Annotated in this window: 55 protein-coding genes (1 of these 55 cut by a window edge); 18 read left to right on the top strand and 37 right to left on the bottom strand. The window is 64.8% G+C overall.

Annotated features, from left to right (window positions below):
• A protein-coding gene (locus C8C98_RS05025) for a creatininase family protein (RefSeq protein WP_121456038.1) crosses the window boundary here: on the top strand, positions 1-195 show its end. 645 nt of this gene lie to the left of the window's left edge; only the last 195 of its 840 coding nucleotides appear in the window; the start codon falls outside the window, past its left edge; it ends in the stop codon at positions 193-195.
• A 157-nt stretch (positions 196-352) separates the two neighbouring features.
• Here C8C98_RS05025 and C8C98_RS05020 read toward each other — a convergent pair whose 3' ends face one another.
• The gene (locus C8C98_RS05020) at positions 353-817 is read right to left on the bottom strand and encodes a DUF1203 domain-containing protein (protein ID WP_158600136.1); all 465 of its coding nucleotides are present in this window, start codon (positions 815-817) and stop codon (positions 353-355) included.
• A gap of 373 nt (positions 818-1190) precedes the next feature.
• Between C8C98_RS05020 and C8C98_RS05015 the strand changes: the two genes are divergently transcribed.
• From C8C98_RS05015 to C8C98_RS05005, 3 genes are all read left to right on the top strand, one after another.
• Positions 1191-1577, top strand: a complete 387-nt coding sequence (locus C8C98_RS05015) for a DUF2946 family protein (RefSeq protein ID WP_121453380.1) — start codon at positions 1191-1193, stop codon at positions 1575-1577.
• Positions 1578-1792: 215 nt separating this feature from the next.
• Positions 1793-3895, top strand: coding sequence for a TonB-dependent receptor (locus C8C98_RS05010; RefSeq protein ID WP_121456037.1), 2103 nt, complete (start codon positions 1793-1795; stop codon positions 3893-3895).
• A 2-nt stretch (positions 3896-3897) separates the two neighbouring features.
• Positions 3898-5373: a PepSY domain-containing protein gene (locus tag C8C98_RS05005; RefSeq protein WP_121453379.1), complete on the top strand. Its 1476-nt coding sequence runs from the start codon at positions 3898-3900 to the stop codon at positions 5371-5373.
• Positions 5374-6464: 1091 nt separating this feature from the next.
• Here the strand turns inward: C8C98_RS05005 and C8C98_RS04995 are convergent.
• Entirely contained in the window at positions 6465-7799 is a 1335-nt protein-coding gene (locus tag C8C98_RS04995) for a sulfatase (protein ID WP_121453377.1), read from the bottom strand.
• A gap of 149 nt (positions 7800-7948) precedes the next feature.
• Positions 7949-8944 carry a tripartite tricarboxylate transporter substrate-binding protein gene (locus C8C98_RS04990; RefSeq protein WP_121453376.1) on the bottom strand — a complete coding sequence of 332 codons (996 nt, stop codon included), beginning with the start codon at positions 8942-8944 and terminating at the stop codon, positions 7949-7951.
• A gap of 87 nt (positions 8945-9031) precedes the next feature.
• On the opposite strand from C8C98_RS04990, the gene C8C98_RS04985 reads away from it, so the two are divergent.
• On the top strand, positions 9032-9571 hold the full coding sequence (locus tag C8C98_RS04985; RefSeq protein WP_233574457.1) for a MarR family winged helix-turn-helix transcriptional regulator: 540 nt from the start codon (positions 9032-9034) through the stop codon (positions 9569-9571).
• Positions 9572-9620: 49 nt separating this feature from the next.
• Here the strand turns inward: C8C98_RS04985 and C8C98_RS04980 are convergent, their stop codons facing one another.
• The 11 genes from C8C98_RS04980 to C8C98_RS04930 form a co-directional block, all read right to left on the bottom strand.
• A complete protein-coding gene (locus tag C8C98_RS04980) occupies positions 9621-10292 on the bottom strand; it encodes a histidine phosphatase family protein (protein WP_121456036.1) in 672 nt (223 codons plus the stop codon).
• 96 nt (positions 10293-10388) lie between these two features.
• Positions 10389-11372 (bottom strand): threonine dehydratase, encoded by a 984-nt coding sequence (locus tag C8C98_RS04975; protein WP_121453374.1) that lies wholly within the window; start codon positions 11370-11372, stop codon positions 10389-10391.
• Complete coding sequence (locus C8C98_RS04970) at positions 11369-12010, bottom strand: LysE family translocator (protein WP_121453373.1); 642 nt, start codon at positions 12008-12010, stop codon at positions 11369-11371. Before C8C98_RS04970 ends, C8C98_RS04975 begins: the two co-directional genes overlap by 4 nt.
• Positions 12011-12012: 2 nt before the next feature.
• On the bottom strand, positions 12013-12732 hold the full coding sequence (locus tag C8C98_RS04965) for a VOC family protein (RefSeq protein WP_199726549.1): 720 nt from the start codon (positions 12730-12732) through the stop codon (positions 12013-12015).
• The gene (locus tag C8C98_RS04960) at positions 12729-13604 is read right to left on the bottom strand and encodes a PhzF family phenazine biosynthesis protein (protein WP_121453372.1); all 876 of its coding nucleotides are present in this window, start codon (positions 13602-13604) and stop codon (positions 12729-12731) included. The genes C8C98_RS04965 and C8C98_RS04960 overlap by 4 nt, the downstream gene beginning before the upstream one ends.
• Before the next feature lie 82 nt (positions 13605-13686).
• Positions 13687-14313 carry a glutathione S-transferase family protein gene (locus C8C98_RS04955; protein WP_121453371.1) on the bottom strand — a complete coding sequence of 209 codons (627 nt, stop codon included), beginning with the start codon at positions 14311-14313 and terminating at the stop codon, positions 13687-13689.
• A gap of 166 nt (positions 14314-14479) precedes the next feature.
• Positions 14480-15682 carry a PLP-dependent aminotransferase family protein gene (locus C8C98_RS04950; RefSeq protein ID WP_199726548.1) on the bottom strand — a complete coding sequence of 401 codons (1203 nt, stop codon included), beginning with the start codon at positions 15680-15682 and terminating at the stop codon, positions 14480-14482.
• Between the two features lie 94 nt (positions 15683-15776).
• Positions 15777-16106: a DHCW motif cupin fold protein gene (locus C8C98_RS04945; protein ID WP_121453370.1), complete on the bottom strand. Its 330-nt coding sequence runs from the start codon at positions 16104-16106 to the stop codon at positions 15777-15779.
• A gap of 5 nt (positions 16107-16111) precedes the next feature.
• Positions 16112-16585 (bottom strand): RidA family protein, encoded by a 474-nt coding sequence (locus C8C98_RS04940; protein ID WP_121453369.1) that lies wholly within the window; start codon positions 16583-16585, stop codon positions 16112-16114.
• Positions 16582-17496, bottom strand: coding sequence for a DMT family transporter (locus tag C8C98_RS04935; protein WP_121453368.1), 915 nt, complete (start codon positions 17494-17496; stop codon positions 16582-16584). The genes C8C98_RS04940 and C8C98_RS04935 overlap by 4 nt, the downstream gene beginning before the upstream one ends.
• Before the next feature lie 2 nt (positions 17497-17498).
• Positions 17499-18113 (bottom strand): LysE family translocator, encoded by a 615-nt coding sequence (locus C8C98_RS04930; RefSeq protein WP_121453367.1) that lies wholly within the window; start codon positions 18111-18113, stop codon positions 17499-17501.
• Positions 18114-18273: 160 nt separating this feature from the next.
• On the opposite strand from C8C98_RS04930, the gene C8C98_RS04925 reads away from it, so the two are divergent.
• Positions 18274-19776: a PLP-dependent aminotransferase family protein gene (locus C8C98_RS04925; RefSeq protein ID WP_121453366.1), complete on the top strand. Its 1503-nt coding sequence runs from the start codon at positions 18274-18276 to the stop codon at positions 19774-19776.
• Positions 19777-19940: 164 nt separating this feature from the next.
• Here the strand turns inward: C8C98_RS04925 and C8C98_RS04920 are convergent, their stop codons facing one another.
• Together C8C98_RS04920 and C8C98_RS04915 are read right to left on the bottom strand one after the other, a co-directional pair.
• Complete coding sequence (locus C8C98_RS04920) at positions 19941-20174, bottom strand: hypothetical protein (RefSeq protein ID WP_121453365.1); 234 nt, start codon at positions 20172-20174, stop codon at positions 19941-19943.
• A 194-nt stretch (positions 20175-20368) separates the two neighbouring features.
• Complete coding sequence (locus C8C98_RS04915) at positions 20369-21010, bottom strand: NAD(P)-dependent oxidoreductase (protein WP_121456033.1); 642 nt, start codon at positions 21008-21010, stop codon at positions 20369-20371.
• A gap of 178 nt (positions 21011-21188) precedes the next feature.
• Here C8C98_RS04915 and C8C98_RS04910 point away from each other — a divergent pair, with 178 nt between their 5' ends.
• Positions 21189-22091 carry a LysR family transcriptional regulator gene (locus C8C98_RS04910; protein ID WP_121453364.1) on the top strand — a complete coding sequence of 301 codons (903 nt, stop codon included), beginning with the start codon at positions 21189-21191 and terminating at the stop codon, positions 22089-22091.
• Positions 22092-22222: 131 nt separating this feature from the next.
• Here the strand turns inward: C8C98_RS04910 and C8C98_RS04905 are convergent, their stop codons facing one another.
• The 12 genes from C8C98_RS04905 to flgB all read right to left on the bottom strand — a co-directional run bounded on the left by C8C98_RS04905 (position 22223) and on the right by flgB (position 34523).
• On the bottom strand, positions 22223-23461 hold the full coding sequence (locus tag C8C98_RS04905) for an HDOD domain-containing protein (protein ID WP_121453363.1): 1239 nt from the start codon (positions 23459-23461) through the stop codon (positions 22223-22225).
• A gap of 58 nt (positions 23462-23519) precedes the next feature.
• The gene (flgL, locus tag C8C98_RS04900) at positions 23520-24890 is read right to left on the bottom strand and encodes a flagellar hook-associated protein FlgL (RefSeq protein ID WP_121453362.1); all 1371 of its coding nucleotides are present in this window, start codon (positions 24888-24890) and stop codon (positions 23520-23522) included.
• A 31-nt stretch (positions 24891-24921) separates the two neighbouring features.
• Positions 24922-26850 carry a flagellar hook-associated protein FlgK gene (gene flgK / locus C8C98_RS04895; protein WP_121453361.1) on the bottom strand — a complete coding sequence of 643 codons (1929 nt, stop codon included), beginning with the start codon at positions 26848-26850 and terminating at the stop codon, positions 24922-24924.
• A 17-nt stretch (positions 26851-26867) separates the two neighbouring features.
• Positions 26868-27800, bottom strand: coding sequence for a flagellar assembly peptidoglycan hydrolase FlgJ (gene flgJ, locus C8C98_RS04890; protein WP_121453360.1), 933 nt, complete (start codon positions 27798-27800; stop codon positions 26868-26870).
• Position 27801: 1 nt separating this feature from the next.
• A complete protein-coding gene (locus C8C98_RS04885; protein ID WP_121453359.1) occupies positions 27802-28953 on the bottom strand; it encodes a flagellar basal body P-ring protein FlgI in 1152 nt (383 codons plus the stop codon).
• Positions 28954-29247: 294 nt separating this feature from the next.
• Positions 29248-29958: a flagellar basal body L-ring protein FlgH gene (locus tag C8C98_RS04880; RefSeq protein ID WP_121453358.1), complete on the bottom strand. Its 711-nt coding sequence runs from the start codon at positions 29956-29958 to the stop codon at positions 29248-29250.
• Positions 29959-30008: 50 nt separating this feature from the next.
• Entirely contained in the window at positions 30009-30791 is a 783-nt protein-coding gene (gene flgG / locus C8C98_RS04875) for a flagellar basal-body rod protein FlgG (protein WP_121453357.1), read from the bottom strand.
• A gap of 46 nt (positions 30792-30837) precedes the next feature.
• Entirely contained in the window at positions 30838-31578 is a 741-nt protein-coding gene (gene flgF, locus C8C98_RS04870) for a flagellar basal-body rod protein FlgF (RefSeq protein ID WP_121453356.1), read from the bottom strand.
• 38 nt (positions 31579-31616) lie between these two features.
• On the bottom strand, positions 31617-32897 hold the full coding sequence (gene flgE / locus C8C98_RS04865) for a flagellar hook protein FlgE (RefSeq protein WP_121453355.1): 1281 nt from the start codon (positions 32895-32897) through the stop codon (positions 31617-31619).
• A gap of 47 nt (positions 32898-32944) precedes the next feature.
• Positions 32945-33610 carry a flagellar hook assembly protein FlgD gene (locus C8C98_RS04860; protein ID WP_121453354.1) on the bottom strand — a complete coding sequence of 222 codons (666 nt, stop codon included), beginning with the start codon at positions 33608-33610 and terminating at the stop codon, positions 32945-32947.
• An 18-nt stretch (positions 33611-33628) separates the two neighbouring features.
• A complete protein-coding gene (gene flgC / locus C8C98_RS04855) occupies positions 33629-34033 on the bottom strand; it encodes a flagellar basal body rod protein FlgC (RefSeq protein WP_121453353.1) in 405 nt (134 codons plus the stop codon).
• Positions 34034-34058: 25 nt separating this feature from the next.
• Positions 34059-34523, bottom strand: coding sequence for a flagellar basal body rod protein FlgB (gene flgB / locus C8C98_RS04850; RefSeq protein WP_121453352.1), 465 nt, complete (start codon positions 34521-34523; stop codon positions 34059-34061).
• Positions 34524-34839: 316 nt separating this feature from the next.
• On the opposite strand from flgB, the gene flgA reads away from it, so the two are divergent.
• From flgA to C8C98_RS04835, 3 genes are all read left to right on the top strand, one after another.
• Complete coding sequence (gene flgA, locus C8C98_RS04845) at positions 34840-35574, top strand: flagellar basal body P-ring formation chaperone FlgA (RefSeq protein ID WP_121453351.1); 735 nt, start codon at positions 34840-34842, stop codon at positions 35572-35574.
• A gap of 92 nt (positions 35575-35666) precedes the next feature.
• Positions 35667-35987 (top strand): flagellar biosynthesis anti-sigma factor FlgM, encoded by a 321-nt coding sequence (flgM, locus tag C8C98_RS04840; protein WP_099742127.1) that lies wholly within the window; start codon positions 35667-35669, stop codon positions 35985-35987.
• Positions 35988-36024: 37 nt separating this feature from the next.
• Positions 36025-36408, top strand: coding sequence for a hypothetical protein (locus C8C98_RS04835; protein WP_121453350.1), 384 nt, complete (start codon positions 36025-36027; stop codon positions 36406-36408).
• Positions 36409-36541: 133 nt separating this feature from the next.
• On the opposite strand, the gene C8C98_RS04830 is transcribed toward C8C98_RS04835, so the two are convergent.
• From C8C98_RS04830 to motA, 9 genes are all read right to left on the bottom strand, one after another.
• Complete coding sequence (locus tag C8C98_RS04830; protein WP_121453349.1) at positions 36542-37255, bottom strand: RNA polymerase sigma factor FliA; 714 nt, start codon at positions 37253-37255, stop codon at positions 36542-36544.
• A gap of 4 nt (positions 37256-37259) precedes the next feature.
• On the bottom strand, positions 37260-38072 hold the full coding sequence (locus tag C8C98_RS04825; RefSeq protein WP_121453348.1) for a hypothetical protein: 813 nt from the start codon (positions 38070-38072) through the stop codon (positions 37260-37262).
• Entirely contained in the window at positions 38065-39636 is a 1572-nt protein-coding gene (gene flhF, locus C8C98_RS04820; RefSeq protein WP_121453347.1) for a flagellar biosynthesis protein FlhF, read from the bottom strand. The genes C8C98_RS04825 and flhF overlap by 8 nt, the downstream gene beginning before the upstream one ends.
• Positions 39633-41717: a flagellar biosynthesis protein FlhA gene (gene flhA / locus C8C98_RS04815; protein ID WP_121453346.1), complete on the bottom strand. Its 2085-nt coding sequence runs from the start codon at positions 41715-41717 to the stop codon at positions 39633-39635. The genes flhF and flhA overlap by 4 nt, the downstream gene beginning before the upstream one ends.
• Positions 41714-42868, bottom strand: coding sequence for a flagellar biosynthesis protein FlhB (locus tag C8C98_RS04810; RefSeq protein ID WP_121453345.1), 1155 nt, complete (start codon positions 42866-42868; stop codon positions 41714-41716). Before C8C98_RS04810 ends, flhA begins: the two co-directional genes overlap by 4 nt.
• A 110-nt stretch (positions 42869-42978) precedes the next feature.
• The gene (locus C8C98_RS04805) at positions 42979-43602 is read right to left on the bottom strand and encodes a protein phosphatase CheZ (protein WP_121453344.1); all 624 of its coding nucleotides are present in this window, start codon (positions 43600-43602) and stop codon (positions 42979-42981) included.
• Positions 43603-43606: 4 nt separating this feature from the next.
• The gene (gene cheY / locus C8C98_RS04800) at positions 43607-43993 is read right to left on the bottom strand and encodes a chemotaxis response regulator CheY (RefSeq protein ID WP_121453343.1); all 387 of its coding nucleotides are present in this window, start codon (positions 43991-43993) and stop codon (positions 43607-43609) included.
• A 72-nt stretch (positions 43994-44065) separates the two neighbouring features.
• Positions 44066-45001, bottom strand: coding sequence for a flagellar motor protein MotB (gene motB, locus C8C98_RS04795; RefSeq protein WP_121453342.1), 936 nt, complete (start codon positions 44999-45001; stop codon positions 44066-44068).
• Between the two features lie 12 nt (positions 45002-45013).
• The gene (motA, locus tag C8C98_RS04790; RefSeq protein ID WP_121453341.1) at positions 45014-45874 is read right to left on the bottom strand and encodes a flagellar motor stator protein MotA; all 861 of its coding nucleotides are present in this window, start codon (positions 45872-45874) and stop codon (positions 45014-45016) included.
• A 370-nt stretch (positions 45875-46244) separates the two neighbouring features.
• Here motA and C8C98_RS04785 point away from each other — a divergent pair, with 370 nt between their 5' ends.
• The 8 genes from C8C98_RS04785 to C8C98_RS04750 all read left to right on the top strand — a co-directional run bounded on the left by C8C98_RS04785 (position 46245) and on the right by C8C98_RS04750 (position 55014).
• Positions 46245-48590 (top strand): tetratricopeptide repeat protein, encoded by a 2346-nt coding sequence (locus C8C98_RS04785; protein WP_121453340.1) that lies wholly within the window; start codon positions 46245-46247, stop codon positions 48588-48590.
• Between the two features lie 74 nt (positions 48591-48664).
• Positions 48665-49435 (top strand): glucose-1-phosphate cytidylyltransferase, encoded by a 771-nt coding sequence (gene rfbF / locus C8C98_RS04780; protein WP_121456032.1) that lies wholly within the window; start codon positions 48665-48667, stop codon positions 49433-49435.
• Positions 49435-50508 carry a CDP-glucose 4,6-dehydratase gene (gene rfbG, locus C8C98_RS04775; protein ID WP_121453339.1) on the top strand — a complete coding sequence of 358 codons (1074 nt, stop codon included), beginning with the start codon at positions 49435-49437 and terminating at the stop codon, positions 50506-50508. Before rfbF ends, rfbG begins: the two co-directional genes overlap by 1 nt.
• Positions 50505-51080, top strand: coding sequence for a dTDP-4-dehydrorhamnose 3,5-epimerase family protein (locus C8C98_RS04770; protein ID WP_121453338.1), 576 nt, complete (start codon positions 50505-50507; stop codon positions 51078-51080). Before rfbG ends, C8C98_RS04770 begins: the two co-directional genes overlap by 4 nt.
• Positions 51077-52318: a class I SAM-dependent methyltransferase gene (locus C8C98_RS04765; RefSeq protein ID WP_121453337.1), complete on the top strand. Its 1242-nt coding sequence runs from the start codon at positions 51077-51079 to the stop codon at positions 52316-52318. The genes C8C98_RS04770 and C8C98_RS04765 overlap by 4 nt, the downstream gene beginning before the upstream one ends.
• A 36-nt stretch (positions 52319-52354) precedes the next feature.
• Positions 52355-53443, top strand: coding sequence for an FkbM family methyltransferase (locus C8C98_RS04760; RefSeq protein WP_233574456.1), 1089 nt, complete (start codon positions 52355-52357; stop codon positions 53441-53443).
• A gap of 15 nt (positions 53444-53458) precedes the next feature.
• Entirely contained in the window at positions 53459-54355 is an 897-nt protein-coding gene (locus C8C98_RS04755) for an NAD(P)-dependent oxidoreductase (RefSeq protein WP_121453336.1), read from the top strand.
• Between the two features lie 2 nt (positions 54356-54357).
• Positions 54358-55014, top strand: coding sequence for a hypothetical protein (locus C8C98_RS04750; RefSeq protein ID WP_233574455.1), 657 nt, complete (start codon positions 54358-54360; stop codon positions 55012-55014).
• Positions 55015-55155: the final 141 nt, after the last annotated feature.

The raw sequence follows: 55155 nt of genomic DNA, 5'->3' as shown, positions 1-55155 counted from the left end.
TACGCCATTCTGGGCAACGGCAAAAGCGCCAAGATGGGCTGGGCCATCGAGGACTATCACGAGAGCGGCGCTGTGGGGCAGGCCGATGCGGCTACGGCCGACAAAGGCCGTGCGGTGGTGGAGGCTGCGGGCGAGGCCTTGGCGGCCCTGCTGGCCGAACTGGTGGCGTTGCCGCTGGAGACGGTGCGGCGGTAGATTTTTGGCAATTTGGGCTGTTTTGCCCGTCCAATAAGCGCTAGAAGCTATTGAATTGATAGCGTTTTGCGGGCTGCCCTGGCGCAATCCGGGTACGCCAGACGGGCTGCCGCTTGCACCCGCGCCACGCGCAGTCGCCAGCGTGGCTGTGCCACTTTCATCCCCGGTCCACGCGGCATTGGAAGCAATTGAACTTGGAGCGGATGTGCACATACGCGACCTCGGGGTCGGCCAGAATCTGGCGGCACCTGTCGGTGAGTTCTTTGCCTGCAACGATGGCCCCCGTTTCGTACCGTATCCAGTGGTTGTGCCCGTAGCCGCGAATCACGGCCGGGTCCAGGTAGGCAAACCAGTCGGGCAGCCGGTCTGCCTGGTAGTGCTCGCAATCGTGTGCATGCAAAAAGATCGGCCCTGTTTCTGCATAAGGCTGCAAGTCGGCAAAGGGGCGGTAAGAGAGAACCCGCATGGCGTCGCCGGGCGCGATCAGCTGCAGGCAGTGGCGGCACGGGTTGGCTTGGCCTTGGGCCACGGTTTGCACTGGCGTCTGCCCATTTGCGTCGTTGCCGCCCGCTTGCAGTGGCCGCGCCACCTCGCTCGGAATTCCCTGTACGGACAGTTTCATGGCTTCACCTTTTCGGTTGTGGTGGGTACAGCCGCCATTGCACTGCGGCGCTGGGTTCCACGCGCGCTGCTTTCGGACATGCCCTTCCCCCTTCCCGTTACGACCCGGGGCGATGCGACCCAACAGAAGTGCACCGGGCGCACTGGCGGGGTTGGGCCTTGGCATGGGCCTGTCGCATGCGTCTTTGCGCGTGCCTCGGCTGCGATAGGCTCCATCCGAGCGGGCGCTGGGTTGGTCTGATTGCTATGAAATTAATAGCTATTAGCGCTTTATCCATAAGCGCTGGTGGCCAAATTCCTTTGGATTGATCTTCATCACTCCTCTGATCCCCGGCCCCACCACAACCCCCAACCACCCGCCATAATCTGCCTCCATGCACCGCCTGCGCACCTCCCCCTTCCTCGCCCGCCTGGTGCTGGCGTGGTTTTTGGGCGTGGTCGGGCTGGCCGGTGCGGCGCCGCTCATCCACCCGCAATCGCTGGAGCTGGTGTGCGGAGCCTCCGGCGCCGTCAAGCTGGTGGTGGTGAGCGCGGCGGGCGACGATGCATCAACGCCCCAGCAGCAAGCTCTGGGCCCGCACGGGCTCGATTGCTCGCTGTGCCTACAGCTGCAGGCGCCCCCTCCCAGCCTGCCGCCCGTGGCCTTGCCTCGCTCGGCAGCGCAACCTGTGCCCATGCCTTGGCAGGCGCGGGCTTTCACCGCCTCATGGCACGGCGCGCCGCTGCCAGCGCGCGGGCCGCCGGTGTTCACAACGGTCTGACTTTGAGGTGCACGCAGCAGGCGCTTGGTTCGCCTGCGGTGCGCTGTTCTTGATCCGCATCTTTTTGCGCTGACCCCGAGACCGTGCGCCCATGGCGCCGGGCCTGGCTTTGTGGCGTGCCTGTGGCGAACCTGGTGGGGTCGCAGGCGTGGGCAGAGCGGGCCCTGCGCTGGCGTGCGGTGCTGGGTAGGCGCGTTGTGAACCCTTTGCCAACCATGTCTTCTTATCTTTCCTCGGGCCTGCGTTTTGCATGCCCCGCACGGCCTGCACGCACCCTCATCGCCGCCGCCGTGGCGGCCTCCATTGCATCGCTCGCGGCATCTGCCTGGGCGCAAACCTCCACCCCTGCAGTCGAATCTGCCAACGACCCCGCCCTTACGCTGGGCACGGTCACCGTGCAGTCCGCTCCCTCGGGCGCGCTCAACGCACGCAACGTGTTCAGCTCGGTCGATATCCTGGGCGCCAGCGTGCTGCAAGACCAGCATGTGGACTACAGCTGGGAGCTGTTGACCCGCGCGCCCGGCGTGCAGGTCACGCAGTTCAAGCAGGGCACGGACGCCGGGCGCTTCTCGATGCGCGGCTTCAACGGCGAAGGCCGGGTCAACGCCGTCAAGCTGCTGATCGATGGCATCCCCAGCAACGACAACGCGGGCGGCATGCCGTTTTTGGATGCGGTGTTTCCGCTGGACATCGAGGCCATCGAGATCGTGCGCGGCACCAACGACCCGCGCTACGGCCTGAACAACATCGCGGGCAATGCCAACGTCGTCACCCGCAAGGGCGGCAACGATGGCCAGGCCAGCGTGACGCTGGGCAGCTATGGCACGCGTGAGCTGCAACTTACCAAGGGCTTTGAAAGCGGCAACTGGAGCCAGAACTACTTCGTGGCCACCCGCGAATCCGACGGCTACCGTGACCATGCCGATGCCGACAAGAAGGCGCTGTCGGGCAAGTGGTTCTACACCAGCGACGGCGGCCAGTGGCGCGCAGGTGTCATCGCACGCTATTACAAGAACAAGGCGCTCGAATCCGGCTACCTCACGGCCGAGCAGGCCGCCCGCGCACCGCGCAGCTCGCCCGCCTACGCCGCGTGGGACCGCAGCGAACGCGAGACCACGCAACTGAGCGCCCACCTGGATGGACAATTGGCCAACGACCTGGCCTGGACCGCCAAGGCCTACACCCAGCACTACGAGAATCAGCGCTTTGTTCGGTTTTCAGAGGCCGGCGTGCAGCAAGAGCGGGGCAACGACGAAACCCACAAGGGCCTCATCACCACGCTGACCTGGCGGCCCAAGGTGGCGTGGGCCTATGCCTTCACGCTCGAAGGCGGCTTGGACGCCCAGTGGCAAGACAACGCTGCAGAGCGCTACCGCACGGTGCAGCAGGCACGCAACTCGCAGATCCGCGCTTGGGACTTTGACCTGAACACCCGGGGCGCTTACGTGCAGGCCGTGGTGCAGCCGGTGCAGGCGCTCAAGATCATCCCGGCGCTGCGGGTGGACCGGGTCAGCGGCAGCTTTACCGATGGGCTCACCAAAATCACTTCGCCCGTGCACGACTACGGCACCATCACCCAGCCCAAGATCAGCGTGGCCTACGCCGTGCGGCCTGACACCAGCGTGTATGCCAATTGGGGCCGCACGTTCCAGATCGGCACGGGCATCGACAGCTATCGCACCGCATCGCAAAGCCGCAACCTGGACCCATCGCTCAACGACGGCTGGGAAGCGGGCGTGAAGTGGCAACCCGCTGCAGGCATCGAAACCCGCGTGGCCTATTGGGAGCAGCGCGCCAGCGGCGAAGTGGCCCGCGTGCTGGGCGTGAACGGCCTGCCCGACCCCGGTGGCCAGGGCAATGTGGGCCGCACCCTGCGCAAGGGCGTGGACCTGCAGCTCAACGCCCGCCTGAATGCGCAGTGGAGCGGCTGGGTGGGCTACTCGTCGCAAATTGCGCGCATTGTGGAGCCCGACCCCAGCGCCCCCGCTACGCGCGGCAAAGAGATTGAAAACGTGCCGCACTACCTGGCCACGCTGGGCGTGGACTACCAGGCCAGCACGCAGCTCAAGCTCAGCGCCTGGGCCAACGCCCAGGGCAACTACTACCTGGAGCGCACCAACACCCTGGGCCGCACCGGCGGCTACGCGCTGCTCAACTTGGGGGCCACCTGGCGGCTGTCGCCCACGCTGGATGTGGGCGTGCAGCTCAAGAACGTGACGAACCGCAAGTACGTCTATGCGTGGTACGACAGCGGCTCGTCCGGCTACTCGCCCGGCGATGGCCGCAGCGCCTACGCCAGCCTGAACTGGAAGTTCTAGCCATGGAGCGCGCTCTCACTTCCGTGCCCGATGTGCAGGCGGAGCCGGGCACTGCGCTCACCCGCAGCAGTCTGTACCGCGCCGTGTGGCGCTGGCACTTCTATGCCGGGCTGCTGGTGCTGCCCCTGCTGATCTGGCTGGCGGTGACGGGCGCGCTGTTTGTTTACCACGATGCCATCGACCAGCGTGTGCATGCGGACCTGCTCACAGTGCCTGCCGCATCGGAGTCTGCGCCGCACAGCGCGGTGCTGGCCGCAGCCCTGGCAGCGCAGCCGGGTGCATGGTTCAAGTACACGCCCGCCGCCGCACCGGGCCGCTCTGCCGAGGTGGGTGTGCGCACCGCCGATGGTGCCAAGGTGGCCGTGTACCTGAACCCCGCCAACGCCCAGGTGCTGGGCACCCTGAGCGACCGGGGCACGCTGGGCTGGACGATCCGCAAGCTGCACAGCCTGAAGTACTTTGGCCCCGTGCAGCGCGGCTTTATCGAGATGGCGGCGGGCTGGGCTGTTCTGCTGGTGCTCACCGGCCTGTACCTGTGGTGGCCGCGTGGGTCAGGCGCAGCAGCGCGGGGTGGCGTGGTGAGCGTGCGCGGCACCCCGCGCCAGCGCGTGTACTGGCGCGATCTGCATGCGGTGACCGGGCTGGTGGTGGGCGTGGGCCTGTTGTTCCTCGCCATCACCGGCATGCCGTGGTCGGTGCTGTGGGGAGCCCAGGCCAATGTATGGGCCAACGGCCATAACTTTGGCTACCCGGCTGGCGTGCGCGTGCAACTGCCCCTGTCCGGCCAACCCCTGGCCGATGCAGCGCACCTGCCGTGGACGCTGCAGCAGACACAGCAGCCGGGCGGTGCAGGCCATGCAAGCCATCCAGCGCATGCACAGGCCAAGACAGAAGACAACCCGCACGCCTTGCATGGCGAGGGGGCGACTGCGCAACCCGCGCCCGCAATGTCCGGCCCTGTACGCGCTGCGCTGGACATCGACACCGTGATGGCCCAGGTGCAGCGCCTGCAACTGGCCCCGGGCTACACCGTCAACCCGCCCCAGGGCGTGCGCGGCGTGTTCACCGCCTCCGTCTATCCGCACGATCTGGCCCGCCAGCGCGTGGTGCACCTGGACCAGTTCACCGGCCAGCCGCTGCTCGACGTGTCGTACGCCGACTACGGCCCGCTGGGGCGTTGGCTGGAGTGGGGCATCAACATCCATCTGGGGCAAGAGTGGGGCGTGGTCAACCAGTTGCTGCTGGTGGCGGTGTGCGCGGGCATTGTGCTGCTGTGCGTGTCGGGCGCGGTGATGTGGTTCAAGCGCCGGCCTGCGGGCGGTGTTGGTGTGCCGCCGTTGCCTGCGCAGCGCCGTGCTTTGTTCGCAGTGACCGCCTTGCTGGTGGTGGGCGGGGTTGTGTTTCCGTTGGTGGGGGTGTCGATGGTGGTGCTGGCGGTGGTGGATGCGTGTGTGGTGTGGTGGGGGCTCAGGGGTTGAGGTGTTTTTGGGCTCTGGAGCTTTTGGAGTAAGCGTGGGAAGCTATGGAATTTGTAGTGTTTTCCTGCGCTTGCGCCAACCGTTCGGACTGAGCTTGACGAAGCCAGGGCACCGGCTCCGTCCATTCATCTCCCACCCATTCGTGCTGAGCCTGTCGAATCCGGGGCACCGCCACCATTCATTTCTACCTCCCAACCGTTCGGGCTGAGCTTGTCGAAGCCGGGGCTTGCGGGTTGATTGGGTGGTATGCCTGTGCTGAGGGCGGGAGCCGGGGAGTGCGCCCGGCGGCGCAGTAACTTTCTTTTGCGTCGCCAAAAGAAAGTCACCAAAGAAAAGGCGACCCCAAGTCTGCGACCCCTTCGCATAGCGAAGGGGCAACCTGCGGCGGTGCGGTTGCGGGGTGCGCTGCGGAACTCACTGCGCTGCGTAGCAGCTTCGTTCAGACAGCCGCAGCGAGTCAGATGACGAAGCTCGCGCGCTGCGACGCGCGAGCCACCCCGCAACCGCCCCGACGCAGGCGCAGCCACAGGGGGGAGTCAAACAGCCAAACAGCCAAACAGCCAAACAGCCAAACAGCCAAACAGCCAAACAGCCAAACAGCCAAACAGCCAAACAGCCAAACAGCCAAACAGCCAAACAGCCAAACAGCCAAACAGCCAAACAGCCGCACGGGCCATCGCTGTGCTCGGCCCGGCCTGCGCAGCGCGAGGCGCTTGCGCCCGCGAGACGGGGCCGAGCGAAGCAATGGCCCGAATGGATGTCCGCTCCCTCATCCCCTCTGTGTGCGCCGAGGAGCGCAGCGGCCAGCGGATCAGGGCTCGCGACTGTCTGAGCGAGACCCCGCTGGACGCGAGCACCGCAGGTTACCCCGTAGCGCAGCGCAGGGGACGCAGACAGCGGGGTCGCTTTCTCTTTGGTGACTTTCTCTCGGCCGGCGATCCGGTGGCGAGACAAGAGAAAGTTACTGCGCCGCCGGGCGCACTTCCCGGCTCCCGCACATGGAATAAGCACGCAGCTCAGTCAGCGCACAGGCAGGTGATTTGGGATCGCCCTTTGAGCGGACTTTAAGATGCAGCTTGCAAAGCAGCCCGTTACCGCTGCGGCATGTTCTTCACCCCATAACCCAGGCTCACCGTGGCATCGGCAGGGATGGGTGGCATGGTGGCCTCCCACGCTTCCCACGCCTGCACCATGGCTGCCAGGCGTTCTGGGGCGATAGGGGCCAGGTTGGCGCGCTCGCGTTCGTCGCCTTCCAGGTTGAAGAGGTAGTCGTGCCCGTCCACGCGCAGGTACTTCCAGGGGCCGTGGCGCAGGGCGCGCTGGCCCCGGTGGTTCATGCGCCAGAACTGGGGCTGGTCGTCGTGCCAAGTGGCGTCGCGCAGCAGGGGCATGAGCGAGCGGCCATCCAGCGGGTGGCTGGCGGCGGCGGGCGCGCCTGCTGCGTCGAGCATCGTGGCGGTCCAGTCCATGGTCATGCAGGTTTGCGTGCTGGTGCCGCCGGGGGCAATCACCGCGGGCCAGTGCGCAATCCACGGCACGCGGATGCCGCCTTCTGTCAGGTCCATCTTGCCGCCCACCAGGGGCCAGTTGTCCGAGAAGCGCTCGCCGCCGTTGTCGCTGGTGAACACCACGAGCGTGTCGCGTTCCAGCCCCTCGATGCGCAGCAAATCCATCAGGCGGCCTATGCCTTCGTCCATGTGGTGGATCATGCGGCGGTAGGTGTCGATGTTGCCGCCGTGCAGGTGAAAGAGGTTGCCCTTCACCTCCTGCGCCAGCGCCTCGTCGTCGCGCGTTTCCCATGGCCAGTGGGGCGCTGTGTAGTGCAGGCTCAGAAAGAACGGCGTGCCGCTGCGTGCACCCCCGGCCATGCGGCGTACAAAGTCCAGGCCGTGGTCGGTGATCAGGTCGGTGAGGTAGCCGTCTTCTTGCTGCTCGGCGTCGCCCAGGTACAGGTCGTGCTGGCCGGTGGAGCTGCAGTGGGTGAAGTAGTCCACCCCGCCCGACATGGGGCCAAAGAATTCGTCGTAGCCCGAGCGCAGTGGGCCGAACGCAGGCGGGTAGCCCAGGTGCCACTTGCCCATCAGCGCTGTGCGATAGCCCGCATCGCGCAGCAGCGAGGGCAGCGTGGGGTGCTCGGGCGGCAGGCCCAGCGTGGTGCTGCCCCGGCTTTTGCTGTTGATGGGCTCCTCGGCCGCACCACGCAGGCGGTACTGGTAGCGGCCCGTCATCAGCGCAAAGCGGGTGGGCGAGCACACGGGCGAGTTGGAGTAGCCCTGGGTGAGCTTGAGGCCGTGGGCCGCAAGGCCGTCCAGCACGGGTGAGACGGGTCCAAAGCTGGCGTCGCGGCCGCCGTAGCAGCCCAGGTCGGCATAGCCCAGGTCATCGGCCACGATGAAAACAATGTTGGGGCGGTGGGTTGTGTTCATCTCAAAAAGTCCAATATCGGCATCCAATCACTGCGACCTGTGTCACCGTCACGGGCCAGCGCGAGGGGCGGCAAGCTAGGGCCGCCCCGCAGCGAGGCTGCCCCGTCCCCCGCCGGGGGAAGCGGCAACCCCGCTCAGGGGGCTTCCTGTCAAGGCTTGAAGCCTGAGCGTTGCACCACAGGCGCCCACTGCGCCTTGTAAGCCTTGAGCATGGCCTCGGTCTGCGCACGGCTGGCGGCCACGGGTTCCATGTTGGCGGCCTCGAACTTTCGGCGCGTGTCGGGGTCTTTCATCACGTCCTGGATGAGCTGCGACAGGCGCTCCACCTGCGCAGCGGGCATGCTGACGGGAGCGAAGAAGGTGTTCCAACCAGTGGCCACCAGGTCCATCCCGGCTTCCTTGAACGTGGGCACATTGGGTGCCAGCGGGCTGCGTTTGGCGCTGGAGACTGCCAGCACGCGCACCTTGCCCGCCTCGTGCTGGGGCAGCAGGCTGTCCAAGGTGTCGAACGCTACGGGCACCTGGCCGCCGATCAGGTCGGTGGTCAGCGGGGCAGACCCGCGGTAGCCGACGATTTCGGCGCGCACTTTGGCGGCGTCGCCCACCATCAGGCCAAAGAAGTGGGGCAGGCTGCCGGTGGCTGGCACACCAAAGTTGGCCTGGGCAGGATTGGCGCGCAACCAAGCCAGCAGGTGGGGCAGCTCTTTCACCGGCACGGCGCTGGCTACGGCCACGCCAAATTCGTAGCTGTTCACATGGCTCACGGCGCGGAAGTCGCGTTCGGCGTCGTAGCCCGCATCGGGGAACACCAGCGGCGCCACCACCATCACGGCGGGGTTGGCCAGCAGCAGCGCAGGCTGGTGGACCGGTGCGGCCTTCACATACTGGGCCGACAGGCGCCCTCCTGCGCCCGCCTTGTTCTCGACGATGACTGGGCTGCCCAGCTTGGCTTGCAGCTTGTCGGCCACGATCCGCGCGACGCGGTCGCTGGAGCCGCCGGGCGGGTAGCCCACCACGATGCGCAGCGGCGCATCGGCTGGGGTTTGGGCATGTACGGTGGCGGCCAAGAGCCCGGTCAGCGCGGTAGTCACGCTGAGTCCGCTTGCGACGGCAGCCAGCCAGGTGCGGCGGCGAAGGTTTTGCATCAGATGTACTCCACAGGATTGCCAACTGGTCACTACTCTAGGAGCGCGACAATCAATTGTTCAAATCAACTGTTGCAGGGCTGTGCCGTGTCGACTTCATCGTATTCCCTGATTGATCCCCAATCTGCGAGCGAACTGCTGCTGTACCGCTTGAGCAAGGTGACGGCATCGGCGGGTAGCCTGGTGGTGCGGCTGTGCGAGGGCGGCCATGGCATTACCCGGCGCGAATGGGCCGTGCTGATGTGGCTGCAGCAGCATCCCCACCTGCCTCCCTCAGAGCTTGCGCAGCGCTTGTCGCTGGATCGGGCGCGGACCTCGCGTGCGATTTCATCGCTGCTGGACAAAAAGCTGATCACCCGCGAGCCTGTGCCGGGCGACAAACGCCAGGCGCGGCTGTGCCTGACAGAGCAGGGGCATGCGCTGTATGCGGCACTTTTCCCGCCCGTGCGGCGCATCAACCAGGCCCTGCTGCGCGGGATGGACGCCGAGGCGCTGGATGCGTTGAACCGGGCTCTCGATCAGTTGCAGCGCAACGCCGACTGGCTGGTGGCCGACCATGAACACTTGCCTCGCACCTACCGCATGCGTGGCGGTGCACGGCGAGGGCGACGCAGCGGGCCGGTGTAGTGAATCGTTGAGGCCGTCGGGTTGTCGTTTGGGCCTTGTCCGCTTCGACTCAGGCGTGGGTGATCAGCGCCGCGTGCTCTAGTTCATTGAGGTGGGGCAGGGTATTGAACGTCTGCAGCATCAGCCGCTTGGGCGCAATCGAGAACTCCGTCACCGCGCTGTTGCGAATGCGCATGTTCAGCGCAATCGTCACCTCTGGCGCCGTGCCCAGCACCTCGCCCACCGCCGTGGAGATGGGGCCGCCGCTGCTCACCAGCAGCACGTTCTGGCCCGCATGGTGGTGGCGTACGTGGTCGAGCGCGGCGCGCACGCCGCCTGCAAATTCGTCCCAGGTGGGCATGCCCTGGGGGCTGATGACGCCCGCCATCCACTGCGCCAGCGCGTCACACAGAACACGAAAGTGCGCGCGGTAGCGCTCGGGTGTGTCGGCCGGGCCCAGGGGCTGGGGGTGGATGGCGCTGATGAGCGCGTGGCTGTCGTACTCGTTGAGGCCCGGCAGTTGCAGCACTTCGGGCGTGGTCTGCAGGCCTTCGGCAATGCCCGCCAGCGTCTGCGTGTGGCGGCGCAGCGTGCCGGTCAGAACGGCGTCAAACTGCATTCCTCGCGCTCGCCAGTACTGGCCCAGGCGCACCGCTTGCTCATGGCCCAAGGGGCTGAGCTGGTCATAGTCTGCAGCGCCAAACGAGGCCTGGCCATGGCGCACGAGGTAGAGGGTTCCCATGCGGCGGATTGTGGCCAGAACGAGGCCGTGGTACTTGTCACACAAGCGACCAATGCTACTGAATAAATAGCATGATAACTTGTGTGTGCAACGGAATCAGCCCGTCAAAATGTTGCTGAACACCGGCGCATCCACGTTGCCGCCCGTCAACGCCAGGCCCACGTGCAAACCCTGTAGCTGGTCGCGTTCCTGCAGCGCAGCCGCCAGCGCGGCAGCGCCTGCCCCTTCGGCCACGTTGTGCGTGTCGGTGAACAGTGCGTGCATGGCGGCGGCCACTTCGGCGTCGCTTACTTGCACGATATGGTCTATGTGCGGGGCCAGCACGGCCAGGGCTTCGGGGTCGGCCACGCGGCAGGCCATGCCGTCGGCGAGTTGGGTGGTCACAGGTGCCTCGACCACGTGCCCTGCCGCCAGCGAATCCGCATAGGTGGTGGCATGGCTGCTCACAACACCGACCACGCGTGCGGGGTGCTGCAGCGCCAGCTTGGCGGCAATGGCAGAGCACGCGCCCGAGCCCTGGCCGATGGGCACGTACACCACGTCCAGCTGCGGCACGGCGCGAAGGAACTCCCACCAGTAGGTGCTCACGCCGCGGAGCAGGTCGGGGTGGAAGCTGGGCACCATGTGCGCGCCGCGCTCGATGGCGAGGTGCTTGGCGTGCTCGCGCGCTTCTTGAAAGTCGTCGCCATGCTCGACCAGCGTGACGCCCAGAGCGCGCATGGCCGCGTTCTTTTCGACCGAGTTGCCGCGTGGCACGACGATGGTGCAGGCCACACCATGGCGGCGCGCGGCCCAGCCCATGCTCTGGCCGTGGTTGCCGCGTGTCGCGCTGATCACTTCCTTCGGCATGGCGCCGCGCTGGGCGAGCTGGTCGAAGTAAGTGAGGCCGCCGCGAATCTTGAACGCGCCCACGGGCGTGTGATTCTCGTGCTTGAGCCAGCAGTCGGTGCCCAGGCGCTCGCTGAGCAGGCCCCAGCGGTACTGTGGCGTGGCAGCAAAGTCGCGGTATACGACCTCGGCGGCGGCCTCGATGTCGGCCAGCGTGGGCAAGAGGGAGGCGATGTCGAGGCGGGCGTTCATGCGGCGGCTTTCTTTTCGGTGAGCAATTTGAGCGCGAGCAGGCCAAGCACAGTGCCCATGAAGTAGCGCTGCGCGCGCATCCAGGCGGCGTTGCGGTTCAGGAAAACCGCCACTTGGGCGGCGCACAGGATGAGCAGTGCGTTGACCACGGCGCTGGTGGCGATCTGTACGCCGCCCAGCGTCAGGCTTTGCAGCAGCAGCTGGCCGCGCTCGGGGTGCAGGAATTGCGGGAAGAACGACAGGTAGAACATGGCCACCTTGGGGTTCAAGAGGTTGGTCATGAAGCCCATGAGGAACAGCGTGCGCGGGCTGTCGTGCGGCAGGTTGCGCGCTTCAAACGGCGCGGCGCCACCGGGCTTGACGGCCTGCCAGGCCATCCACAGCAGGTAGGCGGCCCCGGCGTAGCGGATGGCGTCAAACGCCAGCGGCACGGCGGCCAGCAGCGCGGTAAGGCCCAGTGCCGCTGCCAGCAGGTGCACGACAAAGCCCAGCACCACGCCGGTCAGCGAAATGAGCCCGGCACGCGGACCCTGGGTGAGGCTGCGCGAGACGCAGTACACCATGTTGGGGCCGGGCGTGAGCACCAGAACGAGGGCGGCGAGTACGAAAAGCAGCAGTTCTTGCGGCGAAAACAGCATGTTCAGGTCTCCGGGGTGAAGGATGTGATGGCCACAGGCCCGTGCGGGGTGATGAGCTGCGCAGTGAGGCGCGGTGCATCGCCGGGGGTGATGGCGACGCCTGTGGCTACCCCGATGGCTGCGCACGCCGCCTGCAATGTGGCCGCCTGCGGGTGCTGCAGCGTGAGCTGCTGCAGCTGCACACCGCTGGCGGGCAGGCTGTCGCAGGGGTGCACGGCCTCCCACTGGATGAGGGTGGGCAGGCAGCCGTCCATCAGGCGCAGGCCGTCGTCGCGTACGGTGATTTGCCATTGCAGCAGGCCGTTCGGCGTGGGGCGGCTGGCGGTGAGGATGGAGCCACGATCGATGTCTAGCGCAGACAGTGCGGCACACCGCTCGGCCACGTCGGGCACGCTGGCCACCCAGTGGATCAGCAGCGGGCCGTGCTGCGCCACCTGGGCTTGCAGCGTGGAATCATCCATATCAAACCAGCGTCTAGCGCCCGCTGGTCGAGCGCTGATAGCTCCTGGATTGATAGCAATGACTTCCAGATAGGCGCGGGGATGCGTGGGGCTGCTGATGTTGAAGATGCGGTTGTGGGTGCCCATCAGCGGGTGCTCGCCACCCGCCGTGGGTGTGATGCCCAATGTGCGCTCGCACCAGGCCACGCCGCTGGGCAGGTCGGCGGCGTACACCACTAGGTGGTCTATGCAGGGGGCGCGCACGGCGACGGTTGCGCTCACAGCAGCACCTCACCGGCCACGCAGGTCACGCTGCTGCCACCCACCCAGATGGTGTCGCCGTCTTGCTCCACGTGCACGCGTCCAGCGCGGCCCAGGCAGGTGCCCTGGCTGGCCACGTACTGCGTGGGGGCCAGCCCTGCGCCGATGAGCCACTGCGCCAGTGCGGCATTCAGGCTGCCCGTCACCGGGTCTTCGGCCAAGCCGTTGTTGCCGGGGAAGAAGGCGCGCACTTCAAAGGCGATGCCCTCGGCGTCGTTGCTGCCGATCACACCCACCTTACCGCTCGGGCCGACCACCCCTACGTCGAGCTGGCCGAGGACGCTGGCGTCGGGCTTCAGTGCAAGCACCTGCTCGCTGCTCGCCAGCATCACGCCGCGCCAGTTGGGGCCGTTGTCGCACCAGGCGTGGTGCAGGATGTCGCTGCGCGCCACGCCCAGGCCCTTGGCGATCAACACCACATCCTCTTCCGCCAGGGGGCCACTCTTGATCAGTGGAGGTGCGGCAAAGGCCAGTTGCTCGCCCTGCTGGCGCAGCGTGACCAGGCCCACGCCACATTCCTGCACCACCTTGCCCGCTGCCTGCGGCTGTCCGCCTGCTTTCAGCCACGCATGGCAGGTGCCTAACGTGGGGTGCCCGGCAAAGGGCAGCTCGCGGCCGGGGCAGAAGATGCGCACGCGGTAGTCGGCCCCGGCGGCGCGGGCTTGCGAGCTGGGGGGCAGCACAAAGGTGGCCTCAGACAGGTTGGTCCAGTTCGTGAACTGCTGCATGGCTTCGGTTGAGAGGCCCGTGCCGTCCAGCACCACGGCCAGTGGGTTGCCTCGGTAGGCGGTGGCGGTGAATACATCGACTTGCTGAAAGGGGCGGTGGCGCATGGTTTTCTCCTCAGGGAATGGATGGTGAAACGGGGCACACCGGCGGCTGGACGGGGTGTCCATACCGGTGAAAACAAAGGGGTCAGGCCAGGGGCTGGTCCAGCACGCCCCGCGCGCCAGCACGGGTGCTGACGGTGCGGTACCAGCGCTCCAGCGCCGGGCGTGCGGGCCGCTCTTGCGGCAGGCCCCACCAGCGGTGCAGCTCGCAGCCCACCGGGATGTCGGCCATGGTGAAGCGTTCACCCGCCATGAACGGGCGGGTGGACAGGTGCTGCTCCAGCATGTCCAGCAGGGGTTCTGTGGCGGTGACCGAGGCGGCAATCAGCGCGCTGTTGCGCTGCGCAGCGGGTGTGCGTATCCACTGGACAAAGGCATCCCGCCCAGCGGGGTTCAGCGTGGTCTGTTGCCAGTCCATCCACTGCTCGGCCACAAAGCGGGTGGGCAACTCCTCGGGGTAGAACTTGCCCACCGAATGCCGGGCGCACAGGTAGCGCACGATGGCATTCGACTCCCACAGCACCAAGCCGGTGTCGTCGTCTTCCATCAGTGGCACCAGGCCGTTGGGGTTGCGTTGCAGGTAATCGGCCTCGCGCACCAGGCCAAACTGCCCGCCCGCGTCGGTGCGCTGCAGGGGCAGGCCCAGCTCTTGCGCAGCCCACACCACTTTGCGTACGTTGATGGACGACAGGCGTCCCCAGAGTCTTAGCATGTTGGGTCCACTTTCATAGTGCGTAGCGCGGCCAGGGGGCATGAAGAGTACGCAGCCCACACGAGGCAGCCGCGCAACGGACTGGGCCAGGCCGCTGGCTGCGTCCCCCTCACGCAGCGCGCAACGCGTGGAGAGGGAGGGACGGAGCGCAGCGACTCAGGGGTTGTCACTTCTGGTCGCGAATGGCGGCCGCCAGCGCGGCGACGCCGGTGGCGATCTGCTCGGCCGTGGAGGTGACGAACGACAGGCGCAGCGTGCGTGGGTCGGCGTTGTCGGCATAGAAGGCCGCACCGGGCACGAAGGCCACGTTGCGTTCCACCGCCTTGGGCAGCAGTTCGATGGCGCTCATCCCCTCAGGCAGGCGCACCCACAGGAACATGCCGCCGTCGGGGCGGTTCCACTGCACGCCCAGGCCCTGCATTTCCTTGTCGAGCGCGGCCAACATGGCCTCGCACTGCTGCTTGTACAGCGCGCGGATGGTGGGCACATGGCGGTCCAGGAAGTTGTCTTTCATCACCTCGGCCACCAGGCGCTGGTTGTAGCCGGGCGTGTGCAGGTCGGCCGCTTGTTTGGCTTGCAGCAGCTTGGGGTACACCGCCTTGGGGGCCACCACAAAACCCAGGCGCAGGCCGGGGGCCAGCACCTTGGAGAACGAGCCCATGTAGATGCAGCCCTCAGGGTTGCGGGCCGTGAGCGGTGCGGGTGGTGGGTTGTCAAACCACAGGTCGCCGTAGGGGTTGTCTTCCACCAGCGGCAGGTTCAGCTCGGCAGCGGCTTGGACCAGTGCGGCGCGGCGCGCATCGCTCATGGTGCGGCCGGTGGGGTTCTGGAAGTTGGGCAGCACGTACAAAAAGCGTGCTTTGTCGGCTCCCGTGCCCACCTTGGCTTTCAGGTCGTCGATGAGCACGCCTTCATCGTCGCTGGCCACGGCCACCACGGCAGGCTCCATGGGCGTGAAGGCCTGCAGTGCGCCCAGATAGGTAGGGGTCTCGACGAGCACGCGGCTGTTTTCGTCGATCAGCACCTTGGCGATCAGGTCCAGCGCTTGCTGCGAGCCGGTGGTGATCAGCACCTGGTCAGCATCCACATCCCAGGGCAGGAAGTCGGCAATCGCCTGGCGCAGCGGGGCAAAGCCTTCGCTGGCGGCGTATTGCAGGGCGGCGTGGCCGTCGTTGGCCAGCACGGCGGCAGAGGCTTCGGCAAAGGCCGATACCGGGAAGGTCTTGGGCGAAGGCAGGCCCCCCGCCAGGCTGATGATGCCGGGCTTTTCCGTGACCTTCAGGATTTCGCGGATGACCGAGGGGTTCATGCGCTCGGCGCGGCGCGCCAGGGTCCAGGTGCTGGTCTGTGGAAGGTCGTTCAGTTTCACTCTCGTTCTCCTAGGGGTGGTGCACAGGCAGGGCCACCCAACGTTGCAAAGTCGTCAGAAAAAATCAAAAACCCGTGCAAAACGGCGCCGGGGTTCAGTCCACCACAAACAGGGTAGCCCCCTGCGGTGCGGTGGAGCGGTGTGGTTCCGCATTGTCCGCCACCTGGTAACTCATACCGGGCTTGAGTGTGAACTGGCGGCCATCTTGCAGCTCGGTGTGCAGCTCGCCGCTCAGGCACAGCAGCACATGGCCTTTGGTGCACCAGTGGTCTGACACGTAGCCGGGCGTGTACTCGACCATGCGCACACGCACATCGCCAAACTGCTGCGTGCGCCAGAAGGCCTGGCCCGCCTGTGCACTTTTTTCTTCGCGGGGCAGTGCGGACCAGTCGGTGGTGGCAAAGGGGATGTGTTGTATTTGCATGGCGATCAGACCTTTACCGAAACCACGGCTTCGATCTCTACCGCAAAGCCACGCGGCAGCGAGCCCACACCCACGGCCGAGCGCGCATGCCGCCCCGCTTCACCAAATACTTGAACCAGCAGGTCGGAGCAGCCGTTGATGACCTCGGTGTGCTGCATGAAGTCGGGCACCGCATTCACCATGCCCAGTACTTTGACCACACGGCTTACGCGCGACAGTTCGCCGAGGGCCGCCTGCATGGTGGCGATCAGGTGCAGGCCGATTTCCCGGGCATGCGCGCACGCCTCTTCGGTGCTGATCTCTCTGCCCACTTTGGGCACCACTGCCATGTCGTTGCGCAGTGGTGATCCCTTGCCTGACAGGTACAGGGTGTTGCCGTCGAGCACATAGGAGTCAAAGTTGCCGCGCGGCGCGGACACGGTGGGCAGAACCAGGCCCAACTGTTGCAGCCGTTGCTCTGGAGTTGTAGTGGCACTCATGCGGGGGCTCCTTGTTGAACGGGCATTTGTTTGCCCACGTACACGGTGGCGATCACGGCCAGGGCAAACACCATCGTGGTGGCGTCCAGCCGCTCGCCGGCCAGGGGCACGGCAAACAGCAGGCTCAAAAACGGCTGGATCAGCTGGATCTGGCTGACCCGCACGGCACCCAGCGCCAGGGCGCGGTACCAGGCAAAAAAGCCGATCCACATCGAAAACAGCGAGACATAGACAAAGCCCATCCAGCTGGTGGCCTGGATCTCGGCGGCATGGCTGGGCGCAAACCAGACGGCCACCGGCAGCGTGAGCGGCAGGCTGCACACCAGCACCCAGCAAATCACCTGCTCGGCCCCCAGGCGGGGGGTGAGGCGCGCGCCGCCGATGTAGCCCAGTGCGCCCGTGGTCATGGCAATCAACAGGTAGATGTTGGCCGCGCCCAGGTAGATGCCGCCCGCGCGCCACACCATGAAGCCCAGCACCAGGCCGCTGCCCACCACGGCGCAGGCCCAAAAACCTTTGGAGGGCCGCTGGCGAAACCACAGCGCGCCCAGCACGGCGGTAGACAGCGGCAGCAGCGCCGTGACCACGGCCCCGTGCGTGCTGGGCACATGCCGCAGCGCCAGCGCCAGAAACAGCGGAAACCCCACGATGACCCCAAACGCCGTGACCGCCAGCAGCGGCCATTCGGCCCGCAGGGGCACCTTCAGCCGCCCTTGCGCGCGCTGCCACAGCAGGTAGCCGATGGACAGCAACCCCGCCACCGCCGCGCGGCCAAAGGTGACGAACCAGGGCGAGAGCTGGGGCAGCTCGGTGGTGCCCACGGCCAGCCGGGTCATGGGCAGCGTGGCGGCAAACAGCGTGATGCCCACCATGCCCCACAGCAGGGCTTCTTTTTCTTGGGCGGCGTTCATGGTCATAGCGTGAGCATCCAGGTCGCGGTGAGCACCAGCACCAGGGCCAGCGTGCGGTTAAACCACAGCAGCCGTGCGCCCTGCGCCAGCCACTGCCGCAGCAGCGAGCCCACCAGCGCATACACAAAGTTGCTGGTGAAGGCGAACACCATCATCACCGCGCAGATGATGGCCAGCCGCTCACCCGGGTTGGTGGCAGGCTGCCCGGCCGCGTTGACCACCCAGCCTGCCGACAGGGTGAGCGCCAGCATCCAGGCCTTGATGTTCACAAACTGCAGCCCCACGCCTTGCCAGAAGGTGACCTGCAGGCGCGAAGCGTCCACGGTGCTCATTTGCCCGGCGCGGGCCAGCTTGGCCGCCAGCCACAGCATGTAGGCCACCCCCAGCAAGGTCACGGCCCAGCGCAGTGCGGGCACCCCGGTGATCAGGGCGCCCAGGCCCAGTCCGCTGGCCAGCATCAGCAGCGTCCAGCCCGTGGGCACGGCCAGGCAAAAGCGCAAGGCGCGGCGCAGGCCCAGGTTGGCCGCCAGCGCGGTCGACAAGGTGGTGTTGGGCCCCGGCGAAAAGCTCATGGCGGTGCAAAACAGCAGCAGGGCGGTGAGTTCGGCGGCGCTCATGGGGTGGGGCAGGGAAGGTCTTGTTGTCGGGAACAGGCATTCAATGTAATCTTGCGAACCAATACACAACCAGTACAGACAGTCAGCGCACTTTTCAATCTGTATTGCCTGGCAGAACAGTACACAAACCCACACCTGCCGACGCCTTCGGGATAACCCTATGCTGATGAAATCGCCCACCCAGTCGCTCACCGAGCAGCTCTCTGCCCGGTTTGCCGAGCGCATCCGCAACCGGCTGCTTGCTCCCGGCGCGCGCTTGCCCTCGGTGCGCCAGTGTGCGCAGCAAAACGGGGTCAGCCCTTCCACCGTGGTGTCTGCGTACGACCAGTTGCTGGCGCAAGGGCTGGTCGAGGCGCGCAAGAACCGGGGCTTTTTTGTGCGCGAGAACGGCCGCGCCACCGATGCCCTGCGGGACGCAGCCGATGCCGACGGCGTGGACGCGGCGGCGGTGGACCCGGCGCTGGAAAGCTCTGCCGCCAACTGGAGCACCGCCCACTGGTTTGCCGCCCGGGCCGCCGGGCGTGCGGCGCCAGGGGTGTCGCCGGTGAACGCTACTGCCCTCATCCGTGGCATGTTCCACAAGATCAGCGACAAGCCCCAGCCCGGCATGGGTGTGTTCCCGCCCGCGTGGCTGGAGTCCACCTTCTTGCCCGCAGCGGTGCGCAAGGTCACCCACTCGCGCAGCCTGCAAGACTTTTCGCTGCAATACGGCGAGCCACTGGGCGATGCGGGCCTGCGCCGCCTGCTGGCGAAAAAGCTCTCCACCCTCAACGTGCACACGGTGCCCGAGCACATCATCACCACGGTGGGGGCCACGCATGCGCTCGATATCGTCAGCCGCACGCTGCTGCGCCCGGGCGATCCGGTCATGGTGGAAGAGCCCGGCTGGGCGGTGGAGTTTGCGCGGCTGGCTGCCTTGGGCATGCACATCCTGCCCGTGCCGCGCCGCGCCGATGGGCCCGATCTGGAGGTGATGGCCCGCTACTGCGAGGTGCACAAACCCAAGCTGTACGTGAGCGTGAGCGTCTTCCACAACCCCACGGGGTATTGCCTGTCGCCCGGCAGCGCGCACCGCGTGCTGCAGCTGGCCAACCAGCACAACTTCCATGTGGTCGAAGACGACACCTACAGCCACATCGCCCCCGAGCACGCCACGCGCCTCACCGCGCTCGATGGCCTGCAGCGCACCATCTACGTCAGTGGCTTTGCCAAAATCCTCGCGCCCAACTGGCGCATCGGCTTCCTGGCCGCGCCGCCAGGGCTGATTGAGCCCTTGCTCGACACCAAGCTGCTGGCCACCCTCACCACCCCCGCGCTGCTGGAAAAAGCCCTGGCCCTGTGCATCGAGCAAGGCCAATTGCGCCGCCATGCCGAGCGCATCCGCACCCGGCTTGACGCTGCCCGCTCGCGCAGCGTCAAGCTTGCCCTGCAGGCGGGCTGCACCTTCGCGGCAGAGCCCGTGGGCCTGTTCGGCTGGGTGGACACCGGCGTAGACACCGACGCCCTGGCCCAGCGCATGCTGGACGAAGGCTACCTGCTCGCCCCCGGCGCCCTGTTCCATGCCGAGCGCAAACCCAGCACCCTCATGCGCATCAACTTCGCCACCACGCAAGAGGCCGCTTTTTGGCAGACCTACCAGCACGTGGTGGCGGCCATGAAATAGTTGCCTGGGTCATCGGTGATGAACGGGAGAGGAGGCGCAGGTCTGCGCCCATCCACCACCCCTGGGCCTATACCCCAGCCACAAAAAAAGCCCCGCAGGTGCGGGGCTTTGACAGAGCGTTGAAGTCGAAATCGGGACAACGGCTGATGGCCCCTTTCAACGCTTCACTGCGATGGCGGCTTGGGCGCCCCCTCGGGCTTTTTGAAACCCTTGGCCGTCATGCACGCCTCAAACGCCGCATCGCCTGGCTTGCCCTGCGCCTGGCAGGCCTCAAACGCAGCCTTCAGCTCCGCACTCATCGGTGGCCGATCACCCCCAGGTGGCCCGCCCGCAGGCTGCGCCCAAGCCCCCGAGGCCAGCAAAGTCAACGAAAACGCAGCCGCTTTGGCAAATTTCATGGTGTGCTCCTTTCAGCAAACACCGATTGTGAGAAAGCCACGGTGAACCCCGCATCAAGCGGTGTGAGGGCTGGGTAAAGTGCTGCAAATTTGTGAGAAGTTGTGGGCTGGGTTTGTCGTGAAATTCACCTGTAGCGCTTTGTGTATAAGCGCTAAATGCTACGTAATTAGTAGCAATTGGGTAAGCGATGCAATCAATACGCCACCGTAAAGCGCTGCTGCAGGTGGCGTGGCGCTTCCAGTTCGTCCACGATGGCCACAGCGAGGTCGGCCACGCTGATCTTGCCGGGCTGCTCGCCATTCATCAGGGGTGATTCAGTGCCCAGGCGGTACTGGCCGGTGCGCTCGCCGGGCTCTAGCAAGATGGCGGGGGACAGGAAGGTCCACTGCAAGGTGGATTCCTGGCGCAACAGGTTCAGCGCTTCGCGGGCGGCCAGTGCGCCATTTTTCCACTCGGCAGGGAACTGGGGGGTGTCCACCAGTTGCACGCCAGGCGCTACATACAGGCTGCCAGCGCCGCCCACCACCAGCAGGCGTTGCACGCCTGCGGCTTTGGTGCCTGCGGTGATGGCGCGGCTGCCGCGCAGGAATTCGTCGTGCAGGTCGGGGTGCGTCCAGCCGGGGTTGTAGGCGCTGGCCACGGCGTCGGTGCCCCGCACGGCCTGGGCCACCTGGGCGGGGTCGGTCACATCGGCTTGCACCACGCTCAGGCCTTCGTGCGGGGCGATTTTGCTGGGAGTGCGTGCCAGGGCCGTGACGCGGTGGCCGCGCTGCAGCAGTTCGTTCAACAGGGCGGTGCCCACAAAGCCGGTGGCGCCAATCAGTGCGATGTGCATGGTGTGTTCCTGCAAGTCTGAGTTGCTATTCCAAGTGAAGATGGAGCAAGGTTATGGCTAACAACGCCCGCGCGGTAGAGGGCAAAATTGGCTTTGTCTTTGAAGCTGGGCTTCACAATCGACCGAGGCAGCCGGTTGGTGTGGTGTGTCGAGCTGTTGGAAGTCAAAGGGTGAATCGATGGACGATCTCAAGCGCATGGCGGTGTTTGCCACGGTGGTGCAGCACGGCTCGATGACGGGCGCGGCGCGGGCCTTGGGCATGAGCCCTTCGGCCGTGAGCCAGCAGGTGCGCCAGTTGGAGCGCGAGGGTGGCGTCACGCTGCTGCACCGCTCCACCCGCAAGCTGGCGCTTACCGAAGCGGGCCAGCGCTACCACGCGCAATGCGCGGCCATGTGCGCTGCGGCCGAGCAGGCGCGGGCCGAGCTGGCCGCTTCGCGCGATGCGCCCAGTGGCGAATTGCGCCTGTCGGCCACGGTGGGCTTTGCGCGGCACATCGCGCCTGCGCTGGGCGACTTGCTGGCGCAGTACCCGGCGCTGCGTTTGCGGCTGTTGGTGGACGATGCGCCCATCGACCTCATCAACGCCCGTGTGGACCTGGCCGTGCGCTTTGGTCGCCTGGCCGATTCGAGCTGGGCGGCACGCCGTTTGGGGGCGTTGCAGTGGTGGCTGTGTGCGTCACCCGGCTGGGTGGCGCAGCATGGCGCGCCAGACACGCCCGATGCGCTGCTGTCCCACAGCTGGCTGGGGTTTGCGCGCGAAGGCGGCGGCCTGCTGCTGGACTTGCACCATGCCGATGGCGCAACGCGCAGCCTGCGGGTGCAGCCACGCATTGCCAGCAACAACCAGTTGTCGATCCAGCAGATGTGTGAGGCCGGTCTGGGTTTGGCGCTGATGGGCAGCTTGGATGTGCAAGACGCACTGACCAGTGGACGGCTGGTGCGGCTGCTGCCGCAGTGGTCGTTTGGCACGCTCGATATTTGGGCCGTCACGCCCCAGCGCGACGCGCAGCCGGCCAAGGTGCGCCAGGCCATTGCGGCACTGTACAGCTACCTGGTCACCCAGCCGGGGGTGCTGGAGTAAGAGCGGCTAACAAAACTCTTCTGGCGTCGTTGCAGCGTCTTGTCGTACTACGCGTACTGCCTGCGACGCAGCGCCTAGCCATAACCGCTTCGCTGAGTTTTGTTGGCCGCTCTAAGTCGCCTCAGCCAGCCTCAGCGGCTGGTCGGGGGGCGTTCCACTTCCAGCTCGCTCAGCACCCGCAGCAGGGCGCGGTTGACCTCTTCCAGGTCCAGCTCGTCTTCTTCGCACAGGCGGCGGATCACGCTGGCGTCATCTCCTTCCAGCGCGCAGGCCATTTGCAGGCTGGGTGCGTAGGGGCCGGTGCGCAGCACGGTGGCGTCGTAAATGCGCTCGGACAGCGGAATGCGGTGCAGGATGGTGCCCAGGGGCTCACGCAGCAACTCGTCCATTTGCGACAGCAGCGCGCACAGGTAAATCTCGCGGCGCAGCTCGTTTTCCATGCCGGGATTGAGCAGCTGGGTGGTCAGGTGCGCGCGCATCACCATCGCTTCGCGGATGGGCTGCATGTTGGGCTCGGTGCTGGAATGCGGCAGCTGGTCGGACAGCCAGCGCTGGATGGACCCATAGCCCATCATCACCAGCCCGCGCCGCAGCGAGTCGATGCCGGTGCGCAGCCCAAGCGCTGCCGAGTTCGTGTAGATCATGAACCGGTAGGCCAGGATGGGGTCCTCGCTCATGATGTCTTCGAACGTCTCGAGCGATTGCTCGGCATCTATGGCGCGCATGAGCTTGTGGATCACTGCGTGCGAAGGCTGCTGCGGCGTGTGGCGCATGCTGTAGAGCACGTCTTCGGCGGGCCAGCCAGCCAATGCCAGGGCGTTGTTGTCCAGGCAATGCTCCATCAGCGCCCGGCTGGCCACGTTTTCGTACATCTGCCCCGCCAGGATGGGGCTGAGGTTGCGTGGCGGTGGCTTGGGGCTGCCGGGCTGTTGTGGCGCGCGTTGCAGGGCTGCAATGGTGTCTTCAGGCCGCAGGGTGAGCAAGCTGTTGTCAAAGCACCGGGCTATTTCGGCCGGGGGCAGGCTGGCAATTTCGCCGCGCCACACCAGCTTGAGGCCCCGCCGGTGTGCGGCGCGCACCTGGTTGAAGATGGTGGAGTCGTTCAGCCAGTCGTTGCGCACCTCAATCCAGGGCGCGCCGCGCGGCGCGCTTTCGAGCAGGCTGGCGAGCAACTGGTGCGTTTGGGGCGACAGCAGCAGCGGTGGCGAGCTGGCCGACCACAGCTCTTGCAGGGTGCGCAGCAGGTGGCCCGCATCGACCATCGTTGAAGATTCGTTGTGCAAGTACAGCTGCACACCGGCAAGTTTGCGGGCACGGTTCCACAAGGGGCGGTAGCCCAGAATCAAACTGCCAAGAACGGATTGGACCATGTGCTCTCAGGCGATGTGGGCCGTCTGGCCGACCCGACGCGCTGCGCGGGTCGGAACGCTAGCCGATGTAGTTGAACAGCGAAAGCTTCTGAACCGATGCATAGGTCTGCAGCGCTGCCTGGTAGCCCGTCTGCTGGTTTTCGAAGTCTGAAATGCCTTTGATCATATCCAGATCCTCGGCCCGGGAACGGTCGGCCTCCAGCTGAACGGAGCGCTTGTCCTGGTCGCCGGTGATGCGATCTGCGCGGTTGAGCAACTCGCCCGCGTAGCTGCGGATATTGCTCAGGCGTTCGAGCCCGATGTCGATGTTGGCCAGCGCTTGCCCCGAGGCTTGTGCCGCCACGTTGGAGTTAGGGGCCGCCTTGAGCTCGGTGATGGCTTTGTCTATGACGCTGAACAGGCTGGCGTTGGGCGAGATATTGAGTGTGTCGCCATTGGCGGGCGCCACGGTGATGGTGCCGTCCACCGCCTTGGTGGGCGTGGCCGTGATCTTCATCGACATGCCGGTGGGCAGCCCATTGATGCTGAACTCGTTCTTCTCGCCGATCTTGATCGGGTTCAGTGTTTGCGCGGCAGGGGGCACAAAGGCCGGGTCGGTGCTGGTGATGTTGTAGGTGGCCGACAGGGTGTTGGTGGCCGGGTTGAGCGTGACGCCAGAAAAGCTCACGCTGTAGGTGTAGGCCTGCCCGGTGGCGGGGTCTTTGTTGAAGGTGGTGCCTGGGGCAATGTCAATGGCCGAGGTGTTCAGCGCACGGCTGGGCTGCGCGCCCGTGGGCACCGAGCCGGTCGTGGCGCCGGGCAGGATCACGGTGCTGGTGCCTTGCGTGATCGTTGCGTGAAAGCTGCCATCGCGGTTGGCATCGAACATGAAGGCGGCATCCCCATCCAGTGTGTTGGGGATGGACACCCCAGTGCTGGCGTTTTGCCCTGCCTGGCCCGAGAAAAGATAGTCGGGTGTACCGCTCAACGGCCCCATGAAAGGTGACTGTGCGCTGCCCAGTGCGCCCAACAGCGGCACGCCATTGGTATCGGTGCGATTGGCCACGGCCGTGAGCTGGTCGCGCAGGCTCTGCAACTGGTTGGCAATGGTGGCGCGCTCGCTGCTGCTCAGGGATGCGTTGCCTGCGTTCACCATCAGTTCGCGGACCTCTTGTACCAGGCTCACGGCGTCGCCCATCGATGACTCGGCCTGGGCAATGGCGTTGCGCTGGGTTTCCAGGGCGCGCTGCTCGGTCTGGATGCGGGTCATGCGGGTCATCGCCCGCTCGGCCTGGGCGGCAGAGACTGGGTCGTCGCTAGCGCGCACCACGCGTTTGCCCGAGGTCAGGTTCTCCTGCAGATTGACCAGCGAAGCCTGCCGCGCCGACACGTTGCGGATGGAGTTGTCATACATGTTGGCGGTGCCAACGCGAAAAATGGTATTGCTCATGTCAGGCTCCTACGGAGGACTTCAGAGGGTGTCATCGACCCAGGTTCTGGATCAGGGTGTCAAAGACACTCTGCGCAATCTGCAGCATTTTGGCCGACGCTTGGTAGGCCTGCTGGTACTGCAAAAGCTTGGCTGCCTCTTCGTCCAGGTTGACGCCGGACACGGAGGTGCGGCCGTTTTCCAGGTTGTTGGCAATGGTGCTTGACAGCTCGGAGGCAAACAGCGCGCTTTGCGTGCGTGTGCCGACTTGCGCCATGGCACTGGCGTAGCCATCGCTCATGGTGGATTCATCAAACATCTTCACATCGCGCAGGTTCATCAGCGCCGTGGCGTTGCCTGCGTTGCGGGTGTAGTTGTCTCCGTACTGAGGGTCCAGTGCATTGCCCACCTTCACCGTGTCACCGGTCTTGGGCGTGCCCTTGAGGGTGATCTCCCAGCCGTCGATGACGATGGGCGTGCCCGCCGTGTAGGCCAAGCCCGTGGTGCCTGAGGGCGGCGTGGTCGAGCCTGTCACGCTGTAAGTCGTTGGCGGGCCTGCGGAGAAGGTCAGCTGTACGCCTGCCGGAATGGGGGGCGCCACAAAGCCGTCTTTGGCCGTCAGGCTGGCCAGTTGCAGCGTGCCTGCATTGGATGTGCCCATGGCCGCATTCACCGGGTTGGCCGCAGCCAGGTCGCGCGGCGAATACACCAGTGCCTGCATGTTGGCAGCGGCGGTGCTGAAGGGCTTGAACAGCATGCGTTCGCCCGCAGCGCCGGTGGCGGTGAGGTTGAAGGTCAGCCCATCAATCTGCTGGCTGGCCAGGTTGGCCGCATTGGTGAAGGCCGTGGATTTGCCGTCGGACAGGCGCACCACTTGCCCAGCGGGGGGCGTGGTGAAGCGGATTTCGTAGTCTGATGCTGCGAACTTCGTGGAGTCGGTGAAGGTGACGTTGCCGACCGCCGTGCCGTTGGTGGTGCCTGGCATGCTGGTGGGCAGGGCAAACAGGTCTTTGCCCAGCTGCCCGTCCAGCGTCAGGCCCTGGTTTTGCTGTTTGTTGAGCTCCATGCCGATGGCCATGGCCATGCGTCCCAACAGGTTGCGCCCTTCGGCCAAGTCGGTGTTGTTGAACTTGAGCAGGCCGGTCACGCTGCCGCCGCCCAGCGTGTTTTCGTCCAGTTCAATGGAGGGTGAGCCGGGTCGGTTGAAGAGCAGCTTCAGCTGCCCGCTGGCGGGGAAGGTGGAGGAGTCTGCAATCGAGACCGTGGTGGCCGTGGTGCCCAGCACCAGGGGCTGGCTGCCCCCCACGAACAGGCCCACGGTGCCGTCGTCGGCCGGGATCTGTGTGGTTTGAACGTACTGGTTGATCTCGCGAATGATCTGGTCGCGCTGGTCCAGCAGGTCGTTAGGCGTTTGCCCGTTGCCGGTGGCGCGAGCAATTTGCTCGTTCACCGAGGCCATTTGCTGGGCCAGGTTGTTGATGGTGTTGGCGCTGTTTTGCAGCTGCTCAGAGACGGTGTACTGGATCTCGTTGATGCGATCGGCCGAGGTGCGCATGCGGGCCGCCGTCTCGTCAATGCGCGTGAGCACCAGCGTGCGCGCAGACAGGTCGGTGGGCGAGCTGACCACGTCAGAGAACGCATTCATCATGTCGGTGATGGCAGCGCCCAGCCCGGCCGTGCCGCCGCCGAAAATCTCTTGCAACTGGCTCAGCCGTTCAGCCCGCACCGTGTCGGCGGCGCTGACCGAGCCCGCTGCGGCCGACTGGCGGGTGAGCAGCTCGCTTTGGTTGCGCAAAATGGTTTGCACATCCACACCTTGGCCGATGTAGCCGCCGCCCGTGAACTGGCCCTGCACGGTTTGCAGCACCACGGTCTGGCGCGAGTACCCGGCCGTGTTGACGTTGGCAATGTTGTTGCCTGCGGTTTGCAGCGCGACCTGGTTGGCCATCAGGGCGCGGGCGCCTACGTTGAGCAGTCCCATGATTTACCCCGCTTCCATCACGCTTGTGCCTTTTGGGCCCGCAGCGCGCTATGGATCGCACCGCTGAGCTTTCTGGCGTATTCCGGGTCGGTGGCGTAGCCCGCCTTTTGCAGCTCGGTGGCATAAGCCACAGCCGAGCCCGTCTTGGCGGTGGCTTGGGCCTTTTCGTAGCGGGGGCTGTTGGTGATGAGCTGGGCGTAGTCCCGGAACGATGCTTCGTACGAGTCATAGGCGCGGAACTTGGCCACCACCTTGCGGGGCACACCGTCCACGTACTCGGTGGTCGTCACCTCGGCCACCTTGCCTGTCCAGCCCTTGCCGGCCTTGATGCCGAACAGGTTGTAGGAGGTCGAGCCATCCTTGTTGCGGATCTCGCTCTTGCCCCAGCCGGTTTCGTGGCCTGCCTGGCCCAGCATGAAGCTGGCGGGGATGCCGCTTTCCTTGGCCACGGTTTCTGCGGTGTTGCTCAGGTGCTGCACAAATTCATCGCGCCCTTTGGGGGCGGGGGTGGTGGTCACGCCTGCGATGCTGGCGGAGCCTGTGGCCGCCTTGGTGGCCGCAGTGCCGCGGCCAGTGACTTGCTGCAGGCTCAAGGTGGAGGGCACAGAGAACGTGGGCTCGGCCGCACCCATCTGGCGAGACAGTTGCCGGGCGATGGCTTCAGACAAGCCCCCAGGCTGGCCCGACATCTGCACCGACAGTTGCTGGTCCAGCATGTCGGTGCCCAGGTCGCCTCCGGCGCTATCGAGCATGCCCGACTTCATGGTGGCGTCGCGCATGCTCTTGATCAGCTCGCGCATGAACAGCGACTCAAACTGCTTGGCCGCCTCTTTGGTGGCCTCGGGGCTGTTTTGCCCGGCTTCGTACTTCAGGGCATTGAGCGAGCGCGTGTCCACCGCCAGCGCCTGGTGCGCGCTGGTCGATGTGGACGAAGGCAGGGTCATGGCCATGTCAGATCACCTCCAGCTCCGCATTCAGTGCACCTGCTGCTTTGATGGCCTGCAAGATGGCCAGCAGGTCTTGCGGCGTGGCACCCAGCTGGTTCAGGGCTCGCACCACATCGGCCAGTTGGGCCGAGGGGGGCATCTGGATGATGTTGCCCGGCTCCTGGTTGATGGTGATATCGCTCTTTTGCGTGACCACGGTTTGCCCTTGCGACAGCGGATTGGGCTGGCTGATGACCGGGGTGGAGCTGATGGTGATGGACAGGTTGCCATGCGCAATGGCGCACGAGCCCAGCGTCACGGCTTGGTTCAGCACGATGGAGCCAGTGCGGGCGTTGATGACCACCTTGGCGGCGGGGGTGGAGTTTTCGAGTGGCAGCTCTTCCAGGTCGGCAATGAAGCCCACCCGCGCGCCGGGGTCTTGCGGTGCGCGCACCTGCACGGTGCGCCCGTCCAGGGCGGTGGCCAGGCCGTTGCCCAGCTTGGCATTGATGGCCTGGGCCACCTTGCGGGCGGTTTGGAAGTCCGATGCATTCAGCCCCAGGTTGATGGTGTCGCCCTCGTTCAGCGGGGTGGGGACCGACCGCTCGACCTGGGCGCCTTGTGGAATGCGACCTGCCGACAGGTGGTTGATCTGCACCTTGCTGCCGCCTGCCGCTGCGCCTGCGCCGCCCACCACCAGGTTGCCCTGGGCCAGGGCGTAGATCTCGCCGTCGGCGCCGCGCAGCGGCGTGGCAATGAGCGTGCCGCCCTTGAGCGACTTGGAGTTGCCCATGGATGACACATTCACGTCCAGCGTCTGCCCAGGTTGGGCAAAAGCGGGCAATTGGGTGGTCACGATCACGGCCGCCACGTTCTTGAGCTGCAGCTGCGAGGCGGTGCCAGGCGGCAGGGTGATGCCCATTTGCTGCAGGTAGTTGGACATGGCCTGCGTGGTGTAGGGCATCTGGGTGGTCTGGTCACCCGTGCCGTCAAGCCCCACGACCAAGCCGTAGCCTGTGAGTTGGTTGCTGCGCACGCCCTGTACCGCCGCCACTTCCTTGATGCGCACAGCGTGCGCGGTGGGCGCTACGGCCGCCAGCACTGCGGCCAGCAGGAGCCAGAGTGCGCGCAGCTTGCGCGGCCAAAGGGAGTGGGACGAGGCTTTCATGGCTTCCATTGTGGGTTGCCATGGCAAAAACTAAAACCCAAAAAGAAGCCGGTTCACCAGCCTTTTGCCTGCGATCTGCGTAGTGCCCGCCGCTTCGAGCGTGGGCGCAGCCCTAGACGCCACTTGGTGAGAAATATCAATAAAAATGCCACCTGGCGCCCATTGATAAAGCGCTGGCAGCTATAAATTTGATAGTGATTGAAGTGTGTGGTGCGTGCGGCACGTGCAGTCGGGACATGAAAAAGCCGCTGGCCCCCTGCGCATGCAGACAGCCAGCGGCGCTTTGGCACCGGCATTTGCGGATCAGAACGGCGTGACCTTGTTGAAGAACCGGCCCAGCCAGCCCTGTGCCTGCACTTCGCCTTGCGAGCCGCGGCCGCGCGACTCGATGCGCACGTTGGCCACCTGGGTGGAGTTGATGATGCTGCCGGGCTGCATCACGCGCGGATCGATGGTGCCGGAAAAGCGCAGTACGTCCACGTTCTGGTTCACGCCGATTTGCTTTTCGCCAGCCACCACCAGGTGCCCGTTGGGCAAGACATCGATCACGGTGGCGGTGATGGAGCCAGAGAAGGTATTGGCGCTTTCGGTGCCGCCCTTGCCGGAGAACGCATTGCCAGACTTGGCGCCCAGCCCCAGCTTGCCGACATCCGTCGCATTGACAAATGGCAGCGCCGTCACCGCATTAGAAACGTTGGCCGAGCGGTCCAGCGTGGAGGAAGACTCCTGCTTTGCCGTGACGTTTTCCACAATCTGGATCGTGACCAAATCACCCACCAACCGGGCCCGGCGGTCTTCAAATGCTGGGCGGTAGCTGGCCGTGTTGAACAGGCTTCCGTTGGTTGGCTGCGGCGTTGCGCGCGGTGCAATGCTCAATTGCGGGGGGGTTGTGGGCAAGATGTCCACGGGGGGCGTTGGCGACAGGCTGGCGCAGCCTGTAGTCAACAGGCTGGCGAGCACGCCCATGGCCGCCAAAAGCCCATGGCGTGGGTGGGTGGTGTGTGTGCGGTTCATGGCGAGCCTTCCTGATGACCTGGGGTGGGGTGGCCCTGGGTGCGTGTGGGTTACAGCTGGCTCAGCTTGGCCAGCATCTGGTCGGTGGTGGAGATGGCCTTGGAGTTCATCTCGTAGGCACGCTGCGTCTGAATCATGTTCACCAACTCTTCCACCACGTTCACGTTGGACGATTCCAGAAACCCTTGCTTGACGATGCCCAGGCCGTTGGTGCCCGGTGTGCCTTGCTGGGGCTGGCCCGAGGCGGCCGATTCCTTGAACAGGTTTTGCCCGATGGGCTCCAGCCCGGCGGGGTTCACAAAGCCCGACATGGCCAGCGTGCCCAGCGGCTGGGGCGCAGTGTTGCCCGGTACGGTGGCCGACACGGCGCCATCGCTGCTGATGCTGATGCTGGTGGCATTGGCGGGCACGGTGATGCCATTGGCCACAGGCAGGCCGCCTGAGGTCACCATGCGCCCTTGTGCATCGACCTTGAACGATCCATCGCGGGTGTAGCCGATGGTGCCGTCGGGCATGGTCACTTCAAAAAAGCCATTGCCGTTGATGGCTACGTCCAGGTTGTTCTTGGACTCTTGCAGGCTGCCCTGCTCAAAGTTGCGCCCGATGGACACCGTGCGTGCACCCAGCCCCATGTGCAGCCCGGTGGGCAACTGGTTTTGCTCGGTGGCGGCGGCACCCACCTGGCGGTAGTTCTGGTAGGCCAGGTCTTCGATGTTGGCGAAGTTGCGCTTGAAGCCCGTGGTGGACACGTTGGACAGGTTGTGCGAGTGCAGGTCGATATTGGTCTGCTGCACAGTCATGCCGGACTTGGCGGTGTAGAGGGCGGTGAACATGGCGGTTTCCTTGCGTTCGGTTCAGCGTGGGGCGACGGGCTGGGCGTCAGCCGTTGAGGCTGAGCAACTGCGCAGCCGATTTGTCGTTGGTTTCTGCCGTTTGCAGCAGCTTCATCTGTTGCTCGAACTGGCGGGACGCGGCGATCATTCCCACCATGCTTTCCACGGTGTTCACATTCGATCCTTCCACCGCGCCGCTGAGCATGCGGGCCGTGGCGTCGTTGGGCATCGGGTCGCCAGACGCTGTGCGAAATAGGCCGTCGTCACCGCGCTTGAGCGGGTCTTCCGCCGTGGGAGACGCCAGCTTCAGCCGCCCCAGTGCCTGCGGGGGCTGGCCTGCAGTCTTGGCGGTGATGGTTCCGTCGGAGCCCAGGGTCACTTCTGCGCGGGGGGGCACGTCTATGGGTGCGCCGCCGTCAGACAGCACCGGCAGGCCCGAGGGCGTGACCAGCTGGCCGGCGGCCGACACATCGAACGAGCCTGCGCGGGTGTAGGCCTCCAGCCCGTCGAGCCCCTGCACGGCAAACCAAGCGTTGCCCATGGCCATGGCGTCGAGGTTGCGGCCGGTGGTTTTGGCGGGGCCTGCCGTGTTCAGGTAGCCCGAGGTGGCCTCCAGCGCGAAGACCCGCGTGGTCGATCCATCGCCTTGCACGGGCACTGAGCGGAAGGTGGACATCTCTGCCCGAAAGCCGTTGGTGGACGCGTTGGCCAGGTTGTTGGCCAGCACCGACTGCCGATGGGCAGCGGCATTGGCGCCTGTCATGCTGGTGTAGATGATGCGGTCCATGGCGGCTCTCCGTTTTCAGTGCGCTCGCGCCGTTAGCGTCAGCGCAAGTTCACCAAGGTGGACATCACCTGGTCTTGCGTCTTGATGGTCTGGGCGTTGGCCTGGTAGGCGCGTTGGGCGGTCATCATGTTGACCAGCTCGGCCGTCAGGTCCACGGTGGAGTCTTCCAGGGCGCCTGAGCGCAGGCCACCAAAATTTCCATCGGTGGCGGTACCCACGACGGGTTGGCCGGATTCAAAGGTCGACACCCATTTGTTGCCGCCCACTGAGGCCAGGCCCTGTGTGTTGCGAAAGCTCGACAGCGCGATCTGCCCCTCCGAACGGGTCACGCCGTTGGAGTAACGGGTCATGATCATCCCGTTGTTTTCGATGTTGATACCGGTCAGCTCGCCAATGGTGTAGCCATCCTGGCTGAGGTTGGACACGGTAAATTTCGACCCACCCTCCGAAACATTGTCCAGGCTCACGGCCACGTTGAATGCTGGCAGGTTGTTGGGGTTGGGGGGGCTGGGGTTGACGCTGAGTGGCAGCTGGAACCCTGTGGCCGGCGGTGTTGCGGCGGGGCCGATGATTTTGCCGTTGTTGTCGAACGTGATCTGCCCAATGGGCGTGGCCACCACTGGCGGCGCCGCGGTGGGGTCGTCGAGCCTGTCGTACACGTCCCAGGTGTTGGCCGTGGCGGTTTTCTGAAAGTACAGATTGATCGGCTTGGCCACGCCTTGGCTGTCGTAGACGTTGATCGATGTGCCGTACGTGGCGCGCGGTGTGGCGGGCACGGGGGGCGTCGCCGTGGGGTTGCCCGCTGCGTTGGGGGCCGTGGCTGGCAGATTGAAGTCGGCCGTGATCGACGTCGTTTGCTTGGCTGGAATGGGCTGGGCCGTGGGGAACACCAGCGGTATCGGGTCGGTGCCGGTGCGCAGGCCGGTGACAGGGTCTACGGGGTAACCCATGACCTTGTCGTTGTCGTTGGTCACCATGTTGCCTTCTTTGTCCAGCTTGAAGTTGCCGGCGCGCGTGTAGGCCAGCGTTCCGTCAGGCTGGGTCACGGTGAAGAAGCCATTGCCATTGATGGCCACATCCAGGCTGTTGCCCGTGATGGTCAGGTTGCCCTGGGTGAATTGCTGCGCCACGTTGGCGGTTTCCACGCCAATGCCGGCGTTGGTTCCGCCTGTGGAGCCAATGGCCGAAGCCACCATTTCTGCGAATTCAGCGCGCGAGGCCTTGAAGCCGGTGGTGTTGGCGTTGGCAATGTTGTGGCCAATGACGTCCAGGTTCTTACTGGCGGCGTTCAGGCCAGAGAGGCCTTGCTGGAAACTCATGGTGTTCTCCTGGTTGGGCGGTGCATGCGATGCGTTGGGGGCTGGCGTTACACCAGGGCCTTGATCTGGCTGTAATTGATGGTCTTGCCGTTGGACAGGCTCAGCACCAGCTGGCCGTCCTCTGCGCCTGCTGCGGTCACCTTGGACAGCGCGAGCGCGGTGGAGTCGAGCTTGGTGGAGCCGTTGACGGCGGTGACGCGGAACTGCAGGCCTTCGGTAGAGCCCGTGTACTTGCTGGCGTCCCAGTCAAAGGTGTGGCGACCGGCGCTTTGTGCGCCCAGGTCCACGGTGTCCACCAATTGGCCGCCAGCGGTCAGGATCTCGACCTTGACCCCGGTGGCGGCAGAGCCCAGTTCGAACCCGCCCTTGCCAGTCTTGTCGGTGATGGACACGCTGTTGCCTTCGGTCATCACACTGCGGCCCACCAGGGCCGTGCCCTGCATGACCTGAAGCGAGTTGAACTGCGCTGACATGCTGGCCATGGTCTGGTTCAGCTGCTGGATGCCCGTGACGGTATTGATCTGCGCCATTTGCGATGTCATTTGGGCGTTGTCCATCGGGTTCATCGGGTCTTGGTTGTTGAGCTGTGCTACCAAGAGCTTGAGAAACCGGTCTTGCGCCGCGTTGGGGTCGGTGTTGGGGTCCGCTACGCTGCTCGATGAGCTGGACGTTCCACTGGTCGATGTGGTTGCGGTGGTAGAGCTGAGGATCATGCTGAAATCTCCCGGGGCTTACTGGCCTATTTGCAGGGTTTTGAGGAGTAGCGACTTGGCCGTGTTCATGACCTCGACGTTGTTTTGGTATGAGCGCGAGGCGGAAATCATGTTCACCATTTCCTCTACAGCGTTCACGTTGGAGTGCGTCACATAGCCCTGCTCGTCGGCCGAGGGGTGTGAGGGGTCATGCACCTTGCGGCCAGGGGCGTCGCTTTCCTTGATGGACGTCACGCGCACGCCCGCAGCGGCGTCAGAGCCCATGGGGGCGGTTTGAAACACCACCTGGCGCGCCTTGTAAGCCTTGCCATCGGGGCCCGCCACCGCATCGACGTTGGCCAGGTTGCTGGCCACGACGTTCAGGCGCTGTGACTGCGCGCTGATGGCGCTGCTGGACACATTGAAGATGGAGAACATGGACATGGGGCGTCTCGCTTTCTGCGCTGGCTTACTGGCCCTGGATGGCGCTGAGCATGGTTTTGGCGTTGCCGTTGATGAAGCGCAGCGTGGCCTCGTAGCGCACGGCGTTGTCCACGAAGTTCGAGCGTTCGCGGTCCAGGTCCACCGAGTTGTTGTCCAGCGCGGGCTGGGTCTGCACGGCATAGCCCAGCTTGCTGGGGCCTGAGAGTGTGGATGCCGAGCCCGAACCTGTGGTGGTGGCTTGAAAATGCCGGGGGTCTGACGTGGCGGTGCTCACGGCGGGGCCTGTGCCACCGGTGGCCAGGTTCTTCACGACGCTGCTGGCACCCGATTCAGTGGCTTCGCGCAAGGTTTTGGCAAAGTCGAAATCCCGCGACACGTAGCCGGGGGTGTCTGCGTTGGCAATGTTGCTGGCGATGATGCGCTGGCGCTCGGCGCGCAGTATCAGCGCGTTGCCTTGAAATCCCAGCTGGTTGGTCATCTTGTCAAGCATGGTTGCCTCACATCCTGTATCGCTTGCCGCCACGGCCCGGTGCGGGTTTTGGCGTGGTTCGATTATGGAAATGGCGGGTTTTTTCTAAAGCCCGAAGAACGCGGAAATGGCTGGGCAGTTTCGGGCTTTGCCCTGGGGCTTGGCGGCCTATAGTGAATGCGTTGGAATGGCCCGCAGGCCTGGGTGCTGTACCCAGTGCCTTGCTGCGCTGGCGGTGCTCACTGGCAACCGTGCGCGGGCCCTTCAGGCGGACGGCGTGGCGCTGGTCCGTCCCACCGCGCCGCGGTTTGTCGGCGCTTTTACCGGAGAGCGCACCATGCCTTCCCTTTCTTCCCTGCGCAGCGTTAGCTTGGCCCTCATGGCGCTTTGGGGGATATTGGCCATCGGTACTGCCCAGGCCCAGGCGGTGGCTGACCCCACCGCCGAGCTGGGCAACCTGACCCAGCACTGGCTGGACGATGCCCTGGCCCGCAACCAGGCGACAGGCGCCACGCTGCGCATGGAAGTGAGCGTGGGCGCGCTCGACAGCCGCCTGAACCTGGCGCCCTGTGCCCGGGTTGAACCGTATTTGCCTGCAGGCTCGCGCCTGTGGGGGCGCACCCGGCTGGGGCTGCGGTGCGTCGAGGGGCGCTCGCCCTGGAATGTGTTTTTGCCCGTCACCATCAAGGCCTGGGGCCCCGCCTGGGTGCTGACAGGCAACGTGGCGCCCGGCGCCGTGCTGACTGCCAACGATGCCACGCAAGCCGAGGTGGACTGGGCTGCCGACCCCGCTCCGGTGGTTGCCAACCCTGAGGCCTGGGTGGGTCAGACCGCCTCGCGCCAGTTGATGGCCGGGCAGGCCCTGCGCCAATCCATGGTCAAGGCGCCCAGCATTTTCCGTGCAGGGGCGCAGGTGCGCGTCTCAGCCCAAGGGCCGGGTTATGCTGTGGTCTCTGCGGGCCAGGCGTTGTCCGCAGGCACTGTTGGGCAAACTGTGCGCGTCAGAATGGACAATGGTCGCGTAGTGAGTGGCATTGTGGCTGAAGATGGAACAGTGACCATCACTCTTTGAGGATTTGCCTGCATAAATAGCTAAAGTCCGTCCAAAACGGGTCGAAAACATTGCTACTGAGCCCCACATCACACGGGGTGGTGGAGAGAGCGATGAAGATAGGTCAAAAACCGGAACTCCCGGGCGCATTGGCGCAGACGGGGCTTGCCAAGCAAGCCAAAAGTCCAGCCCCTGCTGCGGAAGGGGTGGCAAAAGGCGCTGCAGCTGCGTCGGCCGCCGGTGTGCCTGTCACGGTGTCCAGTTCAGCCCGCGCACTGGAGCAGCCTGGTCGCACGACCAGCGATTTCGATGCCAAGCGCGTGAGCGAAGTGCGCGCTGCCATCAACAACGGCACTTTTTCGGTGGATGCGGATGCGATTGCGGACAAATTGTTGTCCAATGCGCAAGAAATCTTTTCTCGCGCCCGCGGATAAACGCCTGATCCCAGGCTTTGTCTAGCGCACCACCACCATGTCGTTAGAAGAAGCCCTCACCACGGTAGAGCAACACATCGAAAAGGTGTCAGCCGCCTTGCTGGCACTGGACGCCCCCTCTCTAGAGACGGCCAGCACCGCTTTGCGCGACGCTGCGGCGCGTTTTACCTGGGTGTTGGAGCAAGCCCAACTCCAGAAGACTTCCGAGTTCCCACCTCAATTTCAGCAGCGCGTGGCCGCTATTGGACAGAATTTGTCCATGCAACGTGATAACTTGGCCCGTGTGGCGGTCCTGACCGACCGGCAGGTGTCTGTGCTCGTGCCCCAGGCTGGTGGCGCCCAGGCTGCCACTTACGGCAACCCGCAAGCCGGGGCTGCCAAGCCAGGCGGCGCAGCGCGCATCTATCGCTCGGTGGGTTGAGCGGACGGCCGCCACTTCCTGTGCGCAGTCTGGCGCAGGTTTGAATTTCTTGGGGTGATTTTGCTATAAAAACAATAGCTGCTAGCGCTTTTTTTACAAGCGATAGCAGCTATTTTGTTTAAATGTGGCCAGGTCAGTGGCTGCGCATCTTGGCGCGCAGGCGGGCGATGGACTGGCTGTGCAGCTGGCACACGCGCGATTCGGTCACGCCCAGCACGGCGGCAATCTCCTTGAGATTCATGTCGTGCTCGTAGTACATGCCCATGATGTGCTGCTCGCGCTCGGGCAGGCTTTTGATGGCATTGACCAGCGATGTGCGCAGCCGCTGGTCGCGCAGCAACTCCACCGGGTCGGCCGCAGCATCGGCCACGTGGCGGTCCAGAAAACCGTCATCGTCCTCGCCGTGGGTCATATCTTCCAGGTACACCAGCTGCGTGCCGCGCACCTTGCCCAGCAGGCTTTGGTAGTCGGCCAGGCTCAGCTCCATCTCCTCGGCAATTTCAGACTCCAGCGGGCTGCGCCCCAGCTTTTGCTCCAGCCGGTGCACAGCGTGCTCAATGTCTTTTTGGCTCTTGCGGGAGCTGCGGGACATCCAGTCGCCCTCGCGCAATTCGTCGAGCATGGCGCCACGGATGCGCTGGGTGGCAAAGGTCTCAAACTGAACGCCCTGGGCCATTTCGTAGCGCGACAGGGCATCCGCCAAGCCCATCATGCCGACCTGGATCAGGTCGTCCAGTTCCACGTTGGGAGGCAGCTTGGCAATCATGTGGTGCGCAATCCTCCTCACCAGCGGAACATGCTGGCGGATCATGGCATCACGATCGAGCTGGCCTTTGGCGGTGTACATCAGATCAGTGGCTCCAGACGGTGGGCGTTGGCTCAGGTGTGCCCGACAAACCCGTCACGTGGCTGGATGGTAGCGCAGTCAGCGGTCCGCTGATGGTGCCCGCGTTTTCCAGCAGTTGCAAGGCCAAGCGTTGAACGTCATGAGGGTTATTGGCCGAGACGGTGGTCGTGCGCACGCGCCCGCCCAGGTGTCGTTCGGCGCAGTCTTGCAAGGTGCGTAACGCGCCCAGCGTGCGGCGACGCTCGCTGGCGCCATCGCCTTGCAGCACCGAGGCCACGGTGCAGGGCAGGCCGGAATGCGTGGCAATCTGCTTGAGGCTTTTGTAGCAGGACAAAACACCGGCGGAGCCGCCCTCCATCACCGCCAGCGGGATGGTGCTGGTGTGTGTGAGCAAGGGGCCTAGCAGCCCTGCTGGGGCGTGCAGCACCAGCAGCCCGTAGGCGCGGAAATACGGCAGCAGCCCTTGCAGCGGGGGAGCGCCTTCGGTGTAGGCCTGCCGCTGCAGCTGGTGCAGGCCCCGCGCGGCAGGGATTACGGCCACCGAGGTGACCGATGCGCTGGCGCTGGTGCCCAGACCGTCGTTCCAGGGGGCTTGCTGCAGCACATGGCTCAGGCCTGGGGTGTCGTCAGTTTCCAGTGCGGTACCGTCCAGCACCATCACGGGGTAGCCCAGGCGCTGCAGGTTGGCGCAAATCTGCCAGAGCATCTCCAGCCCGCTGGAGGCGCGCTCCTGGCTGGCCACCGCCAGCACGCGCAACTGGGCTTGCGGCGTGAAGCTGCTCAGGCCTGCCGCTTGGTGAAAGCCGGTATCAAGCATCCACAAGTCCTTTCTCTGTCAGGGCCTCGGGTGCGTTCGAGAAGTAGTAGTTCAGGTCTGACGCCTTGGGGTCAAACGGTGACTTCACGGGGGCGCGCATGGAGGTGCTGATGAGCTTGTGCGCTTCTGCAGGTTCCCAGTCTTCAGGCACCCGTTGGCCGTTGGTGACGCCGCGCAGCACCATTTGGTGGCGAATCAGCGCGTCAATTGAGGGCCCCAGCTTCACGGCTTCGTCCACCTTGGACAGGATGGCCTGCTGCGAGCCTGCAGTCTTGAAGGAGGTGAGCACATCGTCCAGCGTGTCGCCGTGGCAGCCCGCATTGAGCACCAGCAGGCGGTTCACGCGGGGCAGGTCCAGCACGTCCAGCATGCTGCGCTTGCGGGGGTCGCGCGGCGCGACGCCAGTGGTGTCGATCAGCACCATTTTCTTGCCGCTGAGCAGGCCCAGCAGGTCTTGCAGTGCGGCACGGTCGTGGGCCAGGTGGGCCACAATGCCCAGCATGCGGCCATAGGTGCGCAGTTGTTCGTGGGCCCCCACGCGGTAGGTGTCCAGCGTGATCAGGCCAACGCTGCCAGGGCCATGCACGCGGGCGCACAGCGCGGCCAGCTTGGCGGTGGTGGTGGTTTTGCCCACACCGGTAGAGCCGACCAGGGCAAAGATGCCGCCTTGCTCGTACAGCGGCGCTTCGTTCTCGTCGGTCTTGAGGTTGCGCTCAAGCACATCCATGAGCCAGCGCACAGCGTCGCCTGCCGACAGGTCCTCGGGCATGCGCTCCAGCACGGCGCGGGCCAGCGCGGGCGAGTAGCCCGCACGGATCATCTTCAGCATCAGGTTCGACTGGATGGGGTTTTGCTTGGCCTGGCCCAGCCAGGCCATGGTGTTGAAGCGGTCTTCAATCATCTCCTTCATGGCGTGCAGTTCGTTCATCAGGCTTTGCTGCTGGGCCATGGAGGCGGCGGGCGCTGCGGCTTCGGCCTTGCGGCGAGGAGGTGGCTCTGGCAGGTCCATCGGGATGGAGCGCAGAGGGTTGTGGCGCACCACGGCTGGAGCGGCGGGGCGCTCGCGGGGGAAGTCGCGGTCTTGGTCGCGGCTGCGCTCTGCAAACGTTGGCGGCTCGGCCGGGCCGTTCATCACTTCATGGCGGCGGCGCAGCATGCGTTCACGCACGTAGTCCTGGAAGGACAGTGTGCTCATGGCCAGTTGTTCGGTGTCTTCTTCCACCGGGTTGTGGCGGTTGGCCGTGGCCGCAATCTGCATAGGGCGTACCGGTGCACGGGCGGCGCTCTTGGGGGCCAGCAAGGGCTCGTGCAGTGCGCTGCGCGAATCCTGGAAATCACGGCCACCTTGCTGCGCCTTGCCTTGCGAGCCCATGGAGCCCGTCGGGCCGCCTGCGTTCTGGGCTGCGTTGTCGAGCGCTGACAAGGTGTCTTCTGCGGTGGCCACCACTTCCACGCCGTTGGCGGTGGGGCGGTTGGACAGGATGAGGGTGCCCTCGCCAAAGGCCATGCGCGCCTTGGCCAATGCCTCGCGGGAGGTGGGGGCGGTAAAGCGTTTGATGTTCATGCTGATGCACCTTTGAGAATGGGCCCAATCCGGATGGTGTGGGTCTCAGGAATTTCACTGTGCGCAAGCACCTGCAAGCGGGGGGCGACGCGGCGCACCAGGCGGGAGATGGCGTTGCGGATCTGGTCAGGCACCAGCAGGCAGGCGGGCAAGCCCATCTCTTCCTGCTTGAGTGCCACTTCGGCCGCTTTTTGGGTCAGGATGTCGGCGACGCCTGGGTCCAGCGCGGGGCCGGAGGCGTTGCCCAAGGCCTGCACCAGAAGGCGTTCCAGCCCAGGCTCGATGGCGATGACGTTGAGTTCGCGGGTGGGGCCGTAGATCTGCTGGACGATGGCAGGCGACAGTGCAATGCGCACGCGCCGGGCCAGCTCCACAGGGTCTGCGACGGAGCCTGCATGCTCTGCCAGGGTTTCGATGATGGTGCGGATGTCGCGGATGTGCACAGACTCTTCCAGCAGCAGCTGGAGAACTTTCTGGAACGTTGCGATCGAGACCATTTTCGGAACCACTTCTTCGATGAGCTTGGGGGCCAGTTTTGCCACGTGTTCCACCAGTTGCTGGGTTTCGGTGCGACTGAGGAGCTTGGCTGCCTGGACTTGCATCAAGTGTGACAAATGCGTCGCCATCACGGTTTCTGAATCAACGACGGTAAAACCCGCCATTTGTGCCGCTTCCTTTTGCCGGTCGTCAATCCAGTGCGCGGGCAAACCGAACGCGGGGTCGGTGGTGGGGGTGCCGATGAGGGGGGTGGTGATGCCGCCGGGGTTGATGGCCAAGAACATGCCGGGGAAGGCTTCGCCCTCGCCCACCACCACGCCGCGCAGGGTGATGCGGTAGCCGCTGGGCTTGAGTTCGAGGTTGTCTCGCACGTGCACGGCAGGGGGCAGGAAACCCACCTCTTGCGCAAACTTGCGGCGCACGCCCTTGATGCGGGTGAGCAGATCGCCCTGGCGGCTCTTGTCCACCAGCGAAATCAGTCGGTAGCCCAGCTCCAGGCCCAACAGGTCGATGGGCTGCAGGTCGTCCCAGGTTGCCTCCCCATCGGCCGCGACGGGGGCGGGCGGGGCTTCGGGCTCTGGCGGGATTTGCTGGCGCTGGTACAGCACCCAAGCCCAGTAGCCTAGTGCGCCGCCAATCACCAAAAACACGATGTGAGGCATGCCGGGGATGAGGCCCAGCATGATCAGAATGCCTGCCGTCACGCCCAGCACACGGGGCGACATGAACAGCTGCTGCACGATCTGGCGACCCATGTCCTGCTCTTTGCCCACGCGCGAGACCACCATGGCAGCCGCCACCGAGATCAATAGGCCTGGGATCTGCGCCACCAGTGCATCACCGATGGCCAGCAGGATGTAGCTGTCGGCAGCTTGCTTGGCCGTCAAGCCGTGCTGAAGAATGCCGATCGTGAAGCCGCCCACGATGTTGATCAGCAAAATCAGGATGCCGGCCACCGCGTCTCCGCGCACGAACTTGGAGGCGCCGTCCATGGAGCCAAAGAAGTTGGCTTCTTCGCCCACTTCAGCGCGGCGGCGCTTGGCTTCTTTTTCGTCGATCAGGCCAGCGTTCAGGTCGGCATCCACGGCCATCTGCTTGCCGGGCATTGCGTCCAGGGTGAAGCGGGCAGACACCTCGGCAATGCGCTCGGCGCCCTTGGTCACCACGATGAAGTTGATGACCACAAGAATGGCAAACACGATCAGACCGACGGCAAAGTTGCCACCGATCAGGAAGTGCCCGAAGGCCTCAATCACCGCGCCAGCGGCGCCGGGGCCCGTGTGGCCTTCGAGCAGCACCACGCGGGTGGAGGCCACGTTCAGCGACAGACGCATCAGCGTGGTGAGCAGCAACACGGACGGGAACGCTGCAAAATCCAGTGGCCGGATCATGTAGGCCGCCACCATCATCACCATCAAGGCCACGGCGATGTTGAGGGTGAAAAAGGCGTCCAGCAGCCAAGCGGGGATGGGCAGCACCATCAGCGCCAGGATCGCGACCACCAGCAGCGGTGCGGACATGCCTTGCAAGACCGAGGTGTTCTTGCCCGCCCACAGCCTCAGGGAGTTGACAGAGGTGTTCATACAGCAGCGCCTTTGGCAGAGAGCTTGTTCAGCGGATCCAGCTCAGGGGGAACATAGGGCTCGACCAGTTCGCCGGGCATGCGGCCTTCGCCACGCAGCGCGGCCTTGAGTCGGTACACATAGGCCAGCACCTGGGCCACGGCGGTGTACAGCGTGGCAGGAATGGCCTGGTCCAGTTCGGCGTGGGCATACAGTGCCCGCGCCAGCATGGGTGACTGCAATACGGGGATTTCGTGGCCTTTGGCCAGATCGCGGATGCGCATGGCCACCAGGTCGGTGCCGCGTGCAATCACCTGGGGTGCGGCCATGGTGGCTTCGTCGTACTTCAGGGCTACGGCGTAGTGGGTGGGGTTCATCACCACAAAGTCGGCCTTGGGCACGGCGCTCACGCTGGCGCGGTCTGCCAACTCGCGCTGCTTTTGGCGGATACGGCCCTTGGTGTGAGGGTCGCCTTCGGATTCCTTGTGCTCTTGCTTGACTTCTTCGTGGGACATCTTGAGCCCGGATTTGAAGAAGAAGGCTTGCAGTGGAATGTCAACCAGAGCTGCCAGAAAAACCACCAACAACAGCATGCTCACACCCGTGGTGAGCCAGTCGGCCATGAAGCGAATGGCACTGGTGGAGGGCTGGGCCACGAGCATGGCAATGCTCTCAATGCTGTTGCCCATGTATTTCCATGCCACGAACGACAGCACAGAGGTCATGAACACCATCTTGGCCACATTGGCCAGTTGCTGCTTGGAAAACAGGTTGGTGAAACCGGTGAGCGGGTTCAGGCGGCTGAACTGGGGGGTGATGGGCTTGGCGCTGAAAATCCAGCCGCCCGCGCCCACTGCGCTGATGATGGCCGCTGCGCTGGTCAGCAGGGCGAAGACCACGCTGGCCACCAGGCCCACCATCACCATGACCTGCATGCGCTCCAGCATGGAGGCTGGGGTCATGACCACTTTGGCATCGAACATCAGCTGCCGACCCAGGGCGTGCTGCAGGTGTTCCATGAGGGTGGGCGTCAAGGCCAGAACGCTTGCGGCGCCGACACCCAAGATCGCCAAGTGCGACAAATCGCGCGAACGCGCGCCCTGGCCATCCTTGCGCGCATTCTGTAATTTGCGCTCCGTGGCGGGTAGTTCTTTGTCTTGGCTGGAGTCCATGATGGCATGACGGCTGGTGTCATGCCATTGTCGTGAGCGACCTGAAAACCTAAAGGCTGAAAAGGGGCCGCTGGGGCCCCTTTTTCAACGATGCAAAAACGCTGGCTCGATCAGAATCCCAAACTGGCGAGCAGATCGTCCACTTGGGATTGGTCGGTCACGATGTCGGGCGTGTTCTCTGGGTCCACCACAGGGCCTTGCAGGCGAGCAGGCTCGGGAGGTGCCACTTGCACATGGGCGCTGGAGGGGGCTGTCTGAATGAGCAGCTGCACCAGCTGGTCTTCAATCGTTGCGGCCAGATTCACCACCCTGGCAATCACTTGGCCCGTCAGGTCGTGGAAGTCCTGCGCCATCATGATTTCGGTCAGGTGCACATCGGCTTCCTTGGTGACGCGCTCTACGTCGGTCAGGAAGTTGAAGATCTCACCTTTGGCGACCGCTGCCACGGGGTCTTTGACCAGGGAGCCGACCACGCGACGGGTTTCCGATGCGATGAAATCGTGCTGTGCTTTGGCCAGCTCCACCCGGCTGAGCACTTTCTCTGCGGCCTCGCCCGTCAGGCGTGCAATATAAGAGAGGCGGCTCTGCGCGTCGGGCAGTTCACCCATGGAGCCCCGCAGTTTTTCAGCGAAGCCCAACTCGTTCAGCGAATCGTGGAGCTGCCGTGTCAGCAGTCCAATCTTCTGGTGGACGTCTGCAGCAGGCTCTGCGTGGGTGTTTTCTGGCGTGTCCATGGCGTCACATTCCCATCTTTTTGAGAATCAGCAGAACTTTTTCTTCCAGTGTGGCTTTGGTGAACGGCTTGACGATGTAACCCGCAGCGCCGCCTTGCGCGGCTGCCACGATGTCTTCCTTGCGCGCTTCGGCCGTCACCATCAGCACGGGCAGGTGCTTGAGTTTGTCGTCCTTTTTGATTTCGGCCAACAATTGAAAGCCGTTCATGTTCGGCATATTGATGTCAGACACCACAAAGTCGAACTTGCCATTGCGAAGTTTGTTGAGCGCTGCGACGCCATCTTCTGCTTCGTCGGCATCCGCAAACCCGCTTTCCTTTAGCAGGTTGCGGACGATGCGGCGCATGGTGGAGAAGTCGTCAACGATAAGGAAGCGGAGATCAGTGGTCACTTGGGACCCTTTCGGTCGAAAATGGCTGGTGATATTGTCAAGTGTGGCAGGTTTTGTGACAAGGCGTAACGTCTACCTGCCGTCGTCAGGATTTTCCCGCTTTTCAATCGTCAGTTCTGTCGATGTTACGGTGGGAATCCCTTTCCCCATGAGTCTTTCTTCTGCCTCACGGGTTAATACCGTGATGGTAATGCGACGGTTGGCGGCAGAGCGTGGAGTGTTGGGTTCCAGTAAATCGCTGGCGGCCAAGCCCACCACGCGGCCCAGTTTGGCGTCGGGCATGCCTGCGGCAACCAGTTCGCGGCGCGAGGCGTTGGCGCGATCCGACGACAGCTCCCAGTTGCTGTAGCCGCGCTCGCTGTTGCCGTAGGGTACGGCGTCGGTGTGTCCGGCCAGACTCACGCGGTTTTCCACGCCATTGAGGGCTGCGCCAATTTCTCTAAGAATGTCCCGCATGTAGGGCTTCACGAGCGCGCTGCCGCTGTCGAACATGGGGCGGTTCTGGTCGTCCACGATCTGGATTTGCAGTCCGTCCGGAGTCACGTCGATTCGGATCTGCGATTTGTATTCGTTCAGGCGCGGGTTTTCTGTGATCAGCGCATCAATCTTGGCCTGCAGCGCTTTGATGCGCTGTGAGTCCAGGCGAGCTTGCTCGGCCTTCACATCGGCCTCGTTCATTTTCTTGGGTTTCTCAGACGTGGTTTCGGCACGTTTGACATGTCCAGCGCTTTGCGTGAGGTCGGTGCCGCCGCCGCCTGTGAGGATGCTGGAGCTGGAGCCTGAACCCGGACCGCCCATGAGCGATACCTTCAGCGGAGCGCTGAAGTAGTCTGAGATGCCTTTCCGGTCGCCATCGGTGGTGGAGCCGAGCAGCCACATCAGCAAAAAGAATGCCATCATGGCCGTCACGAAGTCGGCGTAGGCGATCTTCCAGGCGCCGCCATGCGCGGCATGGCCGCCCTTTTTGACGCGCTTGATGATGATGGGCTGGAGTTTCTTTTCTGCCACAGCAAGGTCCGTTTACTTCTTGCCCTTCACGTGGCCTTCCAGCTCCGAGAAGGTTGGGCGGTCGGTCGAGAAGAGCACTTTGCGGCCAAATTCAATGGCTGTGGCCGGGTTGTAGCCCTGCATGCTGGCCAGCAGCGTAGATTTGATGCACTGGAACTCTTTGGCAGCGTCTTCGGTCTTTTGCTCCATCAAGCCGCCCAGGGGCTCCACAAAACCGTAGGCCAGCAAAATGCCCAGAAAGGTACCCACCAGGGCCGAGGCAATCATGCCACCGAGCACTGCTGGGGGCTGGCCCACCGAGCCCATGGTATTCACCACCCCCAACACGGCGGCCACGATACCGAATGCTGGCAGCGCGCCCGCTAGGCGGGCGATCGCCGCCACGGGGGCGTGGGCCTCAGCATGGTGGGTGTCGATTTCGGCGTCCATCAGTGCCTCGATCTCGTGCGAGTTGAGGTTGCCCGACACCATCATGCGCAGGTAGTCGGTGGTGAACTCGATCACATGGTGGTCATGCCCGACCACCGGGTATTTCTTGAAAATTTCGGACTCGTGGGGGGCTTCCACGTCTTTTTCGATGGCCATCAGGCCTTCCTTGCGGGCCTTTTGCAGGATGTCGAACAGCATGGCCAGCAGCTCCATGTAGCGGGCCTTGGTGTACTTGCTGCCTTTGAGCGCGTCAGGGATGGCCTTGAGCGTGGCTTTGAGCACCTTAGGCTGGTTGTTCACCACAAACGCGCCCAATGCGCTGCCCCCGATGGTGATCATCTCGAAGGGAAGGGCCGTCAAGATGACCTTGATGTTCCCGCCGTGAAAGATGTACACGCCGAAGATACAGACCATGCTGACGACGTAGCCGATGATGACAAACATGCTGGTGCGGTGGTTGCGGTGGCGTGAGCCTGCCTTCGGTTGGGTAAAGAGGGGGGGGCGGCACGCCGAGTTTGCGTACCTGTAGTTCACTGTATCTGATTGTGCGCGAACCAAACAAGCAAGCAAGTGGCAAACCACCGCTCTCTTTCAGGCTTGTGGGCCAGGTGTGGTTTTTGGGTTGCATGGCGGTGGGGGCTGTGTGCACCACTGCGGCGGCCTGGATGTTCCCGGTTTCTCTGCTTTTTCCGCCTTTACACCCTGTGGGCAATGCTTATGCTCACCCCGTTGCGCCTTCGGCAGGCTTGGTGGCACCGCTGTGGGTGCTGTGGGCCGCCGGGGCTGTGTTTAAACACCCAGGACTCCCTGACTGATGCAAGCCACTCCTCCCGCCGATGCTTCCGCTGCCGCGTTTGCGCCTGAGTCTGACGGCCAGTCCAGCGCGCAGGCTTTCAACCCGGTGCAGGCACTGCTGATGCAAACCATGGCCCTGGCGCTGGATTGCCACCGTGCCCAGAACCTGGCCCAGGCGGAGGAGCTTTACCGTGCGGTGCTGAGCCTTGCGCCAGACCATGCAGACGCGAACCATAACCTGGGGGCGATTGCGATGGAGTGCGGGCAGTTTTTGGCGGCAGTGCCGTTTTTTCAGGCCGCGTTGCAGGCCAACCCCAAAAACCGCCAATACTGGGTGAGTCTGGTGGACGCCCTCCTCCAGGCGGGGGAGCACACCCTGGCGGAAGATATTTTGGAAGACGCCCGACGTGCGGGCCTGGCGGGCGACGCTGCGGGCGAATTGGTCGAACGGCTGGTCGACGCCGTCATGCGGCGCACGCGCAGCGCCCGGCCACCCCAAGGGCGCATGGCGTCCGCAGACCAGGTTGCCGAACTCAACCGCCTGTTTGAGGCGGAGAAGTTTGACGACGTGGTGCGTTTGGGTCGCAAGATGACGCGCCAGTACCCCCAGTGCCCCATGGGTTTCAAATCATTGAGTGCCGCGCTGATGCAACTGGGTCAGATGGACAAGGCCGTTGCGCCCATGCGCCAGGCGCTGCAGCTCAATCCCCGGGATGTGGACATGCTCAGCAACTATGGCCTGGCGCGTTCTCTCAAGGGTGATCTGGTGCAGGCCGAGGTGCTGTTGCGCCAAGCCGTGGGCCATGCGCCGCGATTCCCGCAAGGCTGGTTCAATCTGGCCATCGTCTTGCGTGGGCAAGCGCGCTTGCAGGCGTCTGAGCAGGCCTACCGCCAGGCCCTGGAGGTGGGGGGCGATGACCCCAAGGTGCTGCTCAACCTGGGGATACTGCTGGGCGAAATGCACCGATTCACGGAGGGGCAAGCGTGCGTGCGCCGGGCGTTGGCGCTGGACTCGAACATGGTGCATGCGCATGTGAGCCTGGGCATGTTGCTCAAAGACCAGGGGCGATTGCCTGAGGCCCTGCAGGCGCTGCAAAGGGCGCTGGAACTGAGCCCGGCAGACCACGGTGTGCACAGCAGCTATCTCTTTGTGGCCAACTGCATGCCCGAGATTGATCCGCTGGAGCGCTTTGCGGCCTACCAGCGCTTTAATCAGTATTTTGGTGAGCCACACCGCAGTGCATGGCGCCCCCATACCAATGACCGCAACCCTGCACGCCGCCTGCGCGTGGGCTACGTGGCACCGGTGTTTCGTACCCATGCCTGTCGTCCGTTTCTGGAGCCCTTGTTGGAGAGGCATGACCACGACCGCGTGGAGCTGTTTGCTTACGCGGGGCCGTTTGAATTGGAAGACGAGGTCACCGATCACTACCGCACGTTGTTCGAGCACTGGATCGACACCCGTCAGATGAGCGATGACGAACTGGCGGCACGCATCCGTGCAGACGGTATCGATGTCCTGGTGGACATTGCCGGGCAGACCAAGGGGCATCGGCTGGGGGCCTTTGCCCGCAAACCAGCGCCAGTGTCCCTGCATTGGCTGGACTCGGGCTACACCACAGGCCTTACCGCCATTGATTACTACCTGACCGACGCCATGACCGTGCCAGAGGGCTCGGAACACCTGTTCTCCGAAACCCCCTGGCGCTTGCCGCGGGCGCCCTTCGCCTACCGCCCTGGTGGCCAGGCGGGTGACGTTAGCGAACTGCCTGCTTTGGCCAATGGCTATGTCACCTTTGGCACCCTCACGCGCGCTGTGCGGCTCAATGACCGTGTGGTGCGGGCTTGGGCTGCGTTGTTGCACCGGGTGCCCGGCTCCAGGCTGGAGCTCAACAGCGGCAACTTCTGCCAGGCCGAGGTGCGCGAGCAATGGTGGCCCCGGTTCGAGGCGCTGGGCATTCCCCGCGACCGCGTCATCATGGGGTTTGAAAGCCCGCCCTGGAACGTGCTGCGCCGGGTGGACATCGCGCTCGATTGCTTTCCGCAAAACTCAGGCACCACGCTGATCGAGTCACTCTATATGGGGCTGCCGTTCGTTTCGCTGGCTGGAGTACCCAGCATGGGCACGCTCGGTGCCTCGGTCCTGTCGGCCGTAGGGCACCCCGAGTGGATTGCCCGCAGCGAAGCTGAATATGTGGACAAGCTGGTGGCGCTTGCCAGCGACTTGCCCAGCCTCGCCCAGACCCGCCGTACCCTGCGCGCGCAAATGCAGGCCTCGGCGTTGATGGACGAGGCAGGTTTTGCCCGCGAGGTGGAAGACGCCTATGCACAAATGTTTGCCCGCTGGTGCGCCAGCCAGGGCTGATGGCCGCAGATGCAACGCCTTTCACCCCCCACACTGGCTTTGCCGCACGGCAGTGCCTCACTATGCTTGACGCCATGAAAGCCGTACTGCTCGCTGGCGGGCTCGGAACCCGCATCTCCGAAGAGTCACACCTCAAACCCAAGCCCATGATCGAGATCGGTGGGCGGCCCATCCTGTGGCACATCATGAAGATGTATGCCGCGCATGGCGTCAACGACTTCATCATCTGCCTGGGCTACAAGGGCTATGTGATCAAGGAGTATTTCGCCAACTACTTCCTGCACATGTCCGACGTGACTTTTGACATGGCCAACAACCGCATGGAAGTGCACCACCGCCACGCCGAGCCCTGGCGCGTGACGCTGGTGGACACGGGTGAGAACACCATGACGGGCGGGCGCCTGCGCCGGGTGCAGGAATACCTGGAGCCCGGCCAGCCGTTTTGCTTTACCTATGGCGATGGCGTTGCCGACCTGGACATGACGGCTCAATTCGCCTTCCACCGCGCCCACGGCTGCCAGGCCACGGTGACGGCCGTGCAACCCCCCGGGCGCTACGGTGCGTTGGTGCGCAACGGTGACGTGGTGGCGGGCTTCGAGGAAAAGCCCCGGGGCGACGGCGGCTGGATCAACGGCGGCTTCTTTGTGCTGCAGCCCGAGGTGATTGCGCGCATTGCCGACGACGCCACCAGCTGGGAGCTGGAGCCCATGGCCCATTTGGCCCAAAGCGGCCAGCTGCGCGCGTTTGAGCACACCGGCTTTTGGCAGCCCATGGACACGCTGCGCGAGAAAAACCTGCTCGAAGACCTGTGGCAAAGCGGCCGAGCCCCCTGGAAGACCTGGTAATGACAAACCCCGTGCGGCCCACCCCTGATTTCTGGCGCGGCAAGCGCGTGCTGCTGACTGGGCACACCGGCTTCAAAGGCAGCTGGCTGGCCTTGTGGCTGGCGCGCCTGGGGGCTGAGGTGACCGGCCTGGCCCTGGCCCCCGCCACCGAGCCCAACCTGTTCACCCTGGCCCGCGTGGCCGACGACCTGCATGCCAGCCATGCGTGCGACGTGCGCGATGCTCAAGCCGTGGCCACCCGCGTGCAGGCCACCCGCCCGCACATCGTGCTGCACTTGGCCGCGCAGGCGCTGGTGCGCGCAGGCTATGCTGACCCGCTGGGCACCCACGCCACCAACGTCATGGGCACGGCCCATGTGCTCGACGCATTGCGGGGTCAGCGCGATGTGCGCGCCGTGGTGGTTGTGACCACCGACAAGGTCTACCGCAACCGCGAATGGGCCTACCCCTACCGCGAGGACGACCCGCTGGGCGGCCACGACCCCTACAGCGCCAGCAAGGCGGCGGCCGAGATCGTCACCGCCAGCTACCGCGATGCTTTTTTGGCCGCGCAAGGCGTGGCCGTGGCCACGGCGCGGGCGGGCAATGTGATTGGCGGCGGCGATTGGGCGGCCGACCGCCTGCTGCCCGATGCCGTGCGCGCTTGGAGCACCGGGCAGACCCTGCACATCCGCCACCCCGAGGCCACACGCCCCTGGCAGCATGTGATCGAGCCGCTGGCCGCCTACCTGTGCCTGGCCGAACGGCTGTGGGCCGACCCCGCCCGCGCCGGGGCCTACAACTTTGGCCCCTTGCCGCACGAGGCGGCCACGGTAGGGGATGTCATCAAAATGGCCTCTAGCGCTTATCCTTCTAGCGCAACCAGCTATGAAAATAATAGCAATGGCCCGCACGAGGCGGGCTGGCTGGCGCTAGAGACTGCGCACGCCCGCCAAGCGCTGGGTGTGGCCCCGCGCTGGGGCCTGCACACGGCGGTGGAGCGCACCATGGCCTGGTACCGCGCCCAGCACGGCGGGGCCGATGCACGCGCTCTCTGCCTGGCCGACCTGGATGCGTGGGAGGCCACCGCATGAGCGGCCACACCAGCCAACGCTTTGCCTGCACCGCCTTGCCTCTGCACGGCCTGGTGCGCGTACAGCGCCAGCCCCTGCAAGATGCGCGCGGCCTGTTCGAGCGCATGTTCTGCGCCGACGAGTTGGCCGCCGCAGGCTGGACGCAGCCCATTGCCCAAATCAACCACAGCATTACCCGCCAGCGCGGCAGCGTGCGCGGCCTGCACTACCAGCGCCCGCCCCATGCCGAGATGAAGCTGGTGAGCTGCCTGCGCGGTGAGGCGTGGGATGTGGCCGTGGACCTGCGCGCAGGCTCGCCCACGTTTTTGCAATGGCACGCTGAGCGCCTGTCGCCGGGCAACGGCTGCGCGCTGCTCATCCCGCCCGGCTTTGCGCACGGCTTTCAGGCTTTGAGCGAAGACGCCGAGCTGCTGTACCTGCACTCTGCCGCCTACGCACCGGGCGCAGAAGCGGGCCTGAACCCGCTGGACCCGCTGCTCGCATTGCCCTGGCCGCTGCCTGTGGGCGAGATGTCTGAGCGCGACCGCAGCCACGCGCTGCTGACCGAATCGTTTGAAGGAGTGCGTCTGTGAAGTGCCGACACTGCGGCCAGCCGCTGCACCTGCCGTTTTTAGACCTGGGCAGCGCCCCGCCGTCCAACGCCTACCTGAGCGAAGCCGCCCTGCGCGGGCCAGAGACCTGGTTCCCCCTGCGCGTGCTGGCTTGCCAGCACTGCTGGCTGGTGCAAACCGAAGACCACGCCGGGCGCGAGGCGCTGTTCACGCACGACTACGCTTACTTCAGCTCGTTCTCTACCTCCTGGCTCGCCCATGCCAAAGCCTATGTGCAGGCCATGCAGCAGCGGCTGGGCTTGGGCGCGGGCAGCTGCGTGGTCGAGGTGGCATCGAACGACGGCTACCTGCTGCAGTACGTGCAGCAGGCGGGCATTCCTTGCTACGGCATCGAGCCCACGGCCAGCACGGCCAAGGCGGCGCGGGCGCTGGGGCTGGAGGTGGTGGAGCGCTTTTTTGGCGTGGCCCTGGCCGACGAGCTGGCCCGCGCTGGCCGCCAGGCCGACCTGATTGCCGCCAACAACGTGCTGGCCCATGTGCCGGACATCAACGACTTTGTGGCGGGCTTTGCGCGCCTGCTCAAGCCCCATGGTGTGGCGACGTTCGAGTTTCCGCACCTGCTGCGCATGGTGCAGGGCTGCCAGTTCGACACGGCCTACCACGAGCACTACTCGTACCTTTCACTCACCGCAGTGCAGCGCATTTTTGCGGCCAACGGGCTGGCGGTGGTGGATGTGCAAGAGCTGCCCACCCACGGCGGCAGCCTGCGCGTGTTTGCCGCTCGCGCGGATGCTGCATCCCACCCACAGGCCACGCCCGAAGGCGCCGCCCGTGTGGCCCACCTGTTGGCCGCAGAGGCCGCTGCAGGCATGCTGGGCGACGCGTTTTATAGCGATTTTCAGCCCCAGGCCACGCTGATAAAGCGTGAGCTGCTATCTTTTTTATTGCAGTGCCAAGCCCAGGGCCTCACCGTGGGGGCCTACGGTGCCGCCGCCAAAGGCAACACCCTGCTCAACTTTGCGGGCGTGCGGCCCGACCTGCTGCCCTACGTGGTGGACAAGAACCCCGCCAAGCAGGGCCAGTATTTGCCGGGCAGCCGCATCCCCATCGTCGATGAAGCCCACCTGCGCGCGCACCGGCCTGACCGGGTGCTGATCCTGCCTTGGAACCTGCGGGATGAAGTGGCCGCGCAGCTCTGCGATGTGCGCGGCTGGGGCGGCCTGTTTGTCGTGGCCGTGCCACGGCTGGAAGTGTTTTGAATTGCCTTATTGCTTGAATCTGAGGAGCCTCGCGCCATGACTGCCACCCCCGCCATGACCAGCAACGACCCGCGCGACCTGGACGGCAAGCGCCTGCAGCTCGCCATGCAAACCCTGGGGCGCGACCCGGCGATGCGCGCCCGCATGATTGCCCTGCTGCGCGAATGCGAGGGGCAGATTGCCTGCGCGGGCTCGGTGCGAGACGAGGTGGTGGGCCCCATCATCGACGCCCTGCACCTGGACACCGACCAGTACGACAAGGTGCTGGCCGACGGCACGCGCTTTCAGTTTCTGTACCGCACCAAGATCGCCCGCGACTTTCTGCTGTCCGAGGCGGAGCACCCCACCCATGTCTGGGAGCCGCAGACCACCAAGCTGCTGCTGGAGCTGGGGCGTGACCTGCAAGGGGATGTGCTGGTAGGCGGGGCTTACTTTGGTGACCAGGCTGTGCTGGTGGCCCGTCAGCTCGCAGGGCGCGACCTGAAAGTGCACTGCTTTGAGCCCAACCCTCAGCAGGCCGCGATGCTGCAGCGCAATATCGACCTGAACCACCTGACCAACGTGGTGGTGAATGTGGCGGGCCTGTGGAGCCGCAGCGGCGAGCGCATGCGCCTTGACGGATTTGACTCGTTCGCCAACATGGTCAGCGTGCAGGACGGCAGCGGCTTTGACACCGTGGCCATGGACGACTACGCCCAGCAACAGGGCCGCCGCATCGGCCTGATCCAGCTGGACATTGAAGGGGCCGAGCTGGCGGCGCTGCAGGGCGCGCAGCAAGTGCTGGCCCGTGACAAGCCCCATGTGGTGTTCGAGCTGCACCGCACTTATGTGGACTGGTCTCAGGGCCTGCGCGCCACGCCCCTGTGCCGCCTGCTGCTGGACCTGGGCTACACCGTGTACGCGGTGCGCGACATCAACTCCCACCGGGAGATGCCCGGCCAGCCTGTCGAGCTGGTGCCACTGGATTCGGTGTACTTGGACGGCCCGCCACACGGCTTCAACATGCTGGCCGTGCCCGACGCGGCGCGTGTGCAGGGCAGTGCCTTCCGTATTGTGGAAGGCGTCAGCCCCAAGCTGCTACCGCACAAAGACCCGCACCTGCACCACCCCGTGGGCGGGTTCTGAGGGGGCGGGCCGTTGATGTCCCAGGCGGATCACCACTTTCTACAAGGCCAGCACTTCACCGTAGTGGGCGCGGCGGGCTTTGTGGGACGGCGGCTGTGCGCCACGTTGCAGGCGCGCGGCGCGCAGGTCTGGGCACCGGAGCGCCATGCGCCCTGGCCCTGGCAGCCGCCGCCCGGCCATGTGTTGGGTCATGTGATGTATTGCGCGGGGCTCACGGCCGACTACCTGGCCCGCCCCTTCGACACCGTGCAAGCCCATGTCAGCCACCTGGCGCAGGTGCTGCAGTACGGGCTGGCGCGGGGCACGCTGCAGTCGCTGGTCTATTTGTCGTCCACCCGGCTGTACGACGGTTTGGGGGATCTGGGGAGTGAGGGCGTGGCCGGCGAGGGTGCCGTGCTGCCCATGGACCCAGCCAACCCTCGCCATCTGTATGACCTCTCCAAGGGCTTGGGCGAATCCCTGTGCCATGTGGCGGGGCAGGGCCGGGCCCGCGTGGCGCGGTTGGCGTGTGTGTACGAAGGTCCGCAGGATGCCGATGGCTTTTTGCCCACCCTGCTGCGGCAGGTGCTACAGGCCCGCGCCGCCGGGGCCGGGCAGATCACTGTGCAGTCATCGCCCCATTTCACCCGCGACTACGTGCACCTGGACGACGTGGTCGATGCCCTGATCCGCATTTCTGTGCAGGGGCAAGCACCGGTGTACAACGTGGCCTCCGGTGTCAACGTGTCCAATGCCGAACTGTTTGATTACCTGAAGCAGCGCTGGGGTTGTGCCGTGCAGCCCTTGCTGGATACTCGCCCAGCCCCCACGCCGCGCGTGAGCATCGAGCGCCTGCGCACGGAGCTGCAATGGCAGCCCCGTATGCTGCTGGCGGCGCTGGACCCACTGCTGGCCACCGGCCAAGGAGCCTGAGCATGCTCAAGCCACTGCATCTGTCACGCACCGAACTCGCCGCCTATGTGGCCCGCCAACTGGCCATGTTCTACCCCGATGGGCTGGATACCGATGCCCCGACGGTGCTAGCGGCGCACATGGATGCCGCCCTCGCCCGCCTGGGCCGCTGTATCAACGAGGTGCGGTGGTGGACGCCCGATGAGTTTGACCACCTGCATTCCACCCAGTACACGCTGTTTCTGTATTACTTGGCCAACACGGTCTGGAAGGCCACCGGAAACCGCTCGTTGTGCAGCAAGCTGTTTGGTCTGAACAAGGCGCTCAACGGGATCGACCTGTTCTACGAGATTGACATGCCCGAGGTGATGTTCATCGGCCATTCTGTGGGCATCGTCTTTGCCAAAGCCACCTATGGTAACTACCTCGTGGTGTACCAAAACTCCACCGTGGGCAAAAACCATGGCGTGGCCCCCGTGCTGGGCGAGGGGGTGGTGATGTATGCGGGCACCGCCATCATCGGTGGCTGCCAGGTGGGCGATGGCACGGTGCTGGCGCAAGGCACGAGCCTTGTCAACACCGACACGCCCCGGCACTGCACCGTGTACCCCGGCCAGAGCGGGCAGGTGGTCTTCAAGCCTACGCGCCGCGATCCGTTGCAGGACATCTTCCGGCGCTGAGCCGTTTGCACGCTGGGGCAGCCAGCGCCCTGCTGGCGGGCGCGGGTGCCCGCATTGCCCGGTGTTCCACGCGTGCGGCCCTGCTAAACCTGAGTGCAGAGTTTCTTGTAAAAAATGGCTGTAAGCCAATACCAGTAAGCG

This window comes from Acidovorax sp. 106 (assembly GCF_003663825.1).
GTDB lineage: Bacteria > Pseudomonadota > Gammaproteobacteria > Burkholderiales > Burkholderiaceae_C > Acidovorax.
The sequence above is the reverse complement of the archived record's forward strand: the minus strand, read 5'-3'. Positions and strand labels throughout refer to the sequence as shown.

Excerpts from the sequence above, each read along its gene's own strand:
- C8C98_RS05020 (WP_158600136.1), bottom strand. The coding sequence starts at position 817 with ATGAAACTGTCCGTACAGGGAATTCCGAGCGAGGTGGCGCGGCCACTG.
- C8C98_RS05015 (WP_121453380.1), top strand. The coding sequence starts at position 1,191 with ATGCACCGCCTGCGCACCTCCCCCTTCCTCGCCCGCCTGGTGCTGGCG.
- C8C98_RS05010 (WP_121456037.1), top strand. The coding sequence starts at position 1,793 with ATGTCTTCTTATCTTTCCTCGGGCCTGCGTTTTGCATGCCCCGCACGG.
- C8C98_RS05005 (WP_121453379.1), top strand. The coding sequence starts at position 3,898 with ATGGAGCGCGCTCTCACTTCCGTGCCCGATGTGCAGGCGGAGCCGGGC.
- C8C98_RS04995 (WP_121453377.1), bottom strand. The coding sequence starts at position 7,799 with ATGAACACAACCCACCGCCCCAACATTGTTTTCATCGTGGCCGATGAC.
- C8C98_RS04990 (WP_121453376.1), bottom strand. The coding sequence starts at position 8,944 with ATGCAAAACCTTCGCCGCCGCACCTGGCTGGCTGCCGTCGCAAGCGGA.
- C8C98_RS04980 (WP_121456036.1), bottom strand. The coding sequence starts at position 10,292 with ATGGGAACCCTCTACCTCGTGCGCCATGGCCAGGCCTCGTTTGGCGCT.
- C8C98_RS04975 (WP_121453374.1), bottom strand. The coding sequence starts at position 11,372 with ATGAACGCCCGCCTCGACATCGCCTCCCTCTTGCCCACGCTGGCCGAC.
- C8C98_RS04970 (WP_121453373.1), bottom strand. The coding sequence starts at position 12,010 with ATGCTGTTTTCGCCGCAAGAACTGCTGCTTTTCGTACTCGCCGCCCTC.
- C8C98_RS04960 (WP_121453372.1), bottom strand. The coding sequence starts at position 13,604 with ATGCGCCACCGCCCCTTTCAGCAAGTCGATGTATTCACCGCCACCGCC.
- C8C98_RS04955 (WP_121453371.1), bottom strand. The coding sequence starts at position 14,313 with ATGCTAAGACTCTGGGGACGCCTGTCGTCCATCAACGTACGCAAAGTG.
- C8C98_RS04945 (WP_121453370.1), bottom strand. The coding sequence starts at position 16,106 with ATGCAAATACAACACATCCCCTTTGCCACCACCGACTGGTCCGCACTG.
- C8C98_RS04940 (WP_121453369.1), bottom strand. The coding sequence starts at position 16,585 with ATGAGTGCCACTACAACTCCAGAGCAACGGCTGCAACAGTTGGGCCTG.
- C8C98_RS04935 (WP_121453368.1), bottom strand. The coding sequence starts at position 17,496 with ATGAACGCCGCCCAAGAAAAAGAAGCCCTGCTGTGGGGCATGGTGGGC.
- C8C98_RS04930 (WP_121453367.1), bottom strand. The coding sequence starts at position 18,113 with ATGAGCGCCGCCGAACTCACCGCCCTGCTGCTGTTTTGCACCGCCATG.
- C8C98_RS04925 (WP_121453366.1), top strand. The coding sequence starts at position 18,274 with ATGCTGATGAAATCGCCCACCCAGTCGCTCACCGAGCAGCTCTCTGCC.
- C8C98_RS04920 (WP_121453365.1), bottom strand. The coding sequence starts at position 20,174 with ATGAAATTTGCCAAAGCGGCTGCGTTTTCGTTGACTTTGCTGGCCTCG.
- C8C98_RS04915 (WP_121456033.1), bottom strand. The coding sequence starts at position 21,010 with ATGCACATCGCACTGATTGGCGCCACCGGCTTTGTGGGCACCGCCCTG.
- C8C98_RS04910 (WP_121453364.1), top strand. The coding sequence starts at position 21,189 with ATGGACGATCTCAAGCGCATGGCGGTGTTTGCCACGGTGGTGCAGCAC.
- C8C98_RS04905 (WP_121453363.1), bottom strand. The coding sequence starts at position 23,461 with ATGGTCCAATCCGTTCTTGGCAGTTTGATTCTGGGCTACCGCCCCTTG.
- flgL (WP_121453362.1), bottom strand. The coding sequence starts at position 24,890 with ATGAGCAATACCATTTTTCGCGTTGGCACCGCCAACATGTATGACAAC.
- flgK (WP_121453361.1), bottom strand. The coding sequence starts at position 26,850 with ATGGGACTGCTCAACGTAGGCGCCCGCGCCCTGATGGCCAACCAGGTC.
- flgJ (WP_121453360.1), bottom strand. The coding sequence starts at position 27,800 with ATGGCCATGACCCTGCCTTCGTCCACATCGACCAGCGCGCACCAGGCG.
- C8C98_RS04885 (WP_121453359.1), bottom strand. The coding sequence starts at position 28,953 with ATGGAAGCCATGAAAGCCTCGTCCCACTCCCTTTGGCCGCGCAAGCTG.
- C8C98_RS04880 (WP_121453358.1), bottom strand. The coding sequence starts at position 29,958 with ATGAACCGCACACACACCACCCACCCACGCCATGGGCTTTTGGCGGCC.
- flgG (WP_121453357.1), bottom strand. The coding sequence starts at position 30,791 with ATGTTCACCGCCCTCTACACCGCCAAGTCCGGCATGACTGTGCAGCAG.
- flgF (WP_121453356.1), bottom strand. The coding sequence starts at position 31,578 with ATGGACCGCATCATCTACACCAGCATGACAGGCGCCAATGCCGCTGCC.
- flgE (WP_121453355.1), bottom strand. The coding sequence starts at position 32,897 with ATGAGTTTCCAGCAAGGCCTCTCTGGCCTGAACGCCGCCAGTAAGAAC.
- C8C98_RS04860 (WP_121453354.1), bottom strand. The coding sequence starts at position 33,610 with ATGATCCTCAGCTCTACCACCGCAACCACATCGACCAGTGGAACGTCC.
- flgC (WP_121453353.1), bottom strand. The coding sequence starts at position 34,033 with ATGTCCATGTTCTCCATCTTCAATGTGTCCAGCAGCGCCATCAGCGCG.
- flgB (WP_121453352.1), bottom strand. The coding sequence starts at position 34,523 with ATGCTTGACAAGATGACCAACCAGCTGGGATTTCAAGGCAACGCGCTG.
- flgA (WP_121453351.1), top strand. The coding sequence starts at position 34,840 with ATGCCTTCCCTTTCTTCCCTGCGCAGCGTTAGCTTGGCCCTCATGGCG.
- flgM (WP_099742127.1), top strand. The coding sequence starts at position 35,667 with ATGAAGATAGGTCAAAAACCGGAACTCCCGGGCGCATTGGCGCAGACG.
- C8C98_RS04835 (WP_121453350.1), top strand. The coding sequence starts at position 36,025 with ATGTCGTTAGAAGAAGCCCTCACCACGGTAGAGCAACACATCGAAAAG.
- C8C98_RS04830 (WP_121453349.1), bottom strand. The coding sequence starts at position 37,255 with ATGTACACCGCCAAAGGCCAGCTCGATCGTGATGCCATGATCCGCCAG.
- C8C98_RS04825 (WP_121453348.1), bottom strand. The coding sequence starts at position 38,072 with ATGCTTGATACCGGCTTTCACCAAGCGGCAGGCCTGAGCAGCTTCACG.
- flhF (WP_121453347.1), bottom strand. The coding sequence starts at position 39,636 with ATGAACATCAAACGCTTTACCGCCCCCACCTCCCGCGAGGCATTGGCC.
- flhA (WP_121453346.1), bottom strand. The coding sequence starts at position 41,717 with ATGAACACCTCTGTCAACTCCCTGAGGCTGTGGGCGGGCAAGAACACC.
- C8C98_RS04810 (WP_121453345.1), bottom strand. The coding sequence starts at position 42,868 with ATGGACTCCAGCCAAGACAAAGAACTACCCGCCACGGAGCGCAAATTA.
- C8C98_RS04805 (WP_121453344.1), bottom strand. The coding sequence starts at position 43,602 with ATGGACACGCCAGAAAACACCCACGCAGAGCCTGCTGCAGACGTCCAC.
- motA (WP_121453341.1), bottom strand. The coding sequence starts at position 45,874 with ATGTTTGTCATCATCGGCTACGTCGTCAGCATGGTCTGTATCTTCGGC.
- C8C98_RS04785 (WP_121453340.1), top strand. The coding sequence starts at position 46,245 with ATGCAAGCCACTCCTCCCGCCGATGCTTCCGCTGCCGCGTTTGCGCCT.
- rfbF (WP_121456032.1), top strand. The coding sequence starts at position 48,665 with ATGAAAGCCGTACTGCTCGCTGGCGGGCTCGGAACCCGCATCTCCGAA.
- rfbG (WP_121453339.1), top strand. The coding sequence starts at position 49,435 with ATGACAAACCCCGTGCGGCCCACCCCTGATTTCTGGCGCGGCAAGCGC.
- C8C98_RS04770 (WP_121453338.1), top strand. The coding sequence starts at position 50,505 with ATGAGCGGCCACACCAGCCAACGCTTTGCCTGCACCGCCTTGCCTCTG.
- C8C98_RS04760 (WP_233574456.1), top strand. The coding sequence starts at position 52,355 with ATGACTGCCACCCCCGCCATGACCAGCAACGACCCGCGCGACCTGGAC.
- C8C98_RS04755 (WP_121453336.1), top strand. The coding sequence starts at position 53,459 with ATGTCCCAGGCGGATCACCACTTTCTACAAGGCCAGCACTTCACCGTA.
- C8C98_RS04750 (WP_233574455.1), top strand. The coding sequence starts at position 54,358 with ATGCTCAAGCCACTGCATCTGTCACGCACCGAACTCGCCGCCTATGTG.